Source organism: Syntrophorhabdaceae bacterium, assembly GCA_035541755.1.
Taxonomy (GTDB): Bacteria; Desulfobacterota; Syntrophorhabdia; order Syntrophorhabdales; family Syntrophorhabdaceae; genus PNOF01.
The window spans coordinates 1-43,674 of the sequence record DATKMQ010000145.1; the positions used below are offsets into that span (position 1 = coordinate 1).

Genomic DNA, 43,674 nt, shown 5'->3' on the forward strand with positions numbered 1-43,674 from the left:
AAAGCCCGAGCCCGGTACATCGAGATCCTCCAAATCCTGACAGGACAGGGGCTGTAAAGGCGTCAAATACGGGCGATCCTCGTCGATCTAGCCGGATAGTCGTTCGGCCAGCCGGTACGCTTCTATGAAGCTCGATGGGTCGGCCAGGCCCGTCCCTGCTATGTCGAAACCTGTCCCATGGCCGGGAGAGGTCCGTACGAATGGCAAGCCCAGCGTGACATTCACCGTTCTTTTGAAATCGAGAGTCTTTACCGGTATAAGGCCTTGATCGTGGTACATGGCGACGTATGCATCGCAGTCGACTTTATGGAAGAGTGTATCGGCGGGATAGGGGCCATAAACATTGATACCCATTGATCGCGCTTGATCGATGGCCTCTTGAATACGGACTTCTTCGTCACCGATAGTTCTGTTTTCGCCTGCATGTGGGTTAAGCCCACAAACCTTGATGTGGGGTTTACTCAAACCGAATAAATTCCTGAGAGATTTTTCCGTGATGGATATGCAGGAAAGAACCGCATCCCGCGAGACAGATGGCGCCACGCTTCGCAAGGGAATATGTATGGTGACGAGAGACACCCGCATGATTGGGTTAGCCATCATCATGATGTAGTGCGTGACCCCGCAGAAATGGGCGAGCAGCTCGGTATGCCCGGTGAAGGGGACGCCTGCCAGATGGATTGATGCCTTGCTGATAGGACAGGTCACCATGGCCGAGACTTCCCCGAGAAAGGTCAGTTTTAGAGCCTCCGTAATATACCGATATGAAGCCTCTCCGTATCGTCTATCAAGTGACCCGAAATCTACGGAGCTGATGCACGCCATGTCGAGGAATTCGATCTCTCCCGGGCCGCCCTCCTTGAATCTTTTAAAGTGAAACGTTTGATTTGAAAAGACTTTCTGTCTGAGGGCGGTGATGGCCGAAAGATCGCCCACGATAACGGGCATGCTTCTTTTGCAGATTTCCTTAAGGGACTTCAGGATGATTTCCCCGCCGATACCTGCAGGGTCTCCCATTGTTACGGCTACGCGTTTCAGATCTTGACCTCTATGTAAGAAGCCTGCCTCAGTTTGTTGATATAATCCTTGTACCGTTTTTCCGATTCTTCGGAAACAATACGTTCATGCATCTTGTCCTTCAACGTCTCGAATGAAGGCACATCTCCCTTTTGTATTTCGATGAGTTTGAGTATATGAAATCCGTAAGGGGTCTGAATCACATTCGTGTATTTGCCTGGGGCGAGGCCCTTGAGAGACTCCCTCAAGGCCGGAAGAACTTCCCCACCCTTGACCAATCCTATGTCCCCTCCCTGATTGGCAGAGGGATCGTCAGAATACTGTTTTGCCATATCTTCAAAGGACGCACCCTGGAGAAGAAGCCTGTAGGCGTTTTGTGCCCTTGAACTTGCATCGTTTCTTTGATTTGAGACGAATATCTGTCCGAGATGGTATTCTTCCTGGACATACTCTTCTTTGTGCCGGTCGTAGTACAATTTCAAGTCCGCATTAGTGATATTGACTTCGGGTGAGATAACCCGCCCCAATACGCGGCTCCGTAAAACGCTTAGTCTAATCCCCTCTACGAAATTCTCGTAGGTGATATTTTCCCGCTTGAGTTGCTCCTTTAATTCAATCTCCGTGATGAGATTTTGCTTCTTGATATTTTCGACAATTGACTCTACCTCTTTGTCCGACACGTCGATTTTGAGTTTTTTGGCCTGCTGCTTGATGAGAAGAGCGTCGATAAAGAAATCGAGCCTTTCCCTGAGTTTCAAGTTTGTCAGATATTCGTCCACAGAAGTGAACTCGTTTTTCTTTTCTACCTGGACGAAGTTCTCTGCTTCCCGGAGGGTGATGATATCGTCATTTACAATTGCGATTATGCGGTCAACTACCTCACAATAACACGTCGTTGCAAAGACGAAAGAAGCAACAACGAAAAGAACTTTTGGAAGAATTCTCATTACTTTTTAGCGGGAGAAGAATCTTTGGTCTCCGGCGTTTTTGCAACATCGCCCGCGCTTTCTTTACCCGGCGCCGGGGCCTGACCGGCTTCCGGTTTCTCGGGCGCCTGGGGCGTTTCATCCTTAAGCAGGCTGTCGTTTACGGTTATCTTGGCGTTCTTTTTCAGTTCTTCGATATACTTCTCAACAAGCTCCTTCTGCTTCTCCTGCGCCAGCTGCTGTTTGATGAATTCCTTCACCTCATCAAAGGGAACATAGGAGGGCGGTTTAGCTCCTTCGAGCCGTATGATGTGATAGCCGAACTGGGTTTTGACGATGCCGCTTACCTGTCCGACTTTAGATAATTTGAAAGCCGCTTCCTCATATTCGGGAAGGAGCGTGCCTTTAGGGTGAAAACCGACTTCTCCTCCTGTCGCTTTTGCACTGGGGTCAATCGAGTACTGTTTGGCAAGCTCAACAAAATCCTCACCGTTCTGGAGTTTTTCCTTTATCTGTTTAGCTTCTTCTTCCGTTTTTAAGAGGATGTGCCGGGTGTTGATCTCTCTTTCCTTCTTAAACTTGTCTTTATTGGCATCGTAGTATTTCTTGATTTCTTCGTCACCGAGCTGTGTATCCGCCGTCAGTCTTTTCTTCAGAACCGATTCGATGAGGAGCTGTTCCTTGACATCAGCCAATCTGGTCTGAAACTCTTTTTCATTTTCCACATGGTTCTTGTTCGCTTCCCTCAAGAGAAGCTTTTTCATAATGAGTCTGTCGAGATAGCTCTTTTTGCCGCTTTCCGTTGCGACCATCATCTTCATATTCACCGGTATTTTGTCCAGTTCCTTATTGAACTCGTCCAACGTAATTTTATCGTTGTCTATTGTCACAAGTACCTTGCCTTCCTGCTTCTTACACGCAAAAAGGCAAAGCATTATGCACATGCTTATCAATATTCTTTTCATCCTCTCACCTCATTTTAGGCTGTCGGCTGTGGCCGTCAAAAATCGCCCTCGCTTTCTCCATATTTCCGTATCATTTGAGGACTATTGAGATAACGAGACGCTATTGTTTTATATCACGTATGGTGATTTCCATCAACAGATTTCTTAAGAAATAGATTAAATCCTCCGCTTTCTTTTCGGTTTTGAGAATAATACGCCCGTCCGGCATGAGCTTGAGTCCCTCCTGTGTGGCCGTTGCTCTCTTGAGCACCCGTTCCATGTTGAGCGGGGTTTTATCGGTTATATGGATGGCGAGGTGCTTGCCGGAGCAGTCGAGCTTCCTGATTTTGAGATCGGTGAGAAAGCATTTCAGAGAGATGATGTCGAATAAATGCAGAAGCGGTTTCGGAGCTGACCCGTATCTATCAGAACACTCCTCCCGGATATCATGCAGTTCCTCCTCGTTGCGGACTTTTGACAATCTTTTGTACATGAGGAGTTTCTGGCTCGAATCGGGAATATAGTAGTCCGGTATGAATGCGTCGATCGGAACGTTGAGTTCCGCAACGGACTCGACCTGGCCAACTTCCGGTTCATTCCTCAGGTTCTGAACGGCTTCTTCGAGCATATCACAGTAAAGCTCAAAACCTATAAGATTGATGTTGCCGGATTGCTCCTTTCCGAGGAGATTACCGGCCCCACGTATCTCGAGGTCGTAGTTGGCGATATGGAAGCCCGATCCCAATTCGGTCATTTCTTCGATGATCTTAAGCCGGAGCAGGGCATCCTTGGTCAAGCTCTCCTGTTTGGGAACGAGAAGATATGCGTAGGCTTGCTTTTCGCTTCTGCCTACCCTGCCTCTCAACTGATAGAGGTCCGCGAGCCCCATCTTATGTGCATTATTGATAAAAATTGTGTTCACGTTGGAAATATCCAAACCCGATTCTATGATGTTCGTGGACAGGAGGATATCATATTTCTTGTCTATGAAATCGAACATGATCTTCTCCAATCTCTTTCCATCCATCTGGCCGTGAGCAACAACGATCTTTACATCAGGAAGAAGCCTTGTTAAATGATCAAAGACCACGCCGATGTTATGGATATAATTATGAACAAAAAATACCTGGCCACCCCGTTTAAGCTCGTCGGTGATTCCTTTCTTGATGATAGCGTCATTGAACTGCACAACAAATGTTTTCACGGCAAGCCTGTCCAGGGGAGGCGTATTGATCACACTCAAATCTTTGATCCCCATGGTTGCCATGTAGAGGGTCCTCGGTATGGGGGTCGCGCTGAGCGTGAGCACATCCACATCCTTCCTCATGAGTTTCAGTCTTTCTTTATGCTTTACGCCGAACCGCTGTTCCTCGTCGATAATCAGAAGACCTAAGTCTCTGAAGGCCACGTCCTTCTGGAGCATCCTGTGTGTGCCTATAATGATGTCGATGCTGCCCTTCTTGATAAGTTCGGCGATAGCCTTCTGCTCATCCTTTCTTTTGAAGCGGCTGAGCATCCCGACAGTGACGGGATAGTCGCCGAGGCGGTCCTTAAACGTCTTATAATGCTGCTGCGCAAGGATGGTGGTTGGCACGAGAATGGCAACCTGTTTATTATCCAACACTACCTTGAAAGAAGCTCGAAGCGCGACTTCCGTTTTGCCGAAACCCACATCACCGCAGACGAGCCTGTCCATAGGTTTTGTGCTCTGCAGATCATGGATGACCTCTTCGATGGTTTTGAGCTGGCCTTCCGTCTCCTCGAAGGGGAAACCTGATGCCATTTCCCTGAAAAGCTCATCTTCGGCGGAATAACTAAAACCTTGAGCCAACTGACGCGCCGCGTGTATCTCTATGAGCTCCCCCGCAATATCCTCGATCTGTTTCTTGACTTTCTTTTTGACATTCCGCCACAGCGGTGAGCCAAGTCTGTCTATCTTCGGCTTAAACCTCTCGCTTCCGATGAATTTTTGCACAAGATGGAGGTCTTCGACGGGCACGTAGAGTTTGTCTGCTTCCTGGTACTCTATGAGGATGAAATCCTTTGTAAAACCGTTAATAACAAGGGGCAATATACCCCGGTAAACGCCGATTCCATGCTCGATGTGCACTACCCACTCGCCCGGGGTAAGATCCTTGAATGAGCTCAAGAATTCGTCGAAACCGTTCCACTTCTTCTTAATAGCCCTCTTCTTTTGACCGACAATATCCTCCTCGGTCAGGACTATGATATCGTCGGTGCGAAAACCTCGTCTTACCGGGCTTATGACAATGCCCCATTCTCTATCCGATTTGCGAACGGGTATGTGAGGCAGAATAGGGAAGAACACACCGTAGTTCTTGAATATCTCCTGAAGTCTCGTGCCCTGGTGTTCGCTGCTCGCGAAGAGATAGACATGCTTATGATGCGACCATTGCCCCGCGAACTTCTCGGAAAGTGTCTTGAATATTTCGTTCTTTCGCGTTTCAAAGAGATGGCCCAAGTCTTCGTTTGATTGAGCATGTATCGAAATGCCGGCCTCCTCCCCCTGCACGCCTGAGATATCAACATTCAATACGCACCGGATAAGACTCGCCCATCTGTCTTTAAGCGACAGTCCGTTATGGTCGCTGGGAAAATCCTTAGTGAGGTAATAGAGACCTTTATGTACGAGAACCATCTGTTCATTGAGATAGTCTATGATCGTATCGCTTGAATCTTCCAAAGATTCTTTTAGGCGCGGCAAATAGCACTTGTTAAGCGCCTTGAGCGACCTCTGAGAAAGAGGGTCGAACAGACGCAGGGAGAGGATCTCGTCGCCCAGGAACTCAATCCGGACGGGCTTGTCGGAAGAGGGCGGGAACACATCGATGATGTTGCCACGTTTTGCGTACTCGCCGGCCTCGCGCACGAGCGGGGTGTTATCGTAGCCACCTTCCGTGAAGAATTCGATGAGGTCTTCCTGAAAGGTGACGTCTCCGACCTGAATATTCTGTATACCCGAGGACAGGGCCCCATGGCGCGCCAGGGGATGTCCTATGGCGCTGTAAGGAAAAAGGCCGACGAATTGTTCGTCGGAAACCAGATGAAAGAGAAATCCAACCCTCCTTGTCTCATCTTCTTTCTCGAAAACCTTGTCCGCGTACGCGGGGAATATATGGGTGCTCCTCTTGGTGTAGAACTCCACCTCTTCCTGAGTGAGGAGCGCCTCGTCCTCCGTGTCGTAGAATATCACGACCTTCCTCCTCGTATCGGCGAGAAGAAATGAAACAAAGGAGCCTATCTTGCCCGATACGTAAATGACACCCGTTTTATTGAGTTCAAACATGGTTCGTTACTCTCGGGCGGCGCAGCCGGATTCTACCATCACGCAGTAAGGGGAGGGAGCGCGCAGTACTCGCAAGCTGTCGGCGGGTTGCTGCGTTGTATAAGAGGGAGTGCAAGGGTGTGGCGCGAGCTCAAACATATGCAGCTCGGAGGCGACAGGGAAGAATTTGTTTATTCAAGGCACGTGTGAAAGATACCCTGCCCGTTTCTCGGACACTAGAGCAAGCGCGACGCGGTGTAAATTCAGGGTCGGATTTACAGCGCATGATAAGCGACGATGCAGGAAAAGAAGCTTAAACTGTGATTCACGGCAGCGATCGTGGCGAGGATAGAAAAGCTTGACACATTTAGTTTATTACAATAGACCGCCTGTATATGTCAATATCCATACCGGGCGGGCTGCATTCGGGAGGCTTGCGTATTCCGCTCGTTAAGAGCAGGGCGCAAGCCATTTGCCAGGCAGGCCGAAATTGTTTTAGGGGTATGCTTGGACGAGCCCGCGGGCGGGGTAGTTGGCATAATTTTAGGGGTCATATAAAGTGCGATGTTTCACATGGCGGGGGCACAACGTTAGTCTTGACTGTTAACGTATATTCGAGTATTATTAACAGCGGCCGAAAACGGTGGACTACGATAGGTAGCATGTCCATTCCTTCACATTCTACCAACGGCTTTTTATGTTGAGCGCCGAAAATTTTTGTGTATAATATACTCTTTTATCCTGCAAGGGGGTTAAGGCATGGCAAAACCGATGGAACAATATAAATGGCACGAACTGAATGTCGGATGCGTTATCGAAGAAGTTGGAAACGCGACCGAGTATAAAACGGGTGACTGGCGCTCCTCCAAGCCCGTATGGAATGATGACAAGTGCGTCAAATGCGGCCTCTGCTGGCTTTTCTGCCCTGACGCCGCGATCTACCAGAAGGAGAGCGGTTTTTACAGGGCAAATCTCGATTTCTGCAAAGGCTGCGGTATATGTGCGCACGAGTGCAAGCCCGCTGCGATTACCATGGTGGAGGAAGAACGATGACTGTTAAAAAAGGTGTCGAAGTATCGATAGCAGTCGCTGACGCAGCGAAACTCGCACGTGTTGAAGTGGTGGCCGCGTATCCCATTACCCCGCAGACCCATATCGTCGAGCATCTCTCCGAGATCGTTGCAAATGGGGAGCTAAACGCCGTTTATGTCAACGTGGAGTCCGAGCACTCGGCTATGTCCGCCTGCTGCGGGGCCTCGGCTACCGGCGCTAGAACCTTTACATCAACAAGCGCGCAAGGCATGGAACTTATGCACGAGATTCTTTTCATCGCAGCTGGCCTCAGGCTTCCTATTGTCATGGCTGCGGTGAACCGGGCATTGTCAGCGCCCTTATCCATCTGGGGAGACCACTCCGACGTCATGGCGGCGAGAGACTCGGGTTGGATCATGCTGTTCTGTGAAAACGGCCAGGAAGCGGTTGACTCCACCATAATGGCCTTCAAGATTGCCGAAGACAGACGGGTCTTACTGCCCGTCATGGTCAATCTCGACGGGTTTTCATTGAGCCATGTGATTGAGCCCATCGAGTTTCCCACCCAGGAAGAGGTTGATAAGTTCCTGCCTCCCTACAATCCCCTGTATACGCTCCACCCTGACAAGCCCGTCACCATGGGGGCCTACGGCATGCCTGAGCTTTATACCGAGGCGAAGTACGCCCAGGAAATGGCGATCAGGGAGTCAAAGGACGTGGTCAAGGAAGTGCTGGATGACTTCGGCAAACGTTTTGGAAGGCAGTACAACATTGTTGAGACCTATAATACGGAGAATGCAGATACGGTGTTCATATCGCTCGGCGCAATTAACGAGAATATTAAAACCACCATCGACGACCTGAAGAAAGAAGGCAAGGAGTTGGGCCACGTGAGTCTGAGACTCTTCAGACCCTTCCCTCAGGAAGAGCTTGCCGCCGCCATTAAGGGAAAAAAGAAGATTGCAGTGATCGAGCGAGTGATGCCCGGAGGCGCAACAAATGGGCCACTCTTCAATGAGATTTCTGCGCTCGTCCATACCAAGGGATTGAAGATCCAATTGTCGAATTATATCGTCGGCCTCGGTGGACGGGATGTTAATCTGGAAGATTTCCGGTCAATCTTTAAGAGTATCGGCTCGACCAAGAAGACGCAAAAAGATGATAAGAATTATCAGGTGATAGGGGTGAGAGCATGAGTATGAAAGGCATCGAAAAGTACATGGATGAGCCTGATGTTGAGTTCGCCACATCCGGCCACAGGGCCTGCCAGGGCTGCGCAGAGATACTTTCCTTGAGGCTCGCCCTCAAGGTCTTCGGCAAGGATACCGTTCTTGCGATGGCCACAGGCTGTATGGAGATTATATCCACTCCGCTTCCCCTTACGAGTTGGCGCCTTCCTTGGATTCACGTAGCGTTTGAAAACGCGGCTGCAGTTGCCTCCGGTATGGAGTCGGGCCTCAAGATCCTCATGAATAAAGGCAAGATTCCCGAGAAAGATATCCATGTGGTTGCCATAGCCGGGGATGGAGGCACGAGCGATATCGGGCTTCAGGCCCTTTCGGGCGCTCTGGAGAGGGGACACAAGTTCACCTATCTTTGTGTGGACAATGAGGCCTATATGAATACGGGCACACAACGTTCATCGTCCACTCCATATGGGGCCATGACCACGACGAGCCCTCCGGGCAAGAATAGCATCGGACAGTCCACGCAGAAAAAGAATATGCCCAAGATTGCCGCCGCCCACAACATACCCTATGTGGCCACGGCCTGTCCCTCCTACCCCTTCGATTTTCTGGCCAAAATTAAGAAGGCAAGGACCGTAAACGGGCCCTCCTACATTCACATTCTCTCTGTGTGCCCCAGTGGTTGGAGAATACCATCGGATCAGGCTGTTCACTACGGCAGATTGGCCGTGCAAACCGGCCTTTTTCCGCTTTACGAGGTCGAGAACGGAAAATACAAGATCACGCACAAGACGGATACACTCAAGCCGGTGTCAGACTATATAAAAGGGCAGGGCAGGTTCAGACACTTAACTGATGATATCATCGCTCAAATTCAGGAGAGGGTTCATTTAGACTGGGAGGACCTGAAATTCCAGGCCGGCGTCAAGTAGCGGTGTCGTCTTAGCTGCAAGCAGGGCTTTAGAAAATAACAGGGTCACACGTATCCGACGGCAGTTTTTGTCACTATTTTATGTAGATACCTCCTTTTGGTTACTATTTTCCTCTTTACTCAGCAGAAATAAACAATAAGTGTGACGAAGAGCACAGAAAAAAAGCAATTATTCTAATAGAATTAAAAATAGTGTTGCAATTAATTTCTAAAAATATAAAATATAAACACCGAATATGAATCGGTTAAACTATCGGCGCTCAAAAATGTGGGGTAACTCCGCGATTCGTTGAAAAGTGAAATTATCGTAAGGCGAGGACATGTCCATCGATCTTGAAAAGATAGGCAAGTTTCTTAGGGAAAAGCGAGAGCTCAAAGGCCTTACCTTGAGTGATGTATCCCATTCTCTGTGCATCCGGAAATCCCTGCTCGATGCCATGGAGTCCGGCAACTGGAAGCTTCTACCCCACGAGGTCTACGTCAAGGGCTACGTCAAGGAATATGCCCACCTTCTCGAGGTATATGGTGAAATCTTTGACGATCTCGCGAGCGAGGTAGTCAGAGCGCCGGCGGAAGTACCTATTCAACAGAAAATCAGTCCAAAGCCTAGTCGTTTGTCCAAGAGAGCACTCCTTTATCCTCTCGCGTTTGTTCTTCTGGTTGGCCTCGTCATCCTGAGTCAGATCTACAGAGAGCAGCCCCTTTCCGGACAGATGAACGGCGCAGGACATGTGCCCGCTCGCGTAGATACAAGCAATACTGCGCCAGATGGGCGCGCTGCCCCTGAAGGTCGAATAGCCGAGACCCAGGCGCCGGAAGCAAAGAAGCTCATGATAACCTGCCTTGAGCGCACATGGATTAGCGTGGTGATCGACGAGAAGGAAAAAAAGGAATTCATGCTCAACCCTCAGGACATAGTTGTGTTAAACGCTCAGGATAAATATGACCTTCTCATCGGTAATGCAGCAGGGGTAAAGTTGGCTCTCAATGGGAACGACGTCCAATTCGGCGGACAGAGCGGAGAGGTAAAAAGGATTAAGCTTCCGTAAGATCTTGCGGCGAGAGGTACCGGAAGGTCAGCTACTCAGTTTTTCCATTTCTTCCATGGAAATATCAAAGTTTGCATACACGTTCTGAACATCATCGGAGTCTTCAAGCGCTTCCATAAGTTTCAACATGGTTTCAGCGTTCTTCCCTTCAAGTTTTACGGAATTCTGAGGGATCATGCTGATTTCGGCGACCGTATACTTAATCCCATTCCGATCAAATACTTTCTTAAGGTTCTCGAAGTTAGCCACTTCGACGGTCACTTCAACCTCATTTTCAGATTCAGAAATATCTTCTGCGCCCGCATCAAGGGCGAGCTCCATGATCCTGTCGCCATCGACTGACTTCTTATCGAATGAGATGTAGCCCTTCTTGCTGAATAACCACGAAACACACCCCGCCTCGCCAAGATTGCCGTTGAGTCTTGAAAGGATGTGACGGATTTCGGCGGCAGTCCTTTTCTTATTGTCTGTCAGTACTTCGATCAGTACCGCAACGCCTCCCGGCCCGTAGCCTTCATAGGTATACTCTTCGTAACTCTGACCGTCATCAAGGGTTCCCAGGCCTTTCTTTATGGCCCTGTCTATATTGTCTTTGGGCATGTTTTCCGCTTTCGCCCGTGCTACGGCATCACGTAGTCTGGAGTTTGCCTCGGGGTCCCCTCCACTAATTCTCACCGCCGTGGAGATCTCTTTGATGAGTTTAGTGAATATTTTGCCTCTCTTCGCGTCTGCAGCACCTTTCTTGTGCTTGATGGAACTCCACTTACTATGTCCTGACATTGGACCCCCTGAACATCGAATGGTGGGCGATATTGGATTCGAACCAACGACCTCTGGTATGTGAGACCAGCGCTCTAACCATCTGAGCTAATCGCCCGAGACTCTTTTTTTATTATATTATGGTTCAAAAGTCAACAGAAGAGAAGGTCAAACACATGCCGGAACCTGCTTTTGTGTTTCCTTTTCAGGCCGAATCGTTTATTATCTCTTGGTGACGAGATTCGTTTTTGGTCCGGTCCCATCGAGAAGGCTTGGTTTTTCACTGGGCGTGGATGTAATTCCGAGCAAGTACTGCTCCTATGATTGCATCTATTGCCAGATAGGAAAGACCACGGACAAGGAAATAACGCGGAAAAGTTTTTTTGACCCCCATACAATCATCGATGAAGTGGCTGAGAAGGTGAAAAGAACCAGCCGCATCGACCACATCTCTTTCTCCGGATCGGGAGAGCCTACCTTAAACGCAGATATTGGATTTATGATCCGGGAAGTAAAGAAGATTACGAGTATTCCCGTTTCGGTCATCACGAACGGCGCTATGCTCTACGAGGACGAAGTCAGAAGAGACCTCATGGCTGCTGATGTGGTACTTCCGTCACTCGATGCAGTGAGTGAAGATCTCTTTCGTTACGTCAATAGACCGCATCCGGCCTTAGAGGTTGAGGCGATCCTCAATGGTTTGAGACGGTTCAGGCAGGAATACACGGGCAAATTGTGGCTAGAAGTCATGCTCATGAAGAATGTCAACGATGACAAGGAAGAGTTGAAGAAATTCAAGAAGGTTATTGAGGATCTCAACGCAGACAAGGTGCAAATCAATACAGTCGTAAGGCCTCCGACAGAAGAGGGGCTAGAGAGCTTGACCAGGGAAGAGCTCGACAGGGCGTGCAGATTTCTTGGAAAACCGTGTGAAATCATTTGTAACTTTGAAAAGTCTGTGAGGGAAATTGACGAAGAGAACTGGTCGCAACGAGTGCTGACCATCCTGAAGAGAAGATCTCTTACGCTCGACGACATCGTAAAGATCACCGGCGTATCCTTGCACAAGGCCAAAGAGCGTCTTAAAAGCCTTGAAAACGAGGGTTTCATTAAGAGTTATATCTTTGATGGCAAGACTTTTTATTTGACGCCTTGAGTCTTGAAGATAAAAGGAATGTGCTCGGCCTCGCTCAATCGGTTTTAAGGTAACGGAAAAGATATTGACAAACACTTCTCCCAACATTTAGTATAAGACCTGCATCAATTTCAGGTATATAGACTTAGGACCGGACGTTGATATGTAGTTGCAAGGAAGTTGATCAAAGGTTAGAGCGGGACATGACGGGTCGTTTAGACAAAAGGAGGGTATATGAAAATAAACCGGGCTGTGGTAAGCGTTTCGAGCAAGGCTAATCTCTCTGATCTTGCACTGCTCCTGAAAAATTATAACGTCGAGATCCTCTCCACAGGCGGCACCAAGAAGTATCTTGAAAGCATAGGTTTGAGCCCCACGGAGGTGAGCAGTTACACGGGATTCCCTGAAATCATGGATGGCAGGGTGAAGACTCTTCATCCGAAGATACATGGGGGGATCCTCAACGTCCGTAACAACGCAGAGCACCAAAAGGCCATGGCCACATTTGACATCAAACCGATCGACATGATCGTGGTAAACCTGTATCCGTTCAAAGAAGTGATCAGCAAAGGATGTTCTTTCGAGGAGGCTATCGAAAACATCGATATCGGGGGCCCTTCGATGATCCGGGCTGCGGCCAAAAATTTCAAATTCGTGACCGTCGTGGTGGACCCGCAGGATTACCCCCGGGTAATGGAAGATATGAAGATGCATAATGGCGAAACCACCGAAGAACTCAGGTTCTATCTGGCCAAGAAGGTATTCTCCATCACATCGGATTACGATAGGACTATTTTTCAGTACCTCGAAAAGGCTAAAGGATAGCCCATGAAGATCCTTGTAATCGGAAGCGGAGGCAGGGAGCACGCACTGGTCTGGAAACTGTCGCAGTCCAGAGAGGTGAGCCAAATCTGGGCCGTACCAGGCAACGGGGGTATATCGGATCTCGCCCAGTGCGTTGAGATGGATTTAAGCGATATTGCAGGCCTTATCGAATTCTCGAGGACCAAGAAGATTGATCTTGTGGTCGTAGGCCCCGAAAATCCGTTGGCAAACGGTATTGTCGATGCCTTCAAGGAGAGAGGCATACCAATTTTTGGACCAAGACGGAAGGGGGCTCTGATCGAGGCAAGCAAGATTTTTGCAAAAGAGTTGATGAGAAAAAACGGCATTCCTACGGCCGATTTCGAAACTTTTGCTGATTATGACAAAGCGCAGGCGTATCTGGATAAACTTCAGGCCCCATTCGTGTTGAAAGCGGATGGTCTATGCGCCGGCAAGGGCGTCTACGTGATAAAGGAGAAGGCGGAGGCAGAAGGCGTCTTAAAAAAACTGATGGTCGAAGGCCTCTACGGCGAGGCAGGCCGCAATGTTGTGTTTGAGAAGTTTTTGTCGGGCATTGAAGCGTCCTATCTCGCATTTACCGACGGTACATCCATACTGCCGATGCTTCCCGCTCAGGATCATAAACCGCTCTTAGACGGAGACAAAGGTCCAAACACAGGCGGAATGGGGGCATATACACCAATTCCATTTATTTCCAAAGAGTTGGAACAAGAAATCAGAGAATCTATCATGCTGAGGACAATTAAGGCCCTGGCTGCAAACGGGGTCACGTACGAAGGGGTGCTTTATGGCGGCCTCATGCTGTCGGATGGACACCCGTATGTCATAGAGTTCAATGCACGGCTTGGGGACCCCGAAACGCAACCCATACTCTTCAAAATGAAGAGTGATATAACGCCCATCCTGACTGCATGCGTGGAAGGCAGATTGGGTTCTCTCACGCAGATCGAGTGGAAAGAGGGCGTCTCTATCTGTGTGGTTATCGCCTCTAAAGGATACCCTGAAAAACCCGAAAAAGGCCGATTGATAAAGGGACTTGATCGCCTGAAAGAAGATGATAATATTATGGTTTTTCATGCCGGGACAAAGAAGGTGGACGGTCAATATTATACCTCCGGCGGGAGGGTGCTCTGTGTGACGGCGCTGGACAAAACGCACGAAGAGGCGATGGACAGGGTATATGAGGCTGTCTCGAAGATAGAATTTGAGGGCATGCAATTCCGGAGTGATATCGGTAAGAAGGCGCTTTTTATGCCATATTTATAGGAGGAGAAGTATGACGAAGGAATACAATATTGGCGTAATACCCGGCGATGGGACAGGACCCGAGGTCATAGCCGAAGGGATTAAAGTTCTTAATGCGACCTCAGAAAGGCTTGGATTCAAACTCAAATACACACAATACGATATAGGCGGCGAGCGTTATCTCAAGACGAAGGAGACGCTGCCTGAGGGAATTCTCAGCGAATTCAAGCAACACGATGCTCTATATCTTGGCGCAATCGGCCATCCGGGTGTTACCCCGGGGATACTTGAAAAAGAGATCCTATTGAGGACACGCTTTGAGCTTGATCAATATATTAATCTGAGGCCGGTCACGCTGTATGAAGGCGTGGATACTCCGCTCAAGGACAAAGGGCCCAAGGAGATCGACTTTGTGGTCGTCCGCGAAAACACTGAAGGTCTGTATGCGGGCGCCGGAGGTACGCTCAAGAAGGGAACAAAAGACGAAGTGGCGGTTCAGGAGTCAATTAACACCAGAAAGGGCGTGGAGCGATGCCTGAGATTTGCCTTTGAGTATACTAAGAAGAGGAACAAAGAGCGGAAACTCACCTTATGCGGGAAAACCAACGTACTTACGTATGCTTTCAATCTATGGGAGAGAGCCTTTTATGAGATTGCAAAGGAATATCCTGAAATTCATACGGATTATGCTCACGTGGATGCGACCTGCATGTGGATGATCAAGAATCCTGAATGGTTCGACGTGATCGTCACAGACAACATGTTCGGCGATATTATTACTGATTTAGGGGCGATGATTCAGGGGGGCATGGGAATCGCCTGTGGCGGTAACATTAATCCGGAGGGCGTATCCATGTATGAGCCAATCGGAGGGTCGGCCCCGAAATACACCGGGAAGAACGTTATAAATCCGCTGGCTGGAATACTTGCCGGTGCCATGATGATTGAATTCCTCGGCGAGGGTGAGGCCGCGCGGTTAATTGAAAAGAGCGTGCAGTATGCGTTAAACAAGGACATCAGATCGCTCGAGGCAGGAAAAATGGGAATGGGTACGAGCCAGGTCGGGGATCTAATCAAAAAGTATGTCTTAGCCCTGTGAGATGCTCCGGTATGGTGGCAAGTTTGGTTTAGTTCTAGTTAGTTGAATGTTATAGCTATGGTGCATTATCAATGATGTTGCGTTACTATCAAAAACTACTATGGTATATTTGTTGGGTGTTTTCGGAATGAGTGCGATCTGTGGTATTAGTGCTGATAATAGATATTATGTCAACTTGCATTACGCACGCCTCTTAGCGTCAGGACTGCTCGCCATACACCCCTTTCCAAATTCCATGCTTGACAAATAACCTGTTACCCATAAAATATGCTAATAGACAATCGACATGGATACTAACCTTATAAGATGCTACCAGATAATAGGCCTATCCGAGGACGCCGGCATAGAGGACGTTGAGCTTTCGTATCAGCGCCTCACCCAGAAGATTCATCAGGGACTTATACCATGGGATCAATCCAAGGAAATCCTTTGGGCGCATGATTATCTCCTCAACTTCCTCAAAGCTGAGCACGTGCCTGACAGATCGGAAGGATTATCCCCCGAAGCGCTTCGGAGCCCCTCTCAAACAGATCCCCCACGGCAAACGATCAGCCCGGATGCAACTCGTTCCAGGGTCGTCGATTCGTCTGACCGTCCGTCTTCGCGCTCCCTGCGACTTCCCCTCTTGATCGCCACTCTTCTTATCCTCGTCGCCCTGGCAGCAGGCCTTGCGTACTTCGGCCGTCCATTCGTCATGATTGCTTCAGCTCCCAAGGGCGACCTTGACAGCGCCTCTATCATTAAGAGGATAAAACCGTCGATTGTCACCATCCACGTAGGTAGTTCGGGTACCGGTTCGGGATTTGTTGTGGACAAACAAGGCTATATCGTCACGAACGCGCATGTTATGAGAGAAAAGACCGCAACCGCAATATTCTCCGATGGATTTCAGACAGATGTGAATCTTGTGATGCTCGACGAACAGAGGGACTTCGCCCTGATAAAGGCAACCGCAAATCGTATCTACGAGCCCCTCCGCCTGGGTGACAGCGCCAGATGCGCGGAGGGGGACACGGTCATCGCCGCCGGAGCTCCTTTCAACCTCGATTTCTCCTTTACTAAAGGTATCATCAGTTCGACCAGGAGAACGGTTCCATTTCTTCAGGGGGAGATTATACAAACCGATGCGGCGATCAATCCCGGGAACAGCGGCGGCCCTCTCGTCAACACACGCGGAGAGGTTGTGGGGATCAATTTCCTAAAACTGGCCAATGTGGCTATCGAGGGCATCGGTTTTGCCATCGCAATCAATGATGTGAGGCCGTACATTGAGAAGAAGGCACAGATGAGCGATGCTGAACTCAATCAGGCCATGGCGCGCGAGACGAAGAAACTTGAAGAGCTGACACAGATGCCCACGGATGAGATCAACAGGATGAAAGACCGAGCCATAGAAGAACAATGGGAAAGAGAGCGGCGAAGGCGCGAGCTCAATGAGAAAGTGGAGGCGGCCAATAGAGATATTCAGGAACAAAAAGAGAAGATTGAGAGACGTCTCCAGGATGAAGCCGCGGAACGCAAAAAGCGTTCCCAGGAGATGGCCGAGGCCCGCAACAAGGCCCTCTCCGACTGTCTCCAGAACGCCACCAATCAGTACCAATGGACTTGGAACGACTACTGCAGAAAGAACAACCAGCAGGATAGCTGTTCCCTGCCTTACAATATGGCGAGCCTCCTTGAGCAGCGGCTCGGCCAGATGCGAAATGAATGCTATCGCGTGAACTCACCGTAAAATGCGAGCATCCCGTCCCGTATCACGGGAGAGCGTGCGTCATCCGACGGGGAAAGGTGCGACCTGATGTTCAGCTAACCGGCGACCTGTGGCAAATCACATGGCGGCGGAGCGGCACGAGGTAGAAGACGAAGGCCACCTCCACCGATACTCTGGTCGCGCATCAACGTAGATTGAATAATGCGAACGATAAACGGCCTGCCCACACACAATACCCATCTCTCAAAAGCGTCGTAACCCTAATCCTTGACATGGGGACGATAGGACTTAGTATTAAACGTGCACAATCGTGTACGTGGCGCGTTTCCTCAAAGGAACAGGGGTAACGAAGGGGGGTACCTTGTTCACTTTTGGCACCCGCGGGTGACAAATCGCCATCGATAGACCCAAAAAGCGGGGACCGTGAAAACTGACAACGAAGTAAAACCGGGAGGCGTCAATAGAAACCGCTGATTCCACCTCGCTCTTGCCTTTTGTCTTTTACGGTGTGGGCACCGTGTTGCTGGTGGCCTCAATGATAGCCCTTTCCTATCTGCTGGGCGAACGCCACAAAGATCGCGCAACCAACGAGCCCTATGAGTCAGGTATGCCACTCATCGGTCCTGCCCGAATGAGGATTGATGTGAAGTACTATCTCATCGCAATGTTCTTCGTTATCTTTGACCTTGAAGCTGTATTCCTTTTTGCCTGGGCAATTTCCGTGAGGGAGACCGGGTGGCTGGGCTATATGGAAGCCGTTGTATTCATAGGCATTTTATTTATCGCCCTGGTCTATCTCTGGCGCATGAATGCTCTCAACTGGAGCGCGCCAGCACGGCGAGATCACAAAACGGGACCGGCTGATACGCCATGAAATGGTCCCTGACAGGAACCGGAAAATCGTCCGGTACGCATGTTCAGAGGGGGGGACTCGAGTCGCTCACCTGCGGCAGTTTTGTCTTATCGAGGCTTGACCTGCTTATTTCGTGGGGCCGCAAGAACTCCATCTGGCCATTCAATTTTGGTCCTTCTTGTTGCTATGTCGAGATGGCTACGAGCATTACGAGCAAATATGATATCGCCCGCTTCGGCGCTGAAGTGATCCGCAGCTCGCCCAGAGAGGCCGACCTCATGGTTATTGCGGGCACGCCCTTTATCAAGCTTGCACCGGTTATCAGGCGGCTCTACGAACAACTCATGGAACCGAGATGGGTAATCTCCATGGGTTCCTGTGCCAATTCGGGCGGCATGTACGATATATACAGTGTGGTTCAAGGGGTAGACAAATTTCTTCCTGTAGATGTTTATATTCCGGGCTGTCCTCCGAGCCCGTACGCTTTTATGGAAGGGCTTTTGCTTCTCCGTGACGCTGTCGGATCGGAAAAGAGGCCTCTCACCTGGCTGTCAGAGGTAAGACAAAGGCAAAGACCGGGCCGACCGGTATTCAGGGATGTGAAGCGTGCATCCCGGGGGTCGGCCACCACTTTTCCTGCACCCGATGAGGTCTAAAACCAATAATTCGGTACGATACCTGGGCAGATTCGGCCACAGGTGGATATCGAGCACTGCGCTCAACTGCAATCCTTCAATATTTCGGACGAATCCACCTCGTCCTTAAGCCCACTCGACCATATGAATTTAGACCAGGCCATTGCATCTGAGCTTAACGGGCGTTTCGCTCAGGCCATCCTCTATGAGCAGTCCACATTAGACAACATTCCCACCCTCTGGGCTAATAGGAAAGATCTCGCCTCCGTGCTGAACTATGTGAAGGCCGAGGCAGAGATGCCCTATAAGGTACTCTATGATCTCACGGCCATCGATGAGCGCGGACGGATCCATAGGGGTCAACAACCGGAAAGCGTGTTCACCATGGTTTATCACCTGATTTCTTATGAGAGAAACCAGGACCTGCGCATCAAGGTTCCTTTGAATACGGAGAAGCCTTCAGTCCCGAGCGTTACTTCTATATGGCCTTCTGCGGATTGGTATGAGTGTGAGGCGTGGGACATGTTCGGTATCGACTTTGAAGGCCACCCGCGTCTAAGAAGGATCCTCATGCCCTCTGCCTGGAACGGACACCCGCTTCGCAAGGACCATCCGGCGAGGGCCACCGAGGGAGCGCCATTCCACATGTCCAACCTGGATGCGGAAGAACAAGAGCGAGCGCTCTGTTTCCACCCCGAGGACTGGGGCATGAAGAGACACGGACGCGATACAGATTTTATGTTCCTCAACGTGGGACCTAACCACCCAAGCACGCACGGCATGTTCCGCATTGTGTTGGAGCTGGACGGTGAAGAGATCGTCGACGCCGTACCCGAGATTGGTTATCATCATCGCGGCGCCGAAAAAATGGGGGAGAGACAGACCTGGCACACCTACATCCCCTATACGGACCGGATCGACTATCTGGCCGGGTCTCTCAACAATTTTCCCTATGTTCTTGCGGTTGAAAAGATGGCCGGAATTGAGGTTCCTGACAGGGCGAAGATGGTCCGCATAATGGTGGCGGAGCTCTTTCGCATCGCGAGCCACTTGGTTTTTTACGGTACCCTCGCCCAGGATACGGGGGCCATGTCACCAGTTTTCTATACGTTTAACGATAGGGAACGCATCCTCTATATTATCCAGGCTATCTGCGGAGGACGCATGCATCCCGAATGGTTCCGCATCGGCGGCGTGGCCGAGGATTTGCCCGAAGGATGGGACGAACTCATAAGAGAGTTCTTGAGCTATATGCCTTCGAGGATCATAGAGCTGGAAAGATTAGTGCTCAAGAACAGATTGTTCAAGATGCGTACACAGGGTGTAGGCCGGTACACCCTTGAAGAGGCCATTGAGTGGGGCGTAACCGGTCCCAACCTCAGGGCCTGCGGCCTTGAATGGGACCTTCGCAAAAAAAGGCCCTATTCGGGCTACGATCAATTCGAATTTGATGTGCCTGTAGGGACCGGTGGTGACTGCTACGCCAGGGCCGTGCTGCGTGTTGAAGAGATGCGTCAGAGCTTGAAGATCATTAAGCAGTGCGTGGACGGGATGCCCGCCGGACCATACAAGGCCCACCACCCCCTCACCACCCCTCCCCTGAAAGAACGGACCTTGCACGATATTGAAACGTTGATCCATCATTTTGTGCAGACGGCCTGGGGGCCCATAGTACCACCGGGAGAGACGGCCTTCGCATGCGAATCTGCCAAAGGGAATAACAGCTACTATTTAATCAGTGATGGAAATACTGGTTCATACCGCACACGCATCAGGACCCCGTCTTTTGCCCACTTGCAAATGGTGCCGTCTCTCTGCAAGGGGCTTCTCGTCTCCGACCTCATAGCGATCCTGGGAAGTATCGACTATGTGATGGGCGATGTAGACCGGTAGAAGGCAAACGCGTACCATGCTCACAGACAAAGAGATAGGCGAAATTCAAACCGTATTAAGTAAAATCGGTGAGCCCCGGTCCCATAGTGTGGAGGCCCTTAAAATGCTTCAACAACGGCGTGGCTTCATATCCGACGAAGCAATTAGGGATCTGGCGGCTTTACTCGGAATGACCCCGGATGAGCTTGATGCCATTGCCACTTTCTATCCTTTCATCTTCCGGAAACCGGTCGGACGACATGTAATCTATATTTGTGATAATGTCACCTGCTGGATCATGGGGTATGAAAGTATATTAGATCACATCACCAAACGGCTTGGTGTGACGCTCGGCGAAACTACGTTAGATCATAACTTTACAGTGCTGCCGGTGAGTTGCATTGGCGCATGTGACCACGCCCCTGCCCTCATGATAGACGATGAACTCTATGGGGATCTGACCCCGGCAAAGATAGACAGCATACTCGAAAGGTACAGCTAAGCCATGCACGCCGCAGAATACCCACTCACGGCCGCCATGAGGGCGGATGGCGAGCCCTTGAGCGTCAGCGAATATGTGGCTACGGGCGGCTATGAAGGTCTACGGAAAGCGCTTGCCGCCATGACGCCTCAAGAAGTGCAGAATGTTGTGAAAGATTCCAACCTCAGGGGCAGGGGCGGCGCTGGTTTCCCTACGGGTCAGAAATGGGGTCTTATACCCATGGGTAGTGATGCACCCCGGCCCAAATACATCATCTCGAACTCTGATGAGATGGAGCCGGGGACCTTTAAGGACCGTCTTCTCATGGAAGGTAACCCGCATCAACTGATCGAGGGACTTATCATAGCGGGTTACGCCATCCAGGCGGACATAGCCATTATTTTTCTTCGATGGGCCTACGCGAAATCCCAAAAGAGGCTCTCACAGGCGATAACTGAGGCATACACAAAGGGATATCTTGGGAAAAATATCTTAGGATCGGGGTTCACCATGGAAATGGACCTCCATGTGAGCGCAGGTCGCTACATCTGCGGCGAGGAGACGGCGCTACTCAATGCCCTTGAAGGTGAGAGGCCGATACCGCGCTCAAGGCCTCCATTTCCCCAGGCCTGCGGAGCTTTCGGACTTCCTGCCATTGTGAACAATGCAGAGACCCTTTCGAATATTCCCCACATCGTGAGAAACGGCGCCGAATGGTACAGGTCTTTAAGTAAATCGGATGACGGGGGCACAAAGATCTACGGCGTGAGCGGAAGGGTCAAGAATCCTGGAGTGTGGGAATTGCCCATGGGCACCACGATCCGGGAGCTCCTCGAGGAACATGCCCGGGGGATGCAGGACGGATATACGTTCCGGGCCGTGATTCCTGGAGGCGCCTCGACCGATTTTCTTGTAGGAGACCATATGGATGTAAAGATGGATTTCGCCTCTTTACAAAAGGCCGGAAGCCGCCTGGGCACGGGAACCATGATCGTCCTTGATCAGAGAACCTGTCCCGTGGGCATGGTCCACAACCTTGAGAGGTTCTTTGCGCGGGAATCATGCGGCTGGTGTACCCCCTGTCGGGAGGGACTCCCCTGGGTTGAGAAGACGCTCGCGAGCATAGAGTCCGGTGATGGCCGTCCTGAAGATTTGGACATCTTAGAGATGCACACACGGCTTCTGCGCCCCGGCCACACTTTTTGTGTGCACGCGCCCGGGGCAATGGAGCCTATTCAGAGCGCCCTCAAGTACTTCAGGGAGGATTTTGAAGAACACATCCGCCAACGACGATGTCCCTTTGAATGACCGTGGCCACAATCTACATAGACAACAAACCGTATGAGGCAACCGAGGGGGATAATCTCCTCCATGCCTGTCTTTCCCTCGGGTTCGACATCCCCCACTTCTGCTGGCATCCGGCGCTTCATTCAGTAGGTGCTTGCCGTCAGTGCGCGGTCGTACTTTTCAGGGACGACCAGGATACTCGAGGCAGGATTGTCATGTCCTGTATGACGGCAATAACAGACGGAATAAGGATCTCCATCGATCACAGCGAGGCAAAGGCATTCCGGGCAAGCGTCATAGAGTGGCTCATGACAAACCATCCGCATGACTGCCCGGTATGTGATGAAGGAGGCGAATGCCATCTTCAGGATATGACGGTCATGACCGGTCACGCCTACCGCACGTTCAGGTACGCCAAACGAACCCACCGGAACCAGTATTTGGGTCCACTCGTCAACCACGAGATGAACCGTTGCATCCAATGCTACCGCTGCGTGCGCTTCTACCGTGATTTTGCCGGGGGGCGGGACTTCAATGTCTTCGGCTTCAAGAATCATGTATATTTCGGGCGCTTCGAAGATGGAGTTTTACAGAGCGCTTTCAGCGGGAATCTTGTGGAGATATGTCCTACCGGTGTGTTTACGGACAAAACCCTGAAAAAGCATTATGTAAGGAAATGGGACCTTCAGAGCGCACCCTCTGTGTGCGTGCATTGCAGTCTCGGCTGCAACACAATCCCGGCGGAACGCTACGGCACACTGAGGCGCGTCTCGAACCGCTACAACGCCGAGATAAACAGTTATTTTCTGTGTGACCGTGGACGATACGGCTATGAGTTTGTGAACAGCCCGAGAAGGATCAGGCAGCCTATGATGAGAGCGAGCGACAAAGGCCGGCTTGAGCCCGTGACAGAGAAAATCCTTGCTCAATTCCTGGCCCGCGCCCTTCTTCCTGCCGGTTCCGGAATCATCGGCATTGGCTCACCCAGGGCTTCCCTGGAGGCAAACTTTGCGCTGCGTCGCCTTGTTGGTGCCGAGAGGTTCTATCCCGGCCTCGCCGAGGCTGAGCACGCCCTTGCTATCCTTACCGTTGACATATTGTCGCGGGCCAAGCACCCTACCCCGTCCCTCAAAGATGTTGCCGCTCATGACGCGGTCTTCGTGTTAGGCGAGGATGTGGCGAACACAGCCCCAATGATGGCCCTCGCAATACTCCAATCGATCCGTCGAAAACCCATGGAGATTGCGGCGAGGCTCGGTATTCCTCCTTGGGATGATAGGGGTGTGCGAGAAGCTTGCCAGCAAAAAAGGGGCCCTCTTTTCATCGCTTCACCTCAGGGCACTTGGCTTGACGATTTCGCCTCAACCACCTATCGCGGGGCCCCTGATGAGGTGGCCCGCCTTGGATTTGCTGTTGCCCGTGTGATTGATCCTCAAGCTCCGGCGCCCTACGAATTGACAAGGGAGGCGAGCCTGCTCGCTCGAAATATAGCCTCCGGCTTAATTAAGGCGGATAGACCGCTTATCCTGTCAGGTATGGGATGTGGAAGCAGAACATTACTCAGGGCAGCGGAAAACGTGGCGCGCGCCCTGGCAAAAGCAGGCAAATCCGCCTCAATATCGATTATCCCTGCCGAGTGCAACACCATGGGAGTCGCGCTCATGGGTGGAAAGACACTCGAGGGCGCGCTCAACGCTGTCGATAAAGGAGAAGCCCATACGGCAATAATACTTGAAAATGATCTCTTCCGCAGAACCGAAGCCGCTAAGGTCCTTAAGCTTCTCGGAGCTTTGCGGCATATAATAGTCATCGACCAGTACTTGAATGACACTTCAGAGAGAGCCGAATTTCTGCTGCCGGCGGCAAGCTTCACGGAGAGCGACGGGACAGTCGTGAACAATGAAGGCCGCGCCCAACGGTTTTTTCGCGTCTTTGCGCCGGACGGGGCGATAAAGACGAGCTGGCGCTGGTTAAGCGAGCTCAATCGGGCATCACATTCGCCCGCAACACAGAGTTGGGCAAACCAGGATGAAGTCATCTCTGAACTCGCCGGTTCCCTGCCCGTGTTTGCTCCCCTTGCAGGAGTTGCGCCTCGTGCAGACTTTCGGATGATCGGACAAAAGATTCCTCGTCAGTCCCATCGATATAGTGGCAGAACAGCAAAAGATGCCCGGGTATCTGTGGACGAACCTCACCCACAGGACGATCCGGATTCAGCCCTCTGTTTTTCCATGGAAGGATATACGGGACAACCCCCCTCTTCGCTCATCACACGGTTCTGGTCGCCGGGATGGAATTCGGTTCAATCGGTCAACAGGTTCCAGAAAGAGCCGGGTGGCGACCTGCGGAACCAGGACGTGGCAGTGAAACTGATAAAGCCACAGGAGCCAGGCAATGGATCGTATTTTGATGAGATTCCAGACCCCTTCAGGCCGCTAAATCGAGAGTTTCGCTGTCATCCCCTGTTTCACGTGTTCGGCTCTGACGAGATGAGTATGCTCGCTCCTGCCATCCGAGAATTGGCTCCCAGGCCTTATATCAGTCTTAACGCTGATGATGCAGCCGCGCTCGGTACAAAAGACTCGGAGGAAGTCGATGTATTCGTGGATGGCGAGCGTTACCGGCTTCCTGCAAGAATAGATGTTTCTCTGGCCAGAGGACTGGCGGGGATTCCAGTCGGTATCGCGGGGCCTGGGCAGATACGTCCGTCCCAAATTGCGAGAATAAGAAAAGCGGAGGGCGAAGACTAAGATGATAAGATCAGTACTCATAGCCCTTTGCATGCTTATAGCGGCCCTTTCCTCTTCGGCTTCCCTTATCTGGATCGAACGGAGACTTCTTGCCCTCTGGCAGGATCGTTATGGACCGAACAGGGTCGGTCCACTGGGGATTCTTCAGGTTGTAGCCGATATGATTAAGATACTCACCAAAGAAGACTGGGTGCCACCATTTGCGGACAGGGCGCTTTTCGTCATGGCACCGGCGATTATCATGGCCTGTGCGCTTTTGGCGCTTGCGGTGATCCCCGTGACCCCCCATTTTGCTGTGGTCAATCTCAATATAGGAGTACTCTTTTTCCTTGCCACATCCTCCCTTGGGGTTTACGGCATCGTGCTCGCGGGCTGGTCCTCGAACAACAAGTATGCACTGCTTGGGAGCTTGAGGGGCATAGCCCAAATGCTGAGCTACGAGGTTTTCATGGGGCTTTCCATTCTCGGTGTAGTAATGCTCGCAGGCTCGTTTAACCTGCGAGATATCGTAGAGGCCCAAAGGGGACTCTGGTTCTTCATTCCCCAGTTTCCAGGCTTCATAATCTTTGCCATAGCGGCCATCGCCGAGACGAGACGGCTTCCCTTCGATCTTCCGGAGGCAGAGACGGAACTTGTGGCCGGATACCATACTGAATACTCGGGCATGAAGTTCGGCATGTTCTTTGTAGGTGAGTACCTCGGCGTTATCTTCATGTCCGCGCTCACGGTCACGCTCTTTTTCGGCGGCTGGATGGGGCCGTACCTTCCGCCGATCGTCTGGTTTCTCGCTAAACTCTTTGTCTGCGTCTCGGTGTTTGTGCTTCTCAGGGCTTCTCTTCCCAGGCCCCGGTATGACCAACTCATGTCCCTTGCCTGGAAGGTGATGCTTCCCCTCTCGCTTCTCAACCTCCTCGCTGTGGGTGCTTTTGTACTAGCCCGAGGAGGCTAATTCTCATGCCATGCTGAGCATATTGAGAGTGATCTGGACTGTTTTGTTGCACACCTTTCGCAGGCGGGAGACCATCCTCTACCCCGAAGAACGACCGCGCGTTCCGCCAAGATGGAGGGGGAGAATCATACTCTCCCGTGATCCCAAGGGACAGGAACGATGCGTGGCCTGTTATCTGTGCGCCGCGGCCTGTCCTGTAGACTGTATTGCGCTTGAGGCTCGCGAAGACGAGTCCGGAAGGAGGTATCCCGAATTCTTCCGGATCAACTTCTCGCGGTGCATCTTTTGTGGTTTTTGTGAGGAAGCCTGCCCCACGCGAGCCATTCAGCTCACCACCGACTTCGAGATGGGCGAATACGATCGATCGAGCCTTGTGTACGAAAAGGAAGACCTTCTCATATGTGGAACGGGTAAATATCCTGACTATGATTTTTACCAGGTTGCGGGCGTGGCGGTTTCGGGCAAGAACAAGGGCCAGGCGCAAAACGAAGAACCGCCGGTGGATGTAACCGATCTCATGCCTTAAAGGATCGTCAACAAACTCAAATGGTGATTGCCTTTCTAATAGCAGCTTGCCTCGCAATTCTGTCGAGTACCATGGTCATTACCTGTGCGCATGCGATCCATGCGCTCCTCTACCTTATTTTATCTTTTATCTCCGTGGCCGTAATATTCTTTATCCTCGGAGCGCCCTTTGCTGCAGCGCTCGAAGTGATAATCTACGGAGGCGCCATCATGGTGCTCTTCATCTTCGTCATCATGATGCTTGATCTACACAGGTCGTTGAGACAGGAAAAGGACTACTTGAGGCCTACGGCGTGGGTCGTTCCTTGTATTATGACTCTCATTCTCGGGGCGGAAGTAATCTACGTAACGGCCTTCACAGGTGCTTCAACGACCATAGGGTCCACAGTCACGCCCAAGCAGGTGGGCGTGAGCCTTTTTGGGCCTTATCTTCTTGGAGTTGAACTAGCCTCTGTGCTTCTTCTCGCCGGCCTCGTGGGAGCGTACCATCTTGCACACCATCTCTTACGGCGGGCGCGATATGAGGAGGACGAGCGTACATGACATGGATTGTCTCTCCGGAATCGGGGCTCGGCGTGGCAGGTATCATATTTCTGGTGGGAATGACGGGCGTTCTCATCAGGAGAAACGTCATATTCATGCTTTTATCTCTTGAGATTATGCTCAACGCCACAGGGCTTGCCTTCGTAGCAGCAGGGGCAAAGTGGGCTGAGCCTGACGGCCAGATCATGTTTATCTTTATCCTCTCTGCGGCCGCGGCAGAGGTCTCGGTTGGTCTTGCGCTCATTCTCTGGTTCTATCACTCCCACCGAGGACTTGACGCCGATACTGAGAGGAGAATGCGAGGCTGATATGTTCGAGCTTCTCCCCTTGATCCCGGCCTTACCCTTTGTCGGATTTCTCGTCCTCATATGTGCGGGCTCGAGGATAGGTAGGAGCGTTGCTCCCCTCATAGGCACAGGAACCCTCGGTGCATCGGCTCTTTGCGCGATCCTTGTATGTTGGAGGTTCGTCGCCATTCCACCCGCCTCGGACGTGTGGACAAGAACTTTCTGGGTCTGGTTTAAGGCAGGAGGACTTGCCCCGACCGTAGGTTTTTACGTGGACTTCCTCTCTCTTGCAATGATCGTTGTGATTACGCTCGTAGGTTTCCTCATTCATCTATATTCCATGGGGTTTATGGCAAGTGACGAGGGGATCAATCGTTTCTTCGCATATATGAATCTTTTTGTGGGCTCCATGCTCGTTCTTGTGCTGGCTGACAACCTGCTCCTGCTGTATCTCGGTTGGGAGGGCGTAGGTCTCTGCAGCTATCTGCTCATCGGATTCTGGTACAAAGATCCGGACAACGTACGTGCGGCTATGAAGGCGTTTATTGTGACTCGAATTGGTGATGCGGCCATGGTGGTGGGGTTATTCCTGATCTATAGAAATTTAGGGACACTCGCCATTCCGCAGGTTTTTCAAGGCGCGTCGGCACAATGGCCGGCAGCCTCTCCCATCGCCCTCGCCGTGGCTTCCTTGCTGCTTGCCGGCGCTGTGGGAAAGTCTGCCCAGATTCCGTTGCAGACGTGGCTTCCCGATGCCATGGCCGGGCCCACCCCTGTGAGTGCGCTCATTCATGCCGCAACTATGGTAGCCGCAGGGGTATATCTCATCGCCAGGATGCATCCACTTTTCGAGCTTGCGCCGGCTGTGCTCACAGTTGTCGCGATAATCGGGGCGGCCACTCTTCTCATAGGCGCCACGAGCGCCCTCAGCCAACGAGATATCAAGAGGGTTCTTGCATACTCGACGTTGAGTCAGATAGGCTACATGTTTCTCGCCCTGGGGGTCAAAGCGTGGTCAGCGGCTATTTTTCATTTTATGACCCACGCCTTTTTTAAAGCCCTTCTCTTTCTCGCGGCTGGTGTGGTGATTAAAGCTTTGGGCGGGGAACACGATATGTTCAAGATGGGCGGGCTTAAGAGACGCATCCCCCTTGCGTTTTGGACGTTTCTTATTGGCGCCGCTTCGCTTTCCGCGCTTCCACTCGTAACTGCAGGTTTTTATAGCAAGGAACTGATCCTTGTTGATGTATTTGCTTCTGCGAGTAGCAATTGGTGGCTCTTTGCCGCAGGACTTATTGGCGCCTTTCTCACATCCCTCTACTCGTTTCGCGTGGTCTTTTTGGTTTTTTTCGGGGCTTCAAAATCCCCTGTTTCTTCCGTTTCGGGTCGGACCATGTCTATTCCCCTCGTCTGTCTATCTTTTCTCTCCTTAACGAGTGGATTTTTGGCTCTGCCCGAGACGTTTCCCGGGCCCAGGCCTTTTTTACAACTCCTCGAAAGGTGCCTGCCTCCGGGCCCGTTACTCTCCGGACTTGCAATACCTCATACAATGCTCATGGCCGTGGCTTCGGCGGTCTCCGTATCAGGGATCTATCTGGCATACCAGTTCTACTTCAAGAACGCGAGAGCCCCGAGTACACAAAAGAGTAGTTTCATGAAAACCGTACACCTATACTGGTTCTCGGGCTGGGGCTTTGATTGGCTCTACGAAACATGCCTTGTCAGACCTTTTATAAGATTTGTACGGGTAAACAAGGAAGATGCAGTGGACGTGGTCTTTGAGGCGATTGCTCATGCCGCTCACACCGGCTCCGTTCTACTGAGCTACACTCAGTCAGGCAAGGTACGTTACTATGCGGCGGCCATATTGCTCGGCGCAATCGTGTTCCTGGCCATGGTACTTCTCTCATGATACTTCTCTGGCTCATTCTTTTGCCGTTTGTTGGCGGGCTTGTTGCTCTCTTCTCGGGGCGACTTGGGGACAGGTGGTCTCGCTCTGTGTCGCTCGTAACCATGGTAATCCATTTAGGCCTTGTCGTCGTAGCCTGGATAGGATGTTTCACTCAAGCCGCGGGCGCCCATCAGGGTCCCTGGTTACTCGAGATGAGACTCCCATGGATTGACCAAGCGGGCATCAGTTTCCATCTTGCAGTGGATGGAATGAGCCTACTCCTCGTCAGTCTCGCTTCGTTTCTGGGGACTATGGCGGTGCTCGCCTCATGGACAGAGATTAAAGAGCGAGCCGGGTTATTCCATTTCAATCTCCTCTGGTGTCTATCAGGGATCGTGGGCGTCTTCCTTGCGGTGGACCTCTTTCTCTTCTATTTCTTATGGGAACTGATGCTCGTACCCATGTATTTCCTCATTGCCCTCTGGGGCCATGAAAATAGGGCCGCCGCCGCGACCAAGTTCTTCATCTTTACCCAGCTTTCCGGTCTCTTCATGCTCGCTTCAATACTTGGACTCTACTTTGCCCACGGGCAGGCTACGGGCAGGTATACGTTCGATTATCCGGCGCTCGTAGCTCAACCGCTCGCTTCTATCCCGGCAACCCTTCTCTTCCTTGGATTTCTCGCGGCCTTTGCAGTAAAGTTGCCGGCCGTTCCTTTGCATACGTGGCTTCCCGACGCACATACAGAAGCGCCCACAGCAGGGAGCATTCTCCTCGCAGGGTTACTCCTTAAGACCGGCGCATACGGCCTTATCCGATTCGCCCTGCCGCTCTTCCCGCACGTCGTGGCTCATTTTGCCGGGATCGGCATGGTTGTCGGGGTAATAGGAATCCTCTATGGAGCAATTCTGGCATTTGTCCAAACGGATTTGAAACGGCTCGTGGCGTACACAAGCGTAAGTCACATGGGCTTTGTGCTTCTCGCAATAGCGGCTGGGAATGAGCTTGCGCTTGAGGGAGCGATCATCCAGATGATCTCTCACGGATTAAGCACTGGGGCTCTCTTTGCGCTCGCCGGGGCGCTACAGGAAAGGACGCGAACCAGGGATTTAAGGGATTTGGGCGGCTTATGGCTACAGACCCCAAGGTTGGGTGGCGCTGTGCTCTTCTTTGCCCTTGCTTCTCTTGGGTTGCCCGGGCTTGGCAATTTCGTGGGAGAATTCCTCATCTTTTTGGGGGCCTTCCATGTGAGTATCTCACTGACCGTCGTTGCAGTGTCGGGTCTTATCGCCTCATCTCTCTATAGCCTGACAATGGTTCAGAAGGTCTTTTTCGGACCGTCAAGGAACGACACCAAGATATGTGACCTGTCAGTGTGTGAAATGGCGGGCCTGGGGGCGGCAATGGCAGCCTTGCTGTGGATTGGATTGTACCCGAACGTGTGTATCCGCGAGACCGCCCGCAGCCTGAATTATATCGCGAACTCTCTATACACGCAGGCGACAGCCGCGAGAACGGCTCATACACCCCCACATATGAACGACGAATCATTTGTATTTCTTACAGACGGAAAGCCGTGACAACCGCTCATTTCACAGCCCTCATGCCCCTCATCATAACTGGCCTCACCGCTATCATCATCGTTGTTGCCATAGCCATTCGTAGAAATCACCGGCTCATCTTTCTTCTCAGCCTGGCTGGACTCGGTGCTGCCCTGTTCTCGATCTTTCCGGTCCTGTCCTCAGTCCCGCAGCGGGTGACCTTGCTCTTTACGGTAGACAGGTTTGGGCTTTTCTACACGGGCCTGATCATCGCTTCGACATTTGTGGTCTGCCTTCTATCATATGATTATATGAACCTCCATCTCGAGAACCTTGAAGAATATTATCTCCTCTTGCTTCTTGCTACCGTGGGTGCGATCGTCATAACAGTGGCCACCCATTTTGTCTCTTTCTTTATCGGATTAGAAATTCTGAGCGTTTCCCTGTACACGCTTATCGCCTATCAACGCATGGATATGCGTCATATAGAGGGGGGATTCAAATACCTTATTCTCTCTATGGTCGCCTCTTCTTTTCTCCTCTTCGGCATAGCGCTCATCTACATGAGGACAGGCGCCATGGATTTTTCTGAAGTAGCCCACGTCCTTCAAGGCTCGAAGGACCTGGCCGCCACGGCCGGCACGGTCATGGTCGTGGTAGCTATTGGATTCAAACTTGCTTTGGTACCATTCCACATGTGGGCGCCGGATGTATTCGAGGGCTCATCGTCGCCCGTGGCCGCCTTCCTGGCCACGTGTTCAAAAGGTGCGCTCTTTGCGATCATGCTGCGTTATTTCTCTTCTATCAAGATGGGTGACAATACCCCACTGGCAATGATTCTTACTCTCATTGCCGTGGCCTCCATGTTCGCCGGTAATCTTCTTGCCCTGTTTGAGGATAACTTGAAGCGGCTCCTGGCGTACTCTTCCATAGCGCACTTCGGCTACCTCCTCGTGGCCTTTCTTTCAACCGGGTCTCTCAAGGGTTTGGCGGTAGCCTATTACCTTGTTGCCTATTTCGTCTCTATACTGGGGGCCTTCGGTGTGGTGACCGTCCTGTCGGGGAGGGCAAGAGACGCTGATACCATTGAGGACTATTACGGCCTTTCGTCAGAACACCCATGGCTCGCCGGCATCCTGACTGCCTCGCTTCTGTCCTTAGCAGGCATTCCCTTGAGTGCAGGCTTTATGGGCAAGTTCTACGTGATGAGCGCCGGTATACAGGCAAACCTCTGGTTCCTCGTTATAATCCTCGTGGTAAACAGCGCGCTAGGTCTATTCTATTACCTCAGGATAATCGCAGCCATGTATGTGCTCCCGCCGGGAAGGCGCCTCTCAAGAGCCCCTGCGCTCATGGGAACTGTGGTTCTTACCGCTCTCTTTCTTCTTATTCTCCTGCTCGGTGTGTACCCGGCCTCTGTCACGGGTTTTATGGAGACCGTTGCCCTTCGGTAATAGAGTGAGGCAAGACAGGGTGACCGAGCCCCTCAATTATGAGCCGTAATAGCCACGCTCATTCACCTTTCCCCGGAACACGGAGTAACTGTAGATGACATATCCCAGAACCATAGGAAGAACCACGATGGCGCCCCAGAGCGTGAACCGCATAGTCTCCGGTTGGGCAGATGCCTCCCGGATCGTGATGCTCGGAGGAATGGCAAAGGGATAGAGTGACGTAGCGAGTCCCAGGTAGCCCGACAAAAAAAGGATCACCGCGTAGACCAAAGGCATTGACTCCTCGCGCCTCTTCAGGGCTACGATGAGGCGGTAGGCTGCAACCAAGCCTGTGGCAGGAAATACCCATACAAAGTATATTCTCGGGGCGCTAAACCAAGTCGTCCACACAAGCGGATAGTGAGCGGGCGTCCACACGGTGACGATCACCATAAATCCCAGTACCGCGAGTCCTGACCAGAGTGCATGGGTAAATGCCCGTGCCTGAACGGGACCAACGGTCTTTAAAACTAGGTAGGTGGAGGCAAGCATGACGTATCCCGGGATGAGCGCTATGGCCACCATTACGGAAAAAGGATTGAACCAGTCAAAAGGGCCGCCGGAGAATTGTCCTTGCGAGACGTGGATGCCTGTCAGGATACCGCCGAGCATGAGTCCCTGAGAGAGGACGGCAACAAGGCTTCCGACACAGAATACCCCGTCCCAGGACTGTTTCCTTTTCGCTTCTGACCTGAACTCGAAGGTGACCCCGCGAAAAATCAGCCCGGAGATAAAGGTTACGAGTGGTATGTAGAGCGCACTTGAGAATACAGCATAGACGAGCGGAAAAGCCGCAAATATGGCACCTCCACCGAATAGAAGCCAGGTCTGATTTGCGTCCCACACAGGCGCAATCGAGCCCATCAGGGTATCTCGTTCCGTTTCGCCCCTCATAAATCCGAAGAGAAGGGCCACGCCCAGGCTGATTCCGTCAAGGATCACGTAAAGAATCATGGCGAAACCCACGAGCGCTGCCCAGATGTCTACGAGGTTCATCATGGTTTCTCCTCGCGTTCGTCACCGGACATGAGGACCTTCATGCTGATGGGCATCTGAAGAGGCGGTATTGGACTCGAAAGGTCCGGGCCGTTAACTAAGGTCTTTATCACATAGTAGAGATAGCTTCCACCGATGGCCACAAAGATCATGAGAAAGAGTGCGAGTGACCAGATGACGTTGCCGGAGGGGATGGGGGATGAGCCCTCGGACGTGCGCAGCACGTTGTATACGATCCATGGCTGGCGCCCAAGTTCAGATGTGAGCCAGCCGGTCTCAACGGCAACCCAGCCAAGAGGCTGAATGACTACTGCGGTCCACAGAAAGGGCCCGTAATCGAAGAGCCGGCGCCTGCGCCAGAGCAACGCCGCCCACATCATGAAGGCGAGAAAGACAAATCCGATTCCACTCATCACGCGAAAACTCCAGTAAATAGCGGGGGCGTTTGGCCTGTCCTGTATTGGAAAATCCTTGAGCCCAATCACTCGCCCGGTCAGGGTATGTGTGACGAGAAGACTGAGCCCGTTGGGCACAGTGATCTCAAAGAGCGTTTTTTCTCTTTCCATGTCCGGCATACCGATGACCGAAAAAGGTGCCCCCCCTCGTTCGTTTGTCTCCCAGTGGCCTTCCAGCGCAGCAAGCTTGGCAGACTGGTAGCGAAAAACCTGACGGCCGTTCAGATCCCCTAGGTATACCTGAAGCGGCGCAAATAGGGCTGCCATAATGAGCGCCACACCCATGGAACGGCGGTAGAAGGGAATATACGCACCCTTCAACAGAAAGTACGCGCTGATACCCGCTACGGCAAAGGCAGATGTCTCCAGTGCTGCAAGAATCATGTGTGCCGCGTGAACCAGAAAGTGCAGGCTCGTAAACACACTTGTATAACTTTGAGCCATGAACTTACCGCCTTGCACGTAATAACCCGTGGGATGCTGCATCCAGGAATTGGCAGCCATGATCCAGCATGCCGAAAGCATTGCGCCGCCGGCAACAAAGCACGTCGCCATGAAATGAACGCCCGGACGCACCCTCTTCCATCCAAAGAGCACAATCCCAAGAAAACCCGCTTCCAGGAAAAATGCGGTGAGCACCTCAAAATAGAGATAAGGTGAGAATACGTTTGCTACGGCCGAGGAGAAATGCGACCAGTTCGTGCCGAATTCGAATTCCATTACGATTCCCGTAACCACGCCCACCCCGAAATTAATAGCAAAAAGCCTGGTCCAGAATCGGCACAGCCGGAAGTAAAGGTCGTCTCCGGTCGCAAGCCACAATAGCTCGATGACCACAAGAAACAAGGCTAGACCGATGGTGAGGGTGGGAAACAATATATGAAACATAGCGGTGAGGGCAAATTGAACACGAGAAAGGACCAACATATCCGTCACGGAGCACCTATGATCCTGGGCTGAGATGAATGCGGCAAGAAAGAAATCGACCGGGTTTCAGATCATTCAGATACATATGGCTATTTTAAACACCACCCTCCCCGACCGTCAATCTCCATACGGATCATTATATACTCGCAGGTTAGTATTCGGAGTCAATGACGTACGGACTGCCGTTTACGCTGACGATCTTCCATGGTGTACGAGCGAGCCTCCCTACCCGTGTTGCGAGACGCGATTTCTAAGAGCATGAATGCGACAACGATTGGGACACCCTTAGTAACAGTTTACTCGGGCGCCCCTCACGAGGCCTTGTATACTCTACACGCAAGGCCCCGAACCGGAAATGAACCAACTTCGGGGTTCTGTGGGCCTTGATTTCCGATGAGGGCGTTGTAATTCGACTCGGCGAATCCATAGAACTCCTCGTGACCTCTCTCGGGAAACCACCAACCATGTTCTGCAACAATCACCCTTCTATCTAAATCAGAAGATAGCCTGGCTCTTTGCCGTATCTTACCGGTCCGGGACTCAATGTAGACCCAGTCCCCCTGATTTATGTTTCGTTCATGGGCCGTGTCGGGATGGATCATAACAATCGGGTCCGGGTGCGTCTTTCTGAGACGATGAATCTGCCGGCCGCCTGAATGATGGTAGGGCATAACCTTACGACAGGTGCACGAGAGGTCATACGCTTCTGTGATCACCCGGGGATCGTCGGGCGAAACAGGCTCCCGATATGTGGGAAGCGGATCAAAACCCAGGCTCTCGAGTAGGGTCGAATAAAGCTCCACCTTGCCGGTGGGGGTGAAAAATCCGTTCTTCTCGTATTTCCTGTAGTGACGGGGCGTGCTGTTGTGAAAAATACCCTTTTTCCGAAATTCTTTAAAGGTGATACCGGCCGGATCCAGCATATAATCCCAGAGGTCTTCCGGATCTTCCCAGAAGTACTCTCCTAAGCCTGCCTCCTTTGCAAGACCGCTTATGATTTCGTAGTCGGATTGGCTCTCGCCCACCTGGGCAAGCTTCGTTTGCAAGTAAGCGACAGAACCACCGGGCCCCATGCGCACAGCATCGGACTCAAGGAAACTGGCGACAGGAAAGACCACGTCTGCCAGAGCCGCTGTGGGGGTCATGAACATGTCCGAGACAACGAGAAAGTCGACCTTCTTAAAGGCATCATGGGTTCTCTTCACATCGTTCCAACTAGAAAGCGGGTTTGAAGCCTGCACGAAAGCCCCGCGGATCGGATATGGATTCCCTTCGAGCACGGCCCTGACAAAGGAGTTGGGTGTGACGTAACGGAAATCGGGCAATAAATCGGGTGCCACCTTGATATATCTCTGCTCGGGTGTGAGTCTGTTTCTTAACTCCATGGTTGCTGACCACCGTCCACGAATGCGCCCTCTGTCGGACTCTTGATCACACCAGCGGAACCCTGAACTCAAACCTTCGTATTCGCCGCCGGGAACATCGAGGTTGCCTGTTACAGCCATGAGCGACGCTATAGCACGGTTCGTCTGAAAACTATCCGGACCCTGATCAAGTCCGTTACCCCATCCTATACAGGACGGCCCTGACGTGGCATAGAGTCTTGCCGCTTCACTGATCAAATTTGCCGGGACCCAGGTGAACTGAGCCACGCTTTGGGGGGTATACCGCTCAACGTGCGAGCACAGTTTGTCAAAACCGATAGTATGGCGCTTCACAAAATCCGCATCATAGAGCCCCTCTGACAGGACCACGTTGAGAAGCCCCAGGGCGAGTGCCAGATCCGTGCCTGGTCTTAAGCGAAGCCACAGATCGGCAGATTGCGCATATGGTGTTTTGAAGGGATCAATGGCTATCAGCCGAGATCCTTTCGCACGGGCCTCAACGAATTCTTTATGTCGGAAAATGCCTGTTTGTGCCCTGTTCATCCCCCATGCAATGATTGAGCCCGGCTTACTGTGAAGGTCGGGTGCGGGAAAATACCCAAACGTATACTCGGCCGCAAGCATTCGCGGGATATGGCAGACGTGGTCCGAGCAGACCACATTGGGCGTGCCGAATGCATTGGCAAATCTCACCGCGAGCGTATCTATTACTGACTTGGCCGAGCCGTGGATCACCGCGACGGCCTGAGGACCGTATTCCTCTTTGATCCGGTTCAACCCTCGAGCGGCATATCGAAGCGCCTCTTCCCAGGAAACTTCCTCCCACCGGCCTCCCCCTCTGTCCCCAACTCTCTTGAGCGGTTTCTTCAATCGGTCAGGGCTGCTCAGGTAATCCAGAGCCGCTCGTCCTACCCGGCACAGGCCGCCCCTGTTCGGCGCAACATCGGGGTCCCCATTCACCGCTACCGGTTTACCGTCCTCAAGGGTTATAAGGATCCCGCAGCAGCTCCCGCAAAAACCGCAAGCGCTTTTTATAACCTCTGTCTTTTTCATGTCGATCCTCCGCTCACGGTTGCTTACCGAAACCGCCCTCCCGCCACGACAAAGGCGGGTTCATTATCATCGTTCAGTTTCGTCTCTAGGTCTCTCGCCTTCTGTAACTCAGATTCTGTGTTGATATTGAGAAATACCGAGCGGCCATGTGCAAAGAACGCCGGACGGCTTTCCACCGCCTTCACACACACGTAAGGGAAGACGTTTCTGATATTGAGCTTACCCCGTTCAATGGAGTTCAGCATGTGGCAGATACAGGACCTGCTGTAAAGGGCATGAAGCGGTTCAAAACCCTGAGCAGTTTTTGGAAGGACGATATCTTCGCCTTCAAAGCTTTGGATGACCGCATATATGGACTCCTCAGATACAAAGGGCATATCGCACGCGAGCACAAAAACGTGCGAAGTCTGAGCGTGTAGAAGGGCACTCACTATGCCCACGAGGGGGGCTTTTACAGGCAGCAGATCGCCTATGATAGGAGCATCGATGTTCGTTGTCATCGGGCTATGGCAGCTCGAGACCACGAAGACCTGCTTGAAGAGCGTTTTGGCGAGCCCATAGACGCCTTCAACAAGACTTTTTTCGCCCAGGCGTAACGTTGCTTTGTCTCTACCCATACGCCCGCTTAACCCCCCCGCGAGTATGGCGCACGTGTCAAGGGGATTACTTACCTTAAGCATTGTTCTCCTGAATCATTTCCCGTTCCTGGCTCACACTGCACTGCTTAATCAATCATACCCTGCCGACCTTTTTTGCCCAATACGCCTTGGCCCGTCTCAAGGGATGCGCCATGCCCGCTAAAGATAACGATAAGACGCCATATATATCCGCCACGTTCTATCATTTCTCGCCGTAAGCCGTCAAGAAAACGTCAGGTTTTTTGGGCAATTTCCTCTCCGGTCAACAGGGCATTAACAGTAACAAGGAACAGAAAAGGTATGTTCATTTCTCGTCACCTGGTATCATTGTGTAACAATGAATGTCCACATGAACCGCAGTTTCAGTGCTTCTGGCAAGGCCAGTATCCATTTCGATAAAACTTTTACTTGACTTAGAGTTATGCACTGTGTTACATTCCGCACAGTCTGAAAAAAGCCAAACCATCTGCGAGGATGGGACGGAAAGCCGAGGAGTCTCAAGTTTCAAGCATCATGGGTTGAGGCGTGAGACCGGCCGGGTCGCCAGATAATCCACCAAGGAGGATACAGCATGCAGACCCATTTCCGTTATATCAGTTTGGCGCTCCTCGCAGTTCTTCTTCTCGCAACGAGTTCTTACGCCGATGACATACGCTTCACCGCAACCGGCGTCGGCAATAGCTTAACCGGTTACGTTCAGTACGACTATGCAACATTCAAGGCACAGACCGCCGGCGCATTGCCGTGGAACGCCGTGTTCGCACAGAATTCGGCTATCACCGGCCTGAGTTTTTCAGACCCAGAGCCGGAGCAGCTCTACGATGGCTCGTACATTTCTACATCCTTTGCGACAAGTGATGTATTTAACAGTCTGGCTGCCACTCAGAGTGCCCTGGCCTTTGAGACAGACAATCAAGGGAACTACGTAGTCTTCGCAGGTGGAGGATGGCTCGTACAGTACCTCGTACCGAATAGCAATATCACACTCACCGGCATGGGCGCAGATGGAGGCCAGGTAACATTCCGTTGGGGAGGCCGTCCGGGCTGGGATCCTTCTGGGCGCTCCTACAATGTTACGTGGAGCACCGGGCAGATTATACCGACCGCCACTCCCTTGCCTCCGGGTCTGCTCCTTATGGCTCCCGGTTTCTTAGGCCTTGTGGCTGTGCGGAGAAGATTCAAGAAATAACCTTTATTCGCTAACAATCGCAATCCCGGGCAGGACCGTGTGGTCCTGCCCTTTTTCTTTTTCGAACGCAATTGTCTTCCCGAATCGACCAGGAAGAGCAGAACCTGTTTGCTATCAGGACAAAGTCTCAACGTGGTACCTCCGTGATACTTCTTGTAGCAAGAAAAGCGAATAGCGCACATAACGACCCTCGGTAGGAATGTAGTTGATCAAAACGGGATCTAGCTCACAAGCCACAAATCCTTGAGCCTATGTAGGCGCGTTGGTGGATAGCTCTTTCTTGAAGGAATAATAATAAACTGCCCCGATGAAGATAAAGCCACCAACGATGTTGCCGAGTGTTACCGGTACCAAGTTCCACTCAATAAATTGTCCCCAGGTTATATGGGCGCCGAGCATTATGCCCACAGGGATAAAATACATGTTGGCTACGCTGTGCTCAAAACCGCATGAAACAAAGGCCATGATCGGAAACCAGATGCCGAAGAATTTCCCTATCATGTTCTTTGAGGATATGGCGAGCAGTATAGCCAGATTGACGAGCAGATTACAGGCAATGCCTTTCATAAATGCCGACCAGAGCCCGGAGGCTTGAGCGGCCATATAAGGCAGAACTTTAGACTCAGCTATGCCTATGGCGCTCTTGCCGAAGGCAGTGATCTCTGCAGGATTGCCACCCTTCACAAAGGGACCCACATCCATGAGGTAGGCCCAGAAAACAGACCCGGCAAAGTTACCGATATAAACCCAGAACCACGCATTGAGTACCCTACCCCAGGTCGTCTTTTTCTGAAACACTGCCATGGGTATCAACATGGTGTCACCGGTAAAGAGTGACATACCGGTGAGTACGATAGCGATGAGGCCCACGGGAAAGACTGCTCCTGCTATCAGTGCTTTAAAACCGAGACCCATGGTGATTTCAAGTCCGGTTTGACAGACTGTAGCGAGCGCACCGCCCACAGCGATAAATAGACCTGCCATGAAGCTCCTCGCAAGATAGTTCCCCGCTGTCAGACTTGCCTTGTATTTGCCTGCATCTCCTGCTAACTGAATGACTTCCACCGGTTTGTGCGACATGCGTCCTCTCCTTGCTATTCATACAGTCGATTCTGAGATATTTGCCTTCAAAAGGGTTTACAGCCCGTCATCTGACTGCGACCGCGTCTTTCGGTTTCTTGATTCCGAGCTTCTTCATTCGAAAGAGAAGCGTTGTGGCCTTCAATCCGAGGATTGAAGCTGCCCCTTTTGGTCCGCTAATTCTCCAGTACGTCGCATTCAGGATTTTTTCGATGTGTTCTCTTTCCACTTCAGTCAAAGACAACATGAGCGTATCGCCTGAGGTCTGGCGTACTGGCCCGTGATGAAGACCAGAAAAACTTATAGTGCTTCCGTCGGATAATATGACTGCCCTCTCAACAAAATGCTTCAGCTCTCTCACATTTCCCGGCCAGTAGTATTCCATGAGTTTATTCAGCTCTTCAGCTGGTATTCGCTCTATCGGTTTACCCATCTTCTTGCCAAAGATATCAATAAAATAACGTGCGATAAGCGGAATATCCTCTTTTCTCGTCCTTAAGGGCGGAATGCCAACCGGAAAAACATTTAAACGATAGTAAAGGTCCTGTCGGAAGGTGCCCCTCTCGACCTCCAGCGAGAGGTCCTTGTTGGTTGCCGCGATGACCCTGAAATCAGATTTGACTGGTTTGGCGCTGCCAAGCCGTTCGAAGGATCCTTCTTGTAGCACGCGCAAGAGCTTCACCTGGACGTTGAGAGGCAGGTCGCCAACTTCGTCGAGGAAGATTGTGCCTCTGTCGGCAAGCTCAAATCTTCCTTTATTCTTTTCATGGGCACCCGTATAGGCTCCTTTTTCGTGACCGAAGAGTTCGCTCGCCACGAGTTCCTGAGGAAGCGCCGAAAGATTGATCGCGATAAACGCGCCGTCCTTTCGTTTACTCAAATTATGTATGGCCTTCGCGATCAGTTCTTTGCCCACTCCAGTTTCGCCTGTAATCAAAACACAACTATCTGTCGGAGCCACCTGCTGTATCTGATTGATAACCGCTCTGATTGATTGGGACCGTCCAATGATATTTTCTGACGAGGAAACTATTCCCATTTCTTGTTTATAAAACATCGCCTCGTTTTCATATCGGTCTTTTCGCTCTCTCATCTCCTCGTAAATCCTGATGTTCGAAAGTCCCAGTGCAATTTGGTTGCATAAAAGTCTCACATAAGGGAGTTGGTTGACGGAAAAAGGTCTCCCCTCGAGCCGATTATCGAGGTAAAGATACCCATATCTCTCCTCGCCAAGTTTCGCTGGCATACAGATCAGGCAGTTGATACCGGCCTTGAGCAGCGAATCATCAGAGATACCATTCTGTTTCTTGTTCCGAGGCGCAATAAGCTCTACACCCTCTCTGACCGTCTCAGACACTACCTCGGCGATGAGAGCGAGCTGTTCTGGCTTGAGCATTGTCGGATCCAGGTTACGGCTTGCCACGATCCGGGGACGGCCATCGGCGTCCACTGTGAAAAAAGCCCCTCTCGTGGCCATTGTAAAATCCATAGTAACGTTAATAACCCGCTCCAAAAAAGAGGACCTGTCCTGTATTACGCCCAGGGATTCGTTAATGTTTATGATTCTGTCGATCATAACCTCGATTTTCTGTTCCTGGGGCATGACAACAAGCAGATCTTTTGGAAAGAGATTCTTGTCGACCGTTGAAAAAAACGTCCACGCCTTATTGAGATAGGATTGAGCGTTCTTTCGGTCTCCCTTCAGGAGATAGACATTCCCCAGCGCGGTCCAGGTGTGTCCAAGCTCTATCTCAGCCCCAGACTCTTTCAGGTATTTTTCGCTATTTTTCAGGTCAGACAAGACTATGCGAATGGGAGCTTTTTTCTTCATATTTCTCATGGCCCGGTATCTTAGTGCAACACCCTTCATGTAAATATCATCCCATTCAAGCATCCTGCTGATCTCACCATCGTAATTCCATTCGTCGTAGAGAAAACCTTCTGATTCAAGGACGTCAAGATAGTCGAAGTTCCACGCCCCGTCATGATGGTGCCACCCGATAAAACGGGAGTGCTCCACGGCTTTTGTCATATATTCAAAAGCCCTTGCATGGTCACCGTTCATAGAGAAGATATAGGCCTTACAGGCCTTAACGGGCCATAATATGTAATGCCCGACTATTTCCTCGGGAAGTGCGCTCAACCTGTTCAAATACAACTCGGCCTCTCGTATCCTCCGCAAATCAAACAACGCAAGAACGGCCATCAAGTCGGCGAAATTCGCTACTTGCTGTAGATTGAGCAGATTGGCTTTGGCGCGCACTGTGTCAATCATCCCCATTCCTCTCGCTATTCTACCGCACCTTACGTAGCACAGGCCAACTCGGGCAGTGGCCCTGAGAGTGGTTTTATCATTTTCGAATTCTTCAAGGTCTTCAATGACATCTTCATAGCGACGGATTACCTCGGTATACCTGCCCTTCCAGTGTAGGAACTCACTGGTCAGTAGCGTGGCTATTTTTAGCATACGGGCATTGCCAACACGTTCGGCAAGTTTCCAGAAATCATTCATATAATGGAATGCCTTCTTGTGTTGTCCGGCAGCCTGTAATGCCTGACCAAGTGCATGCTTAATCTTCGGCATAAAATCCCATTTTTCAAAACGTTTTGCTGCTTTTTCTGCCTCCGTTAATAGCGAGACTTGTTCTTGAACAGGCATCAGGTGCTTTGACAGAGAGATTTTGCCCAGAATGCTGTCAACAAAATTCTCCGCCTGATCGTCTGCTACCCTATTCTTTGCGAAATGCTTTAAGAGATGTTCATAATAGACGAGCGCTCTTTCCTTTTCCCCCGCACCAAGGAGAATATGCGCCGCACGCCTGATAAATCCAAGGCCCTCTGCGTTCTCTTCCATTTTTCTGTAAAGTTCAGCCAGGATGAGAGTCTTCTCATCATTTTCGGGGAGAGACGCACTGTAAAATTCGGTTATCTTCCTCATTACTTCCTGCGTGACCTCGGGCGACACTTCCTTTTGAACGAAATCGGCGAACTGAAGATCATTCAAAAAATAAATGCCTCTTCCGTATTCTTTCTTTTCATATGCAATTCTTTTTTTCTTCAGGCTTTCCATCACATTGAGCACCTGAATGGCGAGCGCCCCCGACAGAACGGTAATGGTGTCGATCGAAACTGGGGAAGGCGAAAGTGTAAAACAGAGAACAATATTCTGGTCAATCGCGTGATAGGTTCGCCAAATTTTCCTATACTCGCGAATTAATCTTGTGTTACCAGACATATGTCGGATTTCTCCCATCTCACATATAAGAATCAATAGTACGCTTAGGAAGCATTTCTTGTCAATAGTGTACTTTCAATATATTGCAATAATTTCAACATATTGATTTAATAAAGGTATATATAATTATCTATTAATGATATTAGAACATAATATCAGCTACTTAGGACAATGGCATATCAATTGAATACGGAAAGGGGAGGCTTGCATTCTACATACTCTTTTGGCATATCCTTTTAGTAGTTAGCCGCAGACGAATAAAAAGTGTGGAGGCACTATGAACGACAAACTCATACAACTTATGGCAGACCTCATGGAAGACGAGGTCACGGCTGAGGTAAAAAAGCTCGTTGCATCAGGCGCAAGCCCCATGGACATCCTCGATGATGCAGGGCAAGCCATGGCGATCGTAGGAAAGAGGTTTGAGACAGGAGAGTACTTC

34 protein-coding genes, 1 tRNA gene and 1 riboswitch are annotated in these 43,674 nt (G+C 51.2%); of the genes, 23 read left to right on the forward strand and 12 right to left on the reverse strand.

Annotation, left to right across the window (positions count from 1 at the left end; translation table 11 throughout):
• Positions 1 to 87: 87 nt before the first annotated feature.
• The 4 genes from pdxA to mfd form a co-directional block, all read right to left on the reverse strand.
• Entirely contained in the window at positions 88 to 1,104 is a 1,017-nt protein-coding gene (gene pdxA, locus VMT62_14275) for a 4-hydroxythreonine-4-phosphate dehydrogenase PdxA (GenBank protein ID HVN97592.1), read from the reverse strand.
• Positions 1,035 to 1,964 carry a peptidylprolyl isomerase gene (locus VMT62_14280; GenBank protein ID HVN97593.1) on the reverse strand — a complete coding sequence of 310 codons (930 nt, stop codon included), beginning with the start codon at positions 1,962 to 1,964 and terminating at the stop codon, positions 1,035 to 1,037. The genes pdxA and VMT62_14280 overlap by 70 nt, the downstream gene beginning before the upstream one ends.
• The gene (locus tag VMT62_14285) at positions 1,964 to 2,908 is read right to left on the reverse strand and encodes a peptidylprolyl isomerase (GenBank protein ID HVN97594.1); all 945 of its coding nucleotides are present in this window, start codon (positions 2,906 to 2,908) and stop codon (positions 1,964 to 1,966) included. Before VMT62_14285 ends, VMT62_14280 begins: the two co-directional genes overlap by 1 nt.
• A gap of 100 nt (positions 2,909 to 3,008) precedes the next feature.
• On the reverse strand, positions 3,009 to 6,194 hold the full coding sequence (gene mfd, locus VMT62_14290; GenBank protein HVN97595.1) for a transcription-repair coupling factor: 3,186 nt from the start codon (positions 6,192 to 6,194) through the stop codon (positions 3,009 to 3,011).
• A gap of 738 nt (positions 6,195 to 6,932) precedes the next feature.
• Here mfd and VMT62_14295 point away from each other — a divergent pair.
• The 4 genes from VMT62_14295 to VMT62_14310 all read left to right on the forward strand — a co-directional run bounded on the left by VMT62_14295 (position 6,933) and on the right by VMT62_14310 (position 10,372).
• Positions 6,933 to 7,226 carry a 4Fe-4S binding protein gene (locus VMT62_14295; protein HVN97596.1) on the forward strand — a complete coding sequence of 98 codons (294 nt, stop codon included), beginning with the start codon at positions 6,933 to 6,935 and terminating at the stop codon, positions 7,224 to 7,226.
• On the forward strand, positions 7,223 to 8,401 hold the full coding sequence (locus VMT62_14300) for a hypothetical protein (protein HVN97597.1): 1,179 nt from the start codon (positions 7,223 to 7,225) through the stop codon (positions 8,399 to 8,401). The genes VMT62_14295 and VMT62_14300 overlap by 4 nt, the downstream gene beginning before the upstream one ends.
• Entirely contained in the window at positions 8,398 to 9,324 is a 927-nt protein-coding gene (gene porB, locus VMT62_14305) for a pyruvate synthase subunit PorB (GenBank protein HVN97598.1), read from the forward strand. The genes VMT62_14300 and porB overlap by 4 nt, the downstream gene beginning before the upstream one ends.
• Positions 9,325 to 9,643: 319 nt before the next feature.
• The gene (locus VMT62_14310) at positions 9,644 to 10,372 is read left to right on the forward strand and encodes a RodZ domain-containing protein (protein HVN97599.1); all 729 of its coding nucleotides are present in this window, start codon (positions 9,644 to 9,646) and stop codon (positions 10,370 to 10,372) included.
• A 27-nt stretch (positions 10,373 to 10,399) separates the two neighbouring features.
• On the opposite strand, the gene VMT62_14315 is transcribed toward VMT62_14310, so the two are convergent.
• Positions 10,400 to 11,152: a YebC/PmpR family DNA-binding transcriptional regulator gene (locus VMT62_14315; protein HVN97600.1), complete on the reverse strand. Its 753-nt coding sequence runs from the start codon at positions 11,150 to 11,152 to the stop codon at positions 10,400 to 10,402.
• Between the two features lie 20 nt (positions 11,153 to 11,172).
• A tRNA-Val gene (locus VMT62_14320) sits at positions 11,173 to 11,249 on the reverse strand.
• A 114-nt stretch (positions 11,250 to 11,363) separates the two neighbouring features.
• Between VMT62_14320 and VMT62_14325 the strand changes: the two genes are divergently transcribed.
• From VMT62_14325 to VMT62_14410, 18 genes are all read left to right on the forward strand, one after another.
• A complete protein-coding gene (locus tag VMT62_14325; protein HVN97601.1) occupies positions 11,364 to 12,287 on the forward strand; it encodes a radical SAM protein in 924 nt (307 codons plus the stop codon).
• Positions 12,288 to 12,500: 213 nt separating this feature from the next.
• Positions 12,501 to 13,091 (forward strand): hypothetical protein, encoded by a 591-nt coding sequence (locus VMT62_14330; protein HVN97602.1) that lies wholly within the window; start codon positions 12,501 to 12,503, stop codon positions 13,089 to 13,091.
• 3 nt (positions 13,092 to 13,094) lie between these two features.
• Positions 13,095 to 14,378, forward strand: coding sequence for a phosphoribosylamine--glycine ligase (gene purD / locus VMT62_14335; protein ID HVN97603.1), 1,284 nt, complete (start codon positions 13,095 to 13,097; stop codon positions 14,376 to 14,378).
• 10 nt (positions 14,379 to 14,388) lie between these two features.
• Positions 14,389 to 15,456 carry a 3-isopropylmalate dehydrogenase gene (locus tag VMT62_14340; GenBank protein HVN97604.1) on the forward strand — a complete coding sequence of 356 codons (1,068 nt, stop codon included), beginning with the start codon at positions 14,389 to 14,391 and terminating at the stop codon, positions 15,454 to 15,456.
• 286 nt (positions 15,457 to 15,742) lie between these two features.
• Positions 15,743 to 17,188: a S1C family serine protease gene (locus VMT62_14345; protein ID HVN97605.1), complete on the forward strand. Its 1,446-nt coding sequence runs from the start codon at positions 15,743 to 15,745 to the stop codon at positions 17,186 to 17,188.
• 514 nt (positions 17,189 to 17,702) lie between these two features.
• A complete protein-coding gene (gene ndhC / locus VMT62_14350; GenBank protein ID HVN97606.1) occupies positions 17,703 to 18,041 on the forward strand; it encodes an NADH-quinone oxidoreductase subunit A in 339 nt (112 codons plus the stop codon).
• Complete coding sequence (locus VMT62_14355; GenBank protein ID HVN97607.1) at positions 18,038 to 18,676, forward strand: NADH-quinone oxidoreductase subunit B family protein; 639 nt, start codon at positions 18,038 to 18,040, stop codon at positions 18,674 to 18,676. Before ndhC ends, VMT62_14355 begins: the two co-directional genes overlap by 4 nt.
• A 123-nt stretch (positions 18,677 to 18,799) precedes the next feature.
• Complete coding sequence (gene nuoC, locus VMT62_14360; GenBank protein ID HVN97608.1) at positions 18,800 to 20,548, forward strand: NADH-quinone oxidoreductase subunit C/D; 1,749 nt, start codon at positions 18,800 to 18,802, stop codon at positions 20,546 to 20,548.
• Positions 20,549 to 20,564: 16 nt separating this feature from the next.
• Positions 20,565 to 21,029: an NADH-quinone oxidoreductase subunit NuoE gene (nuoE, locus tag VMT62_14365; protein HVN97609.1), complete on the forward strand. Its 465-nt coding sequence runs from the start codon at positions 20,565 to 20,567 to the stop codon at positions 21,027 to 21,029.
• Between the two features lie 3 nt (positions 21,030 to 21,032).
• Complete coding sequence (nuoF, locus tag VMT62_14370) at positions 21,033 to 22,316, forward strand: NADH-quinone oxidoreductase subunit NuoF (protein HVN97610.1); 1,284 nt, start codon at positions 21,033 to 21,035, stop codon at positions 22,314 to 22,316.
• Positions 22,313 to 25,045: an NADH-quinone oxidoreductase subunit NuoG gene (gene nuoG, locus VMT62_14375; GenBank protein ID HVN97611.1), complete on the forward strand. Its 2,733-nt coding sequence runs from the start codon at positions 22,313 to 22,315 to the stop codon at positions 25,043 to 25,045. Before nuoF ends, nuoG begins: the two co-directional genes overlap by 4 nt.
• Position 25,046: 1 nt before the next feature.
• Complete coding sequence (gene nuoH, locus VMT62_14380) at positions 25,047 to 25,994, forward strand: NADH-quinone oxidoreductase subunit NuoH (protein HVN97612.1); 948 nt, start codon at positions 25,047 to 25,049, stop codon at positions 25,992 to 25,994.
• Positions 25,995 to 26,004: 10 nt separating this feature from the next.
• The gene (gene nuoI / locus VMT62_14385) at positions 26,005 to 26,520 is read left to right on the forward strand and encodes an NADH-quinone oxidoreductase subunit NuoI (protein HVN97613.1); all 516 of its coding nucleotides are present in this window, start codon (positions 26,005 to 26,007) and stop codon (positions 26,518 to 26,520) included.
• A 20-nt stretch (positions 26,521 to 26,540) separates the two neighbouring features.
• Complete coding sequence (nuoJ, locus tag VMT62_14390) at positions 26,541 to 27,062, forward strand: NADH-quinone oxidoreductase subunit J (protein ID HVN97614.1); 522 nt, start codon at positions 26,541 to 26,543, stop codon at positions 27,060 to 27,062.
• Entirely contained in the window at positions 27,059 to 27,370 is a 312-nt protein-coding gene (gene nuoK / locus VMT62_14395; protein ID HVN97615.1) for an NADH-quinone oxidoreductase subunit NuoK, read from the forward strand. The genes nuoJ and nuoK overlap by 4 nt, the downstream gene beginning before the upstream one ends.
• A gap of 1 nt (position 27,371) precedes the next feature.
• Positions 27,372 to 29,261 carry an NADH-quinone oxidoreductase subunit L gene (nuoL, locus tag VMT62_14400; GenBank protein ID HVN97616.1) on the forward strand — a complete coding sequence of 630 codons (1,890 nt, stop codon included), beginning with the start codon at positions 27,372 to 27,374 and terminating at the stop codon, positions 29,259 to 29,261.
• Entirely contained in the window at positions 29,258 to 30,820 is a 1,563-nt protein-coding gene (locus VMT62_14405) for an NADH-quinone oxidoreductase subunit M (protein HVN97617.1), read from the forward strand. Before nuoL ends, VMT62_14405 begins: the two co-directional genes overlap by 4 nt.
• Complete coding sequence (locus VMT62_14410; protein ID HVN97618.1) at positions 30,817 to 32,235, forward strand: NADH-quinone oxidoreductase subunit N; 1,419 nt, start codon at positions 30,817 to 30,819, stop codon at positions 32,233 to 32,235. The genes VMT62_14405 and VMT62_14410 overlap by 4 nt, the downstream gene beginning before the upstream one ends.
• Positions 32,236 to 32,271: 36 nt before the next feature.
• Here the strand turns inward: VMT62_14410 and cydB are convergent, their stop codons facing one another.
• From cydB to VMT62_14430, 4 genes are all read right to left on the reverse strand, one after another.
• The gene (gene cydB / locus VMT62_14415; protein HVN97619.1) at positions 32,272 to 33,273 is read right to left on the reverse strand and encodes a cytochrome d ubiquinol oxidase subunit II; all 1,002 of its coding nucleotides are present in this window, start codon (positions 33,271 to 33,273) and stop codon (positions 32,272 to 32,274) included.
• A complete protein-coding gene (locus VMT62_14420; GenBank protein ID HVN97620.1) occupies positions 33,270 to 34,652 on the reverse strand; it encodes a cytochrome ubiquinol oxidase subunit I in 1,383 nt (460 codons plus the stop codon). Before VMT62_14420 ends, cydB begins: the two co-directional genes overlap by 4 nt.
• A gap of 311 nt (positions 34,653 to 34,963) precedes the next feature.
• Complete coding sequence (locus tag VMT62_14425; GenBank protein ID HVN97621.1) at positions 34,964 to 37,090, reverse strand: molybdopterin-dependent oxidoreductase; 2,127 nt, start codon at positions 37,088 to 37,090, stop codon at positions 34,964 to 34,966.
• 23 nt (positions 37,091 to 37,113) lie between these two features.
• Entirely contained in the window at positions 37,114 to 37,770 is a 657-nt protein-coding gene (locus VMT62_14430; protein HVN97622.1) for a molybdenum cofactor guanylyltransferase, read from the reverse strand.
• 404 nt (positions 37,771 to 38,174) lie between these two features.
• Positions 38,175 to 38,276: riboswitch (cyclic di-GMP riboswitch) on the forward strand.
• Positions 38,277 to 38,299: 23 nt separating this feature from the next.
• On the opposite strand from VMT62_14430, the gene VMT62_14435 reads away from it, so the two are divergent.
• Positions 38,300 to 38,917, forward strand: coding sequence for a VPLPA-CTERM sorting domain-containing protein (locus tag VMT62_14435; protein ID HVN97623.1), 618 nt, complete (start codon positions 38,300 to 38,302; stop codon positions 38,915 to 38,917).
• A 249-nt stretch (positions 38,918 to 39,166) separates the two neighbouring features.
• On the opposite strand, the gene VMT62_14440 is transcribed toward VMT62_14435, so the two are convergent.
• Both VMT62_14440 and VMT62_14445 read right to left on the reverse strand, forming a co-directional pair.
• Positions 39,167 to 39,997 carry a formate/nitrite transporter family protein gene (locus tag VMT62_14440; GenBank protein HVN97624.1) on the reverse strand — a complete coding sequence of 277 codons (831 nt, stop codon included), beginning with the start codon at positions 39,995 to 39,997 and terminating at the stop codon, positions 39,167 to 39,169.
• 67 nt (positions 39,998 to 40,064) lie between these two features.
• Positions 40,065 to 43,232 carry a sigma 54-interacting transcriptional regulator gene (locus VMT62_14445; GenBank protein ID HVN97625.1) on the reverse strand — a complete coding sequence of 1,056 codons (3,168 nt, stop codon included), beginning with the start codon at positions 43,230 to 43,232 and terminating at the stop codon, positions 40,065 to 40,067.
• Positions 43,233 to 43,674 lie beyond the last annotated feature (442 nt).

Bases quoted from the DNA above. Each gene is read 5' to 3' on its own strand.
- VMT62_14345 (HVN97605.1), top strand. From the start codon at position 15,743: ATGGATACTAACCTTATAAGATGCTACCAGATAATAGGCCTATCCGAG.
- VMT62_14315 (HVN97600.1), bottom strand. From the start codon at position 11,152: ATGTCAGGACATAGTAAGTGGAGTTCCATCAAGCACAAGAAAGGTGCT.
- ndhC (HVN97606.1), top strand. From the start codon at position 17,703: ATGATAGCCCTTTCCTATCTGCTGGGCGAACGCCACAAAGATCGCGCA.
- VMT62_14280 (HVN97593.1), bottom strand. From the start codon at position 1,964: ATGAGAATTCTTCCAAAAGTTCTTTTCGTTGTTGCTTCTTTCGTCTTT.
- VMT62_14445 (HVN97625.1), bottom strand. From the start codon at position 43,232: ATGTCTGGTAACACAAGATTAATTCGCGAGTATAGGAAAATTTGGCGA.
- VMT62_14300 (HVN97597.1), top strand. From the start codon at position 7,223: ATGACTGTTAAAAAAGGTGTCGAAGTATCGATAGCAGTCGCTGACGCA.
- VMT62_14435 (HVN97623.1), top strand. From the start codon at position 38,300: ATGCAGACCCATTTCCGTTATATCAGTTTGGCGCTCCTCGCAGTTCTT.
- VMT62_14405 (HVN97617.1), top strand. From the start codon at position 29,258: ATGATACTTCTCTGGCTCATTCTTTTGCCGTTTGTTGGCGGGCTTGTT.
- VMT62_14440 (HVN97624.1), bottom strand. From the start codon at position 39,997: ATGTCGCACAAACCGGTGGAAGTCATTCAGTTAGCAGGAGATGCAGGC.
- nuoE (HVN97609.1), top strand. From the start codon at position 20,565: ATGCTCACAGACAAAGAGATAGGCGAAATTCAAACCGTATTAAGTAAA.
- nuoH (HVN97612.1), top strand. From the start codon at position 25,047: ATGATAAGATCAGTACTCATAGCCCTTTGCATGCTTATAGCGGCCCTT.
- nuoI (HVN97613.1), top strand. From the start codon at position 26,005: ATGCTGAGCATATTGAGAGTGATCTGGACTGTTTTGTTGCACACCTTT.
- nuoC (HVN97608.1), top strand. From the start codon at position 18,800: ATGAATTTAGACCAGGCCATTGCATCTGAGCTTAACGGGCGTTTCGCT.
- VMT62_14340 (HVN97604.1), top strand. From the start codon at position 14,389: ATGACGAAGGAATACAATATTGGCGTAATACCCGGCGATGGGACAGGA.
- VMT62_14355 (HVN97607.1), top strand. From the start codon at position 18,038: ATGAAATGGTCCCTGACAGGAACCGGAAAATCGTCCGGTACGCATGTT.
- purD (HVN97603.1), top strand. From the start codon at position 13,095: ATGAAGATCCTTGTAATCGGAAGCGGAGGCAGGGAGCACGCACTGGTC.
- nuoK (HVN97615.1), top strand. From the start codon at position 27,059: ATGACATGGATTGTCTCTCCGGAATCGGGGCTCGGCGTGGCAGGTATC.
- cydB (HVN97619.1), bottom strand. From the start codon at position 33,273: ATGATGAACCTCGTAGACATCTGGGCAGCGCTCGTGGGTTTCGCCATG.
- VMT62_14425 (HVN97621.1), bottom strand. From the start codon at position 37,090: ATGAAAAAGACAGAGGTTATAAAAAGCGCTTGCGGTTTTTGCGGGAGC.
- nuoL (HVN97616.1), top strand. From the start codon at position 27,372: ATGTTCGAGCTTCTCCCCTTGATCCCGGCCTTACCCTTTGTCGGATTT.
- VMT62_14285 (HVN97594.1), bottom strand. From the start codon at position 2,908: ATGAAAAGAATATTGATAAGCATGTGCATAATGCTTTGCCTTTTTGCG.
- mfd (HVN97595.1), bottom strand. From the start codon at position 6,194: ATGTTTGAACTCAATAAAACGGGTGTCATTTACGTATCGGGCAAGATA.
- VMT62_14420 (HVN97620.1), bottom strand. From the start codon at position 34,652: ATGTTGGTCCTTTCTCGTGTTCAATTTGCCCTCACCGCTATGTTTCAT.
- nuoG (HVN97611.1), top strand. From the start codon at position 22,313: ATGACCGTGGCCACAATCTACATAGACAACAAACCGTATGAGGCAACC.
- porB (HVN97598.1), top strand. From the start codon at position 8,398: ATGAGTATGAAAGGCATCGAAAAGTACATGGATGAGCCTGATGTTGAG.
- nuoJ (HVN97614.1), top strand. From the start codon at position 26,541: ATGGTGATTGCCTTTCTAATAGCAGCTTGCCTCGCAATTCTGTCGAGT.
- VMT62_14310 (HVN97599.1), top strand. From the start codon at position 9,644: ATGTCCATCGATCTTGAAAAGATAGGCAAGTTTCTTAGGGAAAAGCGA.
- VMT62_14295 (HVN97596.1), top strand. From the start codon at position 6,933: ATGGCAAAACCGATGGAACAATATAAATGGCACGAACTGAATGTCGGA.
- VMT62_14430 (HVN97622.1), bottom strand. From the start codon at position 37,770: ATGCTTAAGGTAAGTAATCCCCTTGACACGTGCGCCATACTCGCGGGG.
- VMT62_14330 (HVN97602.1), top strand. From the start codon at position 12,501: ATGAAAATAAACCGGGCTGTGGTAAGCGTTTCGAGCAAGGCTAATCTC.
- nuoF (HVN97610.1), top strand. From the start codon at position 21,033: ATGCACGCCGCAGAATACCCACTCACGGCCGCCATGAGGGCGGATGGC.